Origin of the sequence: Mesorhizobium sp. LjNodule214 (assembly GCF_964252735.1) — a bacterium.
GTDB lineage: Bacteria > Pseudomonadota > Alphaproteobacteria > Rhizobiales > Rhizobiaceae > Mesorhizobium.
In genome coordinates, this window is the sequence record NZ_CAXUPE020000001.1 from 1 (window position 1) to 57,671 (window position 57,671).

General features: G+C 60.4%; 39 protein-coding genes and 1 pseudogene (1 of these 40 running past the window's edge). 23 read left to right on the forward strand and 17 right to left on the reverse strand.

Features of this window, described 5'->3' with window-relative positions:
* Positions 1-231, forward strand: a 231-nt coding sequence (locus tag ACSQ3Z_RS00005; RefSeq protein ID WP_436169385.1) for a hypothetical protein, incomplete at its 5' end; no start/stop codon positions are given.
* Here the strand turns inward: ACSQ3Z_RS00005 and ACSQ3Z_RS00010 are convergent.
* The 9 genes and pseudogenes from ACSQ3Z_RS00010 to ACSQ3Z_RS00050 all read right to left on the reverse strand — a co-directional run bounded on the left by ACSQ3Z_RS00010 (position 232) and on the right by ACSQ3Z_RS00050 (position 13,785).
* Positions 232-4,122, reverse strand: a complete 3,891-nt coding sequence (locus tag ACSQ3Z_RS00010; protein ID WP_436169386.1) for a GH36-type glycosyl hydrolase domain-containing protein — start codon at positions 4,120-4,122, stop codon at positions 232-234. It abuts the gene before it with no gap.
* A 61-nt stretch (positions 4,123-4,183) separates the two neighbouring features.
* Complete coding sequence (locus tag ACSQ3Z_RS00015) at positions 4,184-4,855, reverse strand: CBS domain-containing protein (protein ID WP_436169387.1); 672 nt, start codon at positions 4,853-4,855, stop codon at positions 4,184-4,186.
* Between the two features lie 38 nt (positions 4,856-4,893).
* Positions 4,894-6,243: a glucoamylase family protein gene (locus ACSQ3Z_RS00020; protein WP_436169388.1), complete on the reverse strand. Its 1,350-nt coding sequence runs from the start codon at positions 6,241-6,243 to the stop codon at positions 4,894-4,896.
* Between the two features lie 76 nt (positions 6,244-6,319).
* Entirely contained in the window at positions 6,320-8,794 is a 2,475-nt protein-coding gene (locus ACSQ3Z_RS00025) for a phosphoketolase family protein (protein ID WP_436169389.1), read from the reverse strand.
* Between the two features lie 479 nt (positions 8,795-9,273).
* Positions 9,274-10,052: pseudogene (gene fabI / locus ACSQ3Z_RS00030) on the reverse strand (enoyl-ACP reductase FabI).
* 16 nt (positions 10,053-10,068) lie between these two features.
* Positions 10,069-11,250: an acetate/propionate family kinase gene (locus ACSQ3Z_RS00035; protein ID WP_436169390.1), complete on the reverse strand. Its 1,182-nt coding sequence runs from the start codon at positions 11,248-11,250 to the stop codon at positions 10,069-10,071.
* Positions 11,251-11,255: 5 nt separating this feature from the next.
* Positions 11,256-11,564, reverse strand: a complete 309-nt coding sequence (locus ACSQ3Z_RS00040; RefSeq protein ID WP_436169391.1) for a CYTH domain-containing protein — start codon at positions 11,562-11,564, stop codon at positions 11,256-11,258.
* 108 nt (positions 11,565-11,672) lie between these two features.
* Complete coding sequence (locus ACSQ3Z_RS00045; RefSeq protein ID WP_436169392.1) at positions 11,673-11,909, reverse strand: hypothetical protein; 237 nt, start codon at positions 11,907-11,909, stop codon at positions 11,673-11,675.
* Between the two features lie 973 nt (positions 11,910-12,882).
* Complete coding sequence (locus tag ACSQ3Z_RS00050; protein ID WP_436169393.1) at positions 12,883-13,785, reverse strand: metal-dependent phosphohydrolase; 903 nt, start codon at positions 13,783-13,785, stop codon at positions 12,883-12,885.
* Between the two features lie 230 nt (positions 13,786-14,015).
* On the opposite strand from ACSQ3Z_RS00050, the gene ACSQ3Z_RS00055 reads away from it, so the two are divergent.
* The 4 genes from ACSQ3Z_RS00055 to ACSQ3Z_RS00070 all read left to right on the forward strand — a co-directional run bounded on the left by ACSQ3Z_RS00055 (position 14,016) and on the right by ACSQ3Z_RS00070 (position 19,775).
* Positions 14,016-15,758, forward strand: coding sequence for an adenylate/guanylate cyclase domain-containing protein (locus ACSQ3Z_RS00055; RefSeq protein ID WP_436169394.1), 1,743 nt, complete (start codon positions 14,016-14,018; stop codon positions 15,756-15,758).
* A gap of 363 nt (positions 15,759-16,121) precedes the next feature.
* Positions 16,122-17,336: a glycosyltransferase family protein gene (locus ACSQ3Z_RS00060; RefSeq protein WP_436169395.1), complete on the forward strand. Its 1,215-nt coding sequence runs from the start codon at positions 16,122-16,124 to the stop codon at positions 17,334-17,336.
* A 1-nt stretch (position 17,337) separates the two neighbouring features.
* Positions 17,338-18,582, forward strand: coding sequence for a glycosyltransferase (locus tag ACSQ3Z_RS00065; protein WP_436169396.1), 1,245 nt, complete (start codon positions 17,338-17,340; stop codon positions 18,580-18,582).
* The gene (locus ACSQ3Z_RS00070) at positions 18,579-19,775 is read left to right on the forward strand and encodes a glycosyltransferase family protein (RefSeq protein ID WP_436169397.1); all 1,197 of its coding nucleotides are present in this window, start codon (positions 18,579-18,581) and stop codon (positions 19,773-19,775) included. The genes ACSQ3Z_RS00065 and ACSQ3Z_RS00070 overlap by 4 nt, the downstream gene beginning before the upstream one ends.
* 194 nt (positions 19,776-19,969) lie before the next feature.
* Here the strand turns inward: ACSQ3Z_RS00070 and ACSQ3Z_RS00075 are convergent, their stop codons facing one another.
* Positions 19,970-20,644, reverse strand: coding sequence for a class I SAM-dependent methyltransferase (locus ACSQ3Z_RS00075; RefSeq protein WP_436169398.1), 675 nt, complete (start codon positions 20,642-20,644; stop codon positions 19,970-19,972).
* A gap of 356 nt (positions 20,645-21,000) precedes the next feature.
* Between ACSQ3Z_RS00075 and ACSQ3Z_RS00080 the strand changes: the two genes are divergently transcribed.
* From ACSQ3Z_RS00080 to ACSQ3Z_RS00090, 3 genes are all read left to right on the forward strand, one after another.
* Positions 21,001-23,715, forward strand: coding sequence for an ABC transporter transmembrane domain-containing protein (locus ACSQ3Z_RS00080; protein WP_436169399.1), 2,715 nt, complete (start codon positions 21,001-21,003; stop codon positions 23,713-23,715).
* A gap of 227 nt (positions 23,716-23,942) precedes the next feature.
* Complete coding sequence (locus ACSQ3Z_RS00085) at positions 23,943-24,392, forward strand: cyclic nucleotide-binding domain-containing protein (RefSeq protein ID WP_436169400.1); 450 nt, start codon at positions 23,943-23,945, stop codon at positions 24,390-24,392.
* A 134-nt stretch (positions 24,393-24,526) separates the two neighbouring features.
* A complete protein-coding gene (locus ACSQ3Z_RS00090) occupies positions 24,527-25,381 on the forward strand; it encodes an MBL fold metallo-hydrolase (protein ID WP_436169401.1) in 855 nt (284 codons plus the stop codon).
* A 1-nt stretch (position 25,382) separates the two neighbouring features.
* Here the strand turns inward: ACSQ3Z_RS00090 and ACSQ3Z_RS00095 are convergent, their stop codons facing one another.
* Both ACSQ3Z_RS00095 and ACSQ3Z_RS00100 read right to left on the reverse strand, forming a co-directional pair.
* The gene (locus tag ACSQ3Z_RS00095) at positions 25,383-26,147 is read right to left on the reverse strand and encodes a polysaccharide deacetylase family protein (protein ID WP_436169402.1); all 765 of its coding nucleotides are present in this window, start codon (positions 26,145-26,147) and stop codon (positions 25,383-25,385) included.
* Positions 26,144-27,232 (reverse strand): glycosyltransferase family 4 protein, encoded by a 1,089-nt coding sequence (locus tag ACSQ3Z_RS00100; protein ID WP_436169403.1) that lies wholly within the window; start codon positions 27,230-27,232, stop codon positions 26,144-26,146. Before ACSQ3Z_RS00100 ends, ACSQ3Z_RS00095 begins: the two co-directional genes overlap by 4 nt.
* A gap of 92 nt (positions 27,233-27,324) precedes the next feature.
* Here ACSQ3Z_RS00100 and ACSQ3Z_RS00105 point away from each other — a divergent pair, with 92 nt between their 5' ends.
* From ACSQ3Z_RS00105 to ACSQ3Z_RS00140, 8 genes are all read left to right on the forward strand, one after another.
* Positions 27,325-28,485, forward strand: a complete 1,161-nt coding sequence (locus ACSQ3Z_RS00105) for a DUF3095 domain-containing protein (RefSeq protein WP_436171797.1) — start codon at positions 27,325-27,327, stop codon at positions 28,483-28,485.
* A 113-nt stretch (positions 28,486-28,598) separates the two neighbouring features.
* On the forward strand, positions 28,599-29,942 hold the full coding sequence (locus tag ACSQ3Z_RS00110) for a nucleotide sugar dehydrogenase (RefSeq protein WP_436169404.1): 1,344 nt from the start codon (positions 28,599-28,601) through the stop codon (positions 29,940-29,942).
* A 265-nt stretch (positions 29,943-30,207) separates the two neighbouring features.
* Positions 30,208-31,548: an adenylate/guanylate cyclase domain-containing protein gene (locus ACSQ3Z_RS00115; RefSeq protein WP_436169405.1), complete on the forward strand. Its 1,341-nt coding sequence runs from the start codon at positions 30,208-30,210 to the stop codon at positions 31,546-31,548.
* 164 nt (positions 31,549-31,712) lie between these two features.
* Positions 31,713-33,608, forward strand: coding sequence for an ABC transporter ATP-binding protein (locus ACSQ3Z_RS00120; RefSeq protein WP_436169406.1), 1,896 nt, complete (start codon positions 31,713-31,715; stop codon positions 33,606-33,608).
* Complete coding sequence (locus tag ACSQ3Z_RS00125) at positions 33,605-35,503, forward strand: ABC transporter substrate-binding protein (protein WP_436169407.1); 1,899 nt, start codon at positions 33,605-33,607, stop codon at positions 35,501-35,503. The genes ACSQ3Z_RS00120 and ACSQ3Z_RS00125 overlap by 4 nt, the downstream gene beginning before the upstream one ends.
* A gap of 2 nt (positions 35,504-35,505) precedes the next feature.
* Positions 35,506-36,504, forward strand: a complete 999-nt coding sequence (locus ACSQ3Z_RS00130) for an ABC transporter permease (protein ID WP_436169408.1) — start codon at positions 35,506-35,508, stop codon at positions 36,502-36,504.
* Positions 36,501-37,682, forward strand: coding sequence for an ABC transporter permease (locus ACSQ3Z_RS00135; RefSeq protein ID WP_436169409.1), 1,182 nt, complete (start codon positions 36,501-36,503; stop codon positions 37,680-37,682). The genes ACSQ3Z_RS00130 and ACSQ3Z_RS00135 overlap by 4 nt, the downstream gene beginning before the upstream one ends.
* A gap of 211 nt (positions 37,683-37,893) precedes the next feature.
* A complete protein-coding gene (locus tag ACSQ3Z_RS00140; RefSeq protein ID WP_436169410.1) occupies positions 37,894-38,373 on the forward strand; it encodes a class I SAM-dependent methyltransferase in 480 nt (159 codons plus the stop codon).
* A gap of 52 nt (positions 38,374-38,425) precedes the next feature.
* Here ACSQ3Z_RS00140 and ACSQ3Z_RS00145 read toward each other — a convergent pair whose 3' ends face one another.
* Positions 38,426-39,841 (reverse strand): adenylate/guanylate cyclase domain-containing protein, encoded by a 1,416-nt coding sequence (locus ACSQ3Z_RS00145; RefSeq protein ID WP_436169411.1) that lies wholly within the window; start codon positions 39,839-39,841, stop codon positions 38,426-38,428.
* 206 nt (positions 39,842-40,047) lie between these two features.
* On the opposite strand from ACSQ3Z_RS00145, the gene ACSQ3Z_RS00150 reads away from it, so the two are divergent.
* The 3 genes from ACSQ3Z_RS00150 (at position 40,048) to ACSQ3Z_RS00160 (ending at position 43,061) form a co-directional block, all read left to right on the forward strand.
* A complete protein-coding gene (locus ACSQ3Z_RS00150; RefSeq protein ID WP_436169412.1) occupies positions 40,048-40,869 on the forward strand; it encodes a hypothetical protein in 822 nt (273 codons plus the stop codon).
* Positions 40,870-40,943: 74 nt separating this feature from the next.
* The gene (locus ACSQ3Z_RS00155) at positions 40,944-41,468 is read left to right on the forward strand and encodes a GNAT family N-acetyltransferase (protein ID WP_436169413.1); all 525 of its coding nucleotides are present in this window, start codon (positions 40,944-40,946) and stop codon (positions 41,466-41,468) included.
* A 207-nt stretch (positions 41,469-41,675) separates the two neighbouring features.
* Positions 41,676-43,061 (forward strand): hypothetical protein, encoded by a 1,386-nt coding sequence (locus ACSQ3Z_RS00160; RefSeq protein WP_436169414.1) that lies wholly within the window; start codon positions 41,676-41,678, stop codon positions 43,059-43,061.
* Positions 43,062-43,315: 254 nt separating this feature from the next.
* Here the strand turns inward: ACSQ3Z_RS00160 and ACSQ3Z_RS00165 are convergent, their stop codons facing one another.
* Together ACSQ3Z_RS00165 and ACSQ3Z_RS00170 are read right to left on the reverse strand one after the other, a co-directional pair.
* The gene (locus ACSQ3Z_RS00165; protein ID WP_436169415.1) at positions 43,316-45,784 is read right to left on the reverse strand and encodes an adenylate/guanylate cyclase domain-containing protein; all 2,469 of its coding nucleotides are present in this window, start codon (positions 45,782-45,784) and stop codon (positions 43,316-43,318) included.
* A 75-nt stretch (positions 45,785-45,859) separates the two neighbouring features.
* Positions 45,860-46,951, reverse strand: coding sequence for a branched-chain amino acid ABC transporter substrate-binding protein (locus ACSQ3Z_RS00170; protein WP_436169416.1), 1,092 nt, complete (start codon positions 46,949-46,951; stop codon positions 45,860-45,862).
* Between the two features lie 194 nt (positions 46,952-47,145).
* Here ACSQ3Z_RS00170 and ACSQ3Z_RS00175 point away from each other — a divergent pair, with 194 nt between their 5' ends.
* The 3 genes from ACSQ3Z_RS00175 (at position 47,146) to ACSQ3Z_RS00185 (ending at position 53,206) form a co-directional block, all read left to right on the forward strand.
* Entirely contained in the window at positions 47,146-48,696 is a 1,551-nt protein-coding gene (locus tag ACSQ3Z_RS00175) for an adenylate/guanylate cyclase domain-containing protein (protein ID WP_436169417.1), read from the forward strand.
* A 511-nt stretch (positions 48,697-49,207) separates the two neighbouring features.
* Entirely contained in the window at positions 49,208-52,507 is a 3,300-nt protein-coding gene (locus ACSQ3Z_RS00180) for an ATP-binding protein (protein WP_436169418.1), read from the forward strand.
* Between the two features lie 18 nt (positions 52,508-52,525).
* Complete coding sequence (locus tag ACSQ3Z_RS00185) at positions 52,526-53,206, forward strand: redoxin domain-containing protein (protein WP_436169419.1); 681 nt, start codon at positions 52,526-52,528, stop codon at positions 53,204-53,206.
* Here ACSQ3Z_RS00185 and ACSQ3Z_RS00190 read toward each other — a convergent pair.
* Together ACSQ3Z_RS00190 and ACSQ3Z_RS00195 are read right to left on the reverse strand one after the other, a co-directional pair.
* Positions 53,180-53,500: a glycosyltransferase family 2 protein gene (locus ACSQ3Z_RS00190; RefSeq protein WP_436169420.1), complete on the reverse strand. Its 321-nt coding sequence runs from the start codon at positions 53,498-53,500 to the stop codon at positions 53,180-53,182. The two genes, ACSQ3Z_RS00185 and ACSQ3Z_RS00190, sit on opposite strands and share 27 nt — an antisense overlap.
* Positions 53,457-56,441, reverse strand: coding sequence for a glycosyltransferase (locus ACSQ3Z_RS00195; RefSeq protein WP_436169421.1), 2,985 nt, complete (start codon positions 56,439-56,441; stop codon positions 53,457-53,459). The genes ACSQ3Z_RS00190 and ACSQ3Z_RS00195 overlap by 44 nt, the downstream gene beginning before the upstream one ends.
* A gap of 873 nt (positions 56,442-57,314) precedes the next feature.
* On the opposite strand from ACSQ3Z_RS00195, the gene ACSQ3Z_RS00200 reads away from it, so the two are divergent.
* Positions 57,315-57,671 carry the 5' portion of a hypothetical protein gene (locus tag ACSQ3Z_RS00200; RefSeq protein WP_436169422.1) on the forward strand. Its footprint extends 309 nt past the window's final position, so only the first 357 of its 666 coding nucleotides appear in the window; its start codon is at positions 57,315-57,317; the stop codon falls past the right edge of the window.

The following is a 57,671-nucleotide window of genomic DNA, read 5'->3' on the forward strand; positions in this document are numbered from 1 at the left end:
CTGGCACTTGCGAAGTGCTTTTGGAACACCAAGGTTCGTCCTGCTGGATCGGGTCGAGATGACGTTGGGTTCCGAACAGCTCCAGAAAATACTGGGGCTATTGTCCGGGCGTTCGAACACTTGCATCAACATCGGAAAAAGGCGGAAACGAGCGCAATATTTATCAAGCGATTGTTGAATGCGGTAAAGATGGTCGGTGGACCTGGACGGATGACCACCGATCAATCGTGATCACTGACCGATTGTGACGCGCACATCGTGTGTCAGGTCTTCGTCCCTGAGAGGAACATTTCCGTCTGGCAAAAGGACCCCATCCATCATGACCGAGCGCACCCCTCGGCCAGCGCCGGAAGAATTGTCGAAGCGGATCTCATAAGTCGCACGACGGTGCCGATAGGTGATCTGGTAGCCCGACCAGCTTGCGGGAACGCAGGGCTGAAATAGGAGGAACTGACCTTGGCGGCGGAGACCGAGGATTGCCTCCAGCGCCACTCTGTACATCCACCCGGCTGAACCCGTGTACCAAGTCCACCCACCGCGTCCCGTATGGGGAGGAGCGCCGTAGACGTCGGCGCTGACCACGTAGGGCTCTACCTTGTAACGCACGACCTGATCTTTGGTCGTTCCGTGGCTAATGGGATTAAGCAGGTTCCAAAGCCTCACGGCGCGCTCACCGTCACCCAATAGTGCAGTTGCCCAGACAACCCACGCGGCAGCATGGGTATATTGACCGCCGTTCTCCCGGATACCGGGGACGTAGCCCTTGATGTAGCCCGGCTGCAACGTGCCGGCGTCAAATGGTGGGTCAAAAAGGGCTATCAGCCCTTCAGTCTCGCGCACAAGCCTTTCGTAGACCGCGTCCATCGCCCGCGAGGCCCGTTCGCGATCAGCTTTGCCGGAAATGACGGACCATGCCTGCGGGATGGCATCGATCTGGCATTCGTCGTTCTGAGACGACCCGAGGGGGGTGCCATCGTCGAAATAGGCTCGGCGATACCAAGCGCCGTCCCAGGCGGTAGCTTCGAGAGCTACTCGCAAAGTCTCGGCTCGCTCAAAGCACCATTCGGCAAGGCTTGCGTCATCTCGTGAGGTGCAAATTGGGGCGAATGATCTTAGGACAGTTAGGAAGAACCAGCCGTTCCAGACGCTCTCGCCCATGCCTTCAGCACCAACTTTGTTCATACCGTCGTTCCAGTCGCCCGTTCCCATCAGGGGCAAGCCATGAGAGCCCAGACGCAAACCATGCTCTAGCGCGCGTATGCAATGTTCGTAGACGGTGACTGTCTCCTCGCTGATTTCGGGTTTATTGAAATCCTCCTCCTGATCATCCCTCAGTACGGGCGAATTGATGAACGGAACCTTCTCCTCGAGCAACCCGAAGTCGCCCGTCGCCAAGACATAGTGCTGGACGACATAGGGCAGGAAATACAAGTCGTCAGTCATGCGCGTGCGCACTCCGACACCCGAAGGAGGGTGCCACCAGTGCTGGACATCACCCTCCCTGAATTGACGGCCTGCCGATCGCAGTATGTGTGAGCGGGTCTCGTCAGGAGCGCAGTAAACCAGCGCCATCACGTCCTGAAGCTGATCTCTGAACCCGTACGCCCCGCCAGATTGATAGTTTGAAGTGCGTGCCCAAACGCGGCAAGCCAACACCTGGTACAGCAGCCAGCGGTTCATCATCAAATTCAGGCCGGTATCCGGTGTCGAGATCTGTATCGTGTTCAGGATGTCGTCCCACTGGCTGCAAGTCGCGGCGAGGCTTTCGCGAGCACGCTGGGGATTGGCATATTTCCGAACAAGTTTGCGGAGATCATCCTGTCCATCAGCTTGTCCAAGAACAAAAACAATTTCCGTGCTCTCGCCGGGCGGCAAGGAGATGTCTACCATCAGCGCAGCACAGGGGTCTTGCAGGGAATCGAAACGTCCTGCGAGCTTAGTCCGTTTCAACCCCAATGGGTTGAATACGGACCCGTATTTCCCGAGAAACTCGGTCCGGTCGGAAGTGGCCGAATTCGCCACTGGGCTGGCGGCAACAAAGGCCAGTTTTCCGGCGAAATCGTCGGACCATAGATTCTTTGCCGCAATGGCTCCAGAAACAGCATCGCGTTTGCAGACCACCTGCATTGCAGCATTCTCACGATGGGCCCCCAGCACCCATTCGACGAAATACGTCGCTGATAGGTGGCGCGTTCGTCTCCCGGTATTGTCCAATCTCAGATTTAGAACCTTGATCCCATCGTGCCGCGGAACATGAACAGTGAGCATTTGATGCAATTGTCTGCTCTGGGCTTCGTAGCGGGTGTAACCTTGGCCGTGTTGAACGGAGACGGTCGTAGGATTTCCAAGCGGCAACGGCGTCGGGGTCCAGATCGCGCCGGTTTCTTCGTCTCTCAGGTACACTACTTCGCCGGGCGAATCTGAAACCGGGTCATTCGACCAAGGCGTCAGCCGGTTCATTTGACTGTTGCCCGCCCAGCTGTATCCAAAACCGGCTTCGGTTGCGAGGCAGCCAAAGTTTTCGTTCGCTAGGACGTTGCTCCAGGGTGCCGGAGGTAGGACAGGTCCCTGCGATCCAAACTCAACCGAGATGGTGTATTCCCGTCCGTCTGCCGAGAACCCGCCCATGCCGTTCCAAAAAAGCAAATCATCGACCCGACTGGAAGCCGGCGGCTTGGTTGGCTCGTCCTTTCGAGACACCACCAATTTTGGCGGAAGCGAGGAAGCCACGTTTTGCCGATCAAGCTGAGCTGCGAGTGAACCCCTATTGCTAAGGAGAACGACGCGCGCGGCGGCAGAAATCGTTGCTATATCGTCGTCTGAAGCGGTGGCTGGAGACAGGACAAAGATGCCTCCCGGTTTGTCCACGAACTCCGCTCTGGGACTCGCCTTCAGTTCCTTAACCAGGTGACCGGCGCTACTGGAACCGCGCTCGTCAAACAGGACCAGGTCATATCGCAACCCTCGGCCACGGCTGAATTCATGCCCCAGAAGGATTTCGCGAATAAGAGTTTCGTCTCCAGCTCCGACGCGAGCCAGCAGTATTGGAAGGTCACCCGAAATTCCGCGCGACCAGAGAACTGACCGATTAAACCCCTTGCTCTTGAAATCCACCGCCTGACGGGTATTCGGATTGGTGAATGCAATACTTCCGATCATGCGGTAAAACAGTAGAACGTCGTCCGGATCCAGCTGAATGTCTTGAAGCTCCGCGCGGCACCTTTCCGAAGTTTGGGAGAACGTCGAATCAACCGATTCGATGCTGGAGAATTGCTCCGCGATTGCCTGGACCACCTCTCTATCGTCGCCGGCACCCGTCACGAAGGCAAGGCGAGCGGACTCGCCGGGCTCCAGTTGGATTCTCCTTCGAAGGGAGAAGATTGGATCCAGTACGGGGCCGGTCGTGCCTGAAAGTGCGGCGTCCGTATCAAATATTGAAGGGTTTGCCGGCGTGCGCCCTCGTCCGAGAAACTTCACGCGATCTGTCTCGCATTCGACGTTCCGTATGGATTGCTGACTTGATGCCGAAGCATGGACGCCCCAGATCGGCTTCTCCTTTGCGTCGCGTGGTCTCCGACGCGCGAACAGGGCGCTCGTTTTCCCGTCATATTCCGTTTCGACGAACAGCTTGGCGAACGCTGGATGTGCCATGTCCGCGCGCCGGTTGTTCAGACAAATTTCGGAATAGCTTGTGAATTCGAGAGTGCGTTTCCCCGCGCCGCGGTTTTCAACATTAAGCGCGCGAACCTCCGCATCGGCATGTGGTGCCACACATACGGCCCAAGAAATCTCGATGTCCCCGGCGCGATTAGAGAATTCGGCCCTGTCACTATGAAAACTGTGCTTATGGATGTTCTGCGGTGAGGAAACTGGCTGATTTCCGATGGACCAAAGCGTGTTGCTCGCTAGATCTCGAACATAGCAAAACCCGCCCCAGCAGTCTCGTGTGGCATCCTCGCGCCAGCGAGTAACATCAAAGTCCTGCCAGCTCGACCAACCGGCGCCCGAGGGAGTGAGTAAGACGCTATAGCGACCGTTAGAGAGGATGGCGGCGGCGGAAGTATCTGTCACGTTTGCCGGGCCATCGTCCTTTGACCGCACTCCAATAACCAGCTTCGCCATTGTGCGACTACCTCATTGTTGCGGCGGGATCACCGATCCCGATCCAGTCAGCCTCCCACGATTAGGCCGATCGACCTCCAGCGTCGGGGAAATGCTCAATCACGCCTTTGACGCCCCTCACGCCCTCGGCAACAACACAGGCTGCCTTCCGGCTCGCTGCAGAGGCGGTTCCCCAGAGATGGGCCAGGCCGTCCACTACGGTGACCGTCACGTTGGCGGACTTCAGGCCGATATCCTCGTTGAGGCGCGTCACGATGCTGCGGCGTATTGCTTCGTCGCCGGCGGCCGTATCATCAAACCTGGCGGTAGCGATCGCGTGCAGGAGGTCGGCACGGCTTACAATGCTCACCAGCTTCCCGTTCCGGATCACCGGCAGCCGCTTGACGCCGTTTTCCGCCATCAGCGTCGCCACATGGGACAGATCCGCTTCCTCGTCGACTGTGATCACGTTGCGGCTCATGACATCTCCCACTTTCCAGGCATGGCTCTTCACATAGGCGTTAGCCCTTTCCTCCGAAGATACGAGGTGTTCGGATGCAGCAATGGTGGGGAGCCCGAGTTCGGATCTTCGGAGGAGATCGCCTTCGCTGATCAGCCCGACCAGCATGCCCTTATCGTCGACCACGGGGAGACCGCTCACATGCTTGTCCAACATGATACCGGCGGCGCGCCTGACGCTGTTGTCCGGCGACACAGTGACGACTGTCGTCGCCATCACATCCTTGACCTTCATCGCTTCTCGTCCTTCTTGAGCCGCGCAACCGCGAGGCTTCATGGCCTCCGATCTGGATCACTGGCCTGATGCAGCCAACCCCCTGAAAAGCCTGCTCGTCGTAAACCGGCCACTATCGGCGTACAGCGACGCATGATGTTCCAGAGCAGGCCCGTTCGATAGTTTTCGATCATTAGCACGACGGGTCCTTGGTCGATGCCGAAGTGACAGGGCGTTACCCACCAACCGGTGGGACTATCGTCCATGGCATACGACTGGTTGAACGATGGTTTGAACCCGTAGAGGCGTGTCATGCCGAGGTTCATCCGGGCAAAGTTACGGATCGTGGGGACGACGATCTCCGGCGCGAATGGCAGCGAGGCTATCACCACCCATGGTGCGACGGTTCCGTCGTCGGGGCCGAACGGAGCGCCGCGCGCCGTATAATCGAAGAACTGCCGCTCTACGCCACCGACGGTTCGCGTGATCCATCCGGGTCCATCGCACGCGGTGAATCCCCAACAATATTTCCCGTAGCCAGCGAACCCCATCGGGTTTCTAATCGCATACTCTTGCTGGACGAACGTTGCCTGCCGGCTGTTCTGGAAATAGTCGCTGTCACGCTGCCGCATGAAGTCGTCGCGAATGCCTCGGAAGTCCACCCACATGTGTGACAGCTGATGGGTAAAAAGCGGCCCGGAATAGAGCAGCTCGCGGCCGTAGATCTTCTTCCATTCGTAGGTTGCGGTGTAGGCGGAATAGCTCTCGCGCTGCAACGGGTGCGTCGGCGAGCCCAGACCGAGGATATAGAGTAGCAAAGCCTCGTCATAGCCGTGCCATCGATGGGGGATGAACCCGGTTTCCGGGCGCCAGCCGTGTGTCAGGGATACATCTCCATTGCAGGCCCATTGCCAATCGGCACGCTCGTAAAGCGTCGTGGCGAGATCACGGATTTCGGCTTCTTCCGGGCTGTCCAGATCGAAATAGGTGGCAACCGTGAGAGCACCTGCGAAGAGAAACGCCGAGTCGATGGTGGACAATTCGCATTGCCAGACCCGGCGACCAGTTTCGATGTCCAGGAAATGGTAGAAGAAGCCTTTGTAGCCGGATGCGTCCGCTTCTGGCCCCTGAGGACATTCCAGCAGGTATCGCAGTCGCTTGCGGGCGATCTTTGCCGCGAATTTGCGTATGACAACGCTCCGCTCCACGATGACGGGAAGCGTGGCCAGGGCCATGCCGATGGCCGCGATGCTCGCCGGGGCGTTGGGCTCCGTCTTGTCGCGGACCAGACCGTTGTCCGGGTTCGTTTCATGCAGGTAGTACAACAGTGTCGTAAGTTGCAGGCGGGCCAGGTCCTGATCGGTCGGCGGCCGGTCCAGGTCTGCGTCGGTTGACGGCAATTCGGGCATAGCGCAAACGTGCCCTGTTAAGCGCGGTTCACTCGGACATCGTGTAAATGCGGCAGGCCTGCGGTTGTACCACAATTCAAATGTTGTCCCCTTCCGTCGAGGTCTTTTGCGACTTAGCGGACTTGGCGGACTTGCCGCTCAGGCCCCATTTCCAGCCGCTGATTGCCGGCATGTCATCGCCGTACCGTTCAATGTGCTGTCGGTGTTCTATCAGCCTTTCGTGAATTGCCTGTTTGAAGTAGGCAGCGCGAGCGCCCAACTGCGGCAGGCGGTCGATCACGTCCTCCGCCAGATGGAACCGGTCGAGGTCATTCAGCACCACCATGTCGAACGGCGTGCTCGTCGTGCCCTCTTCCTTGTAGCCGCGTACGTGCAGGTTATCGTGGTTCGTCCGGCGATAGGTCAAACGATGGATCAGCCACGGGTAGCCGTGGAACGCGAATATGATCGGCTTGTCCTTGGTGAACAGCGCATCGAAATCGCGGTCCGACAAACCGTGCGGATGTTCGCTCTGTGGCTGCAGTTTCATCAGGTTCACCACGTTGACCACACGCACTTTTAGGTCCGGCAGGTGCTTGCGGATAAGCTCGACGGCGGCCAAAGTCTCCAAAGTCGGTACATCGCCGCAACAGGCCATGACTACGTCGGGCTCGTAACCCTCGTCGTTGCTTGCCCACTTCCAGATGCCAAGGCCCTCGGCGCAGTGCTTGATGGCCTCGTCCATGCTAAGCCACTGTGGCGCCGGTTGCTTACCGGCGACCACGACGTTGACGTAGTTGCGGCTGCGCAGGCAGTGGTCGGTCACCGACAGCAGCGTGTTGGCGTCCGGCGGCAGGTAGATCCGGATGACCTCCGCCTTCTTGTTCACGACATGATCGATAAAGCCGGGATCCTGGTGACTGAAGCCATTGTGGTCCTGACGCCAGACATGCGAGCTCAGGAAGTAGTTCAGAGAGGCGATCGGCCGGCGCCAAGGGATATGGTTGCACACCTTCAGCCACTTGGCGTGCTGGTTGAACATCGAATCGATGATGTGGATGAACGCCTCGTAACAGGAGAAGAAACCGTGGCGGCCTGTTAGCAAATATCCTTCCAGCCAACCCTGGCACTGATGTTCGCTGAGCACCTCCATCACACGCCCGTCAGGCGAGAGGTGGTCGTCTTCGGGGTAGATCTCGGCCATGTAGCAGCGGTCAGTGACCTCGAGCACATCCTGCCAGCGATTGGAGTTGTTTTCGTCCGGGCTGAACAAGCGGAAGTTCTTGTTTTCCAAATTTAATTTCATCACGTCGCGGAGAAACTTGCCCATCGCGCGCGCGGACTCGGCCGTGGTTGCGCCAGGGCTGGGAACAGTCACCGCATAGTCGCGGAAATCCGGCATCTTGAGGTCGCGGAGGAGCAGTCCGCCATTAGCGTGCGGATTGTCGCTCATTCGGCCATGGCCCGTGGGGGCCAGCGCCGCCAGTTCGGATTTGAGCCGGCCATCGTCGTCGAACAACTCTTCCGGCCTGTAGCTCTTCATCCACCGTTCGAGAATTCGAATGTGTTCCGGCTTGTCCATTTCGCCCATGGGAACCTGGTGTGAACGCCAATAATCTTCACACTTCTTGCCATCGATCTCTTCCGGGCACGTCCACCCCTTCGGAGTGCGAAAGACGATCATCGGCCACGCAGGCCGCTTCAGGTTGCCCTTGTTGCGCGCCTCAGCCCAGATCCGCCTGATCTCGGCCACTGCAGTGTCGAGCACGCCTGCCAACTGCTGATGGACGTCGGCCGGATCGCGCCCCTCGACGAAGTAGGGCGCGTAGCCCATGCCCTCAAAGAACTTCCGCAGTTCCTCTTTGGGGATGCGCGCAAGAAAGCAAGGGTTGGCGATCTTGTAGCCGTTGAGATGGAGGATCGGAAGCACACAACCGTCGCGGGCCGGGTTAAGGAATTTGTTGCCATGCCAACCAGTCGCGAGTGGGCCGGTTTCCGCCTCGCCATCGCCGACGATGCAGGCGACGATCAGATCCGGGTTGTCGAAAGTTGCGCCATATGCATGGCTCAAGGCGTATCCTAGCTCACCGCCTTCGTGAATACTGCCAGGCGTCTCTGGCGCAACGTGGCTCGGAATACCGCCGGGGAAGCTGAACTGCTTGAATAGCCTCTTCATGCCCTCCGCGTCTTGGCTGATGTTTGGATAGAACTCGCTGTAGGTTCCTTCCAGATAGCCGTGCGCAACCAGGGACGGGCCACCGTGCCCGGGCCCTATGACGTAGATCATGTTGAGTTCGTCGCGTTTGATGATCCGGTTGAGGTGAACATAAAGCATGTTCAATCCTGGAGACGTTCCCCAGTGGCCGAGAAGTCGTGGTTTGATGTGCTCGCGCTTCAATGGTTCCCGCAGCAGGGGATTGTCGAGAAGATAGATTTGGCCGACCGAAAGATAGTTTGATGCTCGCCAATACGCATCCAACAGGCGAAGCTCCTCCGCGGTTAGATGTTCTCCTTCCGTCCGTTTATTGTCCGTTCTCTTGTTTTCTTTTTTTGCAGCCAGAACCTCAGACATCGAAACCTCCTATCGAAGTCTACACTGACGCCGCCCGACCAAACTTTAGGCTAGGGCGATAGCCAACAAAATTTGCAGCGATACATGCGCTGCTCGGAACCTGTCGATCCGAAAATTGCTACGGGCAGGGTCAGCAGATCGGGAAGCCATCCCCGCATCTCTAAAGCCTGTCGCAGTGTCGCATAAAAAGCGCTTTAGGCACAGAACAATTCAGGACGAGATTAGCGTATACCAAGCTTGCCGACTGTTAGTCGTCAAATACGGTGGCATCAGCGCGACGGGGTGCCGTTTGAAGTCGGGGCAGCTTGTTCCGACCGACTGGAAGCCGGCCGTCGGCTCTCCAGAAACGCGTTCGCACGCCAGGCCGGCAAGGGGCGCTGTCATCGGTACTGCCTCCGGTCAAAAAGCTGGTGGGGTCATTCCGGACGCCTACTTCACCGAAGGTGCCAACCGGATTGGCCCGTGCGATAGTTCCTGCTTCAGTCGACGATGTGATAGCCACCATCCACATAGATCACCTGCCCGGTCATCGATTGCGCGACATCCAGCGCGAGGAAGGCGCAGGTCGCGCCCACCTCGTCGATTGTCACTAGCTTACGTGCGGGCGACCTGGTGCGGGCCTTGTCCAGCAGCAAGTCGAACTCGGCGATACCCGAGGCTGCGCGGGTGGCTAATGGGCCTGGCGATACCGCATGGACGCGGATGCCCTTAGGACCCAGTTCCGCCGCCACGTATCGTACGGCACTTTCCAGAGCTGCCTTGGCCACCCCCATGATGTTGTAATTCTCGACCACCATCTGTGCGCCATAATAGGTCATGGTGAAAAGCGTACCGCCATCCTCCATTAGGGGCTCGGCCAGATGGGCCATGCGCAGGAATGACCAGCAGGAGACGTCCATGGTCCTCAGGAACCCGTCGCGCGGGGCATCGGTAACCCGGCCCTGCAGTGTATCCTTCGGCGAAAATGCGATTGAGTGGATTACAAAATCGAGCTTTCCCCAATCCTGCGGTCAAAGACCGTCTCCATCTGCCCGTCCTGCATGACGTCCAGCGGCAGGAACAGCTTGGCCTCGACCTCGCGCGCAAGCGGCTCGACATGAGGCTTAGCCTTGTCGGACAGATAGGTGATCGCTAGCTCGGCCCCAAGAGCACGGAAGGCACGGGCACAGCCCCAGGCGATAGACGGGTCGTTGGCGATACCGACGATCAGGCCGCGCTTGCCTTCGAGCAGCCTTGCCTTGGCGATGGGAAGGGTCATGTGTATCTCCGGTTGATCAAATGCTGGAGGGCAGCAGCGCCAGGGTCTGCCGCGCGATCATCAGTTCCTCATCGGTGGGGACCACCATCAGGCGCAGCGCCGAACCGGGGGCAGATATCACCGTGGCAGCGGCGGCATTGGCCTGCGGATCGAGAGCCGCTCCCAGCCAGCCTAGCCTGGACGCGATACGAGCGCGGATCTCGGGCGCGTTCTCGCCGATGCCCGCAGTAAAAACCAGCGCGTCCACGCCATCCATAGCAGCCGCAAGCCCGCCGATGTTCATCACACAGCGCTGGACGAAGTAGTCAATGGCGAAAGCCGCACGGGGATCGTCGCAGGCCAGAAGCTCGCGCATGTCGTTCGACACGCCCGAGAGTCCCCTCAAGCCAGAGTCCTGGTAGAGAAGGCTCGACACTTCGGCCGCCGTCATTCCCTTCTGATCGATCAGATACAGCACCACTCCGGGGTCGATCTGCCCCGGCCGCGTGCCCATTGGCAGGCCGTCCAGCGCGGTGAAGCCCATGGTGCTGTCCACGCTCCGTCGGGCCTTCAACGCGCACATCGACGCGCCGCTGCCCAAATGTGCCACGATCACGCGGCCATTCGCAATCTCGGGGGCCACCTCGCTCAGACGCTGCGAGACATATTCGTAGGAGAGGCCATGAAAGCCATAGCGCCGCACGCCTTCGTCGTGCAAGGCTCGGGGGATTGCATAGCAATCGGCCACCGCCGGATGGTTGCGGTGAAAGGCGGTGTCGAAACAGGCGACCTGCGGCAAATCGGGGGCAAGCTCGCGCACGAGACGGATCGGGGCCAGGTTGTTGGGCTGGTGCAGCGGCGCCAGCGCCTCGAGGGCTCGCAACCGCTCCAGCACGATGTCGTCGATGCACACGGGCGCGGAATAATCCGGTCCGCCATGTACCACGCGATGGCCGACCGCCTGCAGCGAATAACCTGAAAGCGCACGCAGCCAGTCCTTTAGCGCGCGGGTCGCGGCGGGCAGATCAGGGATTGCCTTCACCTCGGCCCGCTCGTCAATCAGCACCGCGCCTGCGGCATTTGCGGCGCGAAAGCGAGGGTGCACGCCGATGCCGTCGATTTGACCTTTTACCTGCCGCTCGGGCCCTTTGGAGCCCACGGCGAAAATCTGGAACTTCAGGCTCGACGAACCGGCATTTAGAACAAGGATCACATCCATGTGCGTCACACCTTGAGCAGGGGCCCGCTCGCACGCCGCGCGGCGGCGAGAATCGTTCCCACTGCAGCCGAGGCCAGCCGCGTCCGTACCGAATCCGCTCGGCTGGTCAGGACGATCGGAACACGCGCTCCGTCGTGCCTGATCCTCAACGCCATCCCGGCCTTCTTCAGCGCGTGTTCGGGGGTGTCCAGATAGATGCTTCTCAGCGTCTTCGTCGTTGGCCTGCCCTTGGCCAGTTTCGATGCCTTCACGCGCGCCCAGAATTCGGTGGGCGACGCTTCGTCGAGGATGAATTTCAGCTCGACTTCGCTCATGTGATATCATGAGAGGCTTCCCACGCGATCATGTCGTGGCAAGCCTCGATCTGCTGCTCGCGGATTGCAGTCCGGTCGGCAATCGTTGGACCCAAAAGGGGCGTGACCTCAATGGGCTTTGCTGCCAACGCGCTCGGCTTCGGCGATTGCCTTTAGGTTCTTTGTCCTTCCGTGGTCTTCTTCGGCATTGGCGATGATTGAAAAGAAGGCCGCCCACACGATGTCCTTTTTCGAGGCCTTCGGATGCTCTTTCCTTGCGGCTTTCAGCAGCTGCTTGGGGTTCATACCTGGCGTCACGACACGCATGAGGGTGTCAGCAATCGCCTGCATCTCTTCCGCTTCCATGACTGGAACTCCATACCTATCACGATGAGGCTAGCATACCAGCGAGGCTAGGTGACCGCCATCAGATCATGGTCGGGCCTGTCAAATATATTCGCCGGCAAAAAAACCTGGTGCCAGACGCTTGGGGCCGTGCGAGCGGGAGGCCAAGGCCGCGCTTCAGGCCTGAAAACCGTGAGGACGATGCCACTGCGATGCGGTCGGGCAGACCGGCGCGAGGTGAGATCTGCTCGTTCTGGCAGGTGAGCCCAACGGCAACTTTCCGCCCAACTGAGACGCTCCATCTCGGCCCAGGTATGACCGGTTAGGGTCAGATCGCGTCATGATCAGGCGGAAAACATTGCCGCAAACGGGCTCCGGCCGCTCGTTCTCGCTGAGCGTATCGACTGGCTTCGTGGGGCAGATTCAAGAATCGCTGATGCGTTGAGCCGGGATCGAGCTCTTGATACATCAAAGCGCCATGGAATGGGTGGCCGCGAAAAGCAAGTACACGTCGCCCTATCTCGAATGGCCATGTTCCAAGACTACGAGTATCTGTTCGAGGGGTCGGAGTTTGACAGGCGCATGTTGCAGTCGGCGGGTCTCGATGAACTCTTGCCTCTGCTCAAGAGTCGTGGCAAATCGAGACTTGTTCAGGTGATCCTCCCCGGTAGCCTTGCCCTAGATGGGGCTCACCCGTTCTTTCCAATCGATGAAACCAGACGGATTGATCTATACCCCAACCTAGTGCGAACACTCTTAACCGAGTTCGCTTGGCAACTGTATAACCCGTCGAGCCCAAGGCGGTCGCTGGATCTGTGCCTCATGTTTCGTGAGGCGATTCCGGCAGCATTCATCGAAACTGTCGAAACAATCGACCCTGTCGGCGCGACATAGACGCGACACGGAATCTGCAAAGCGTTTCCCTACAAGGATTTCAGAAAGCTTCCTAATCTGTAGGTCACAGGTTCGATTCCTGTCGGGATCATCAATATTTTCAAGGGGTTAGCGAGCAAGTTACCACGGAAAGGCTCGCCGAGGTCGGCTGCAACGCGCCGGGGAACGGCCCGATCCTGGCCGGGCGATGCCCGGACTGGAAGAGGTTGCTGTGGAGGTTGGCGATCCACTGCTTGCCTTCCGTCGTCAGCTCCAGATAGCGGATCGCGTCGCCGATATAGGGCTCGACCTGCAGCGTGAAGAAATCGGTGAAGATGGCGCCGAGATCGGCGGCGGTCCTGCAGCCGAGCTTCTCCACCATCCCGATCTCAGAGAACTCGGCAAACAGCGCCGGCAGCTTGCGGTGGTAGAAGGGATCAGCGAGCTGGCCGATCAGGTCCGCGGCCCTGACCAGCGCCGGCTCGGTGTTGGTGACCTGGTAGGCCGGATCGTTCGGTACCGGAAAGCGCGTCATCTCGATCGCCTCTACAATGCGCTCCTCGTTGATGAACTTCGAGGAAGCAAAACGTTGGCGCGCATAGATCTTGGCGCGCTCGATATGATAGGGCGCAAGCACCGCGTCGGAGGCGCCGCGCGGTGGCGTATGGCGGTCGCCGGCCTCGTTAATGACGAAGCTGTCCGCGGTGTCGCCCACGCATACGCCGTGCACCATGCCAATGTCGTGGACAAGCAGCGCGCAGGTATAGTGCAGCCAGTCATCGGGGGTCAGGGATTCCGACAGCAGCCGGCCGCGGATGATCTGCTGGCCAGCGAGCGTAACCATCAGCGTATGCTCGATGTTGTGATAGAGCGCGTTCGAATTGCCGATGCGCTCCAGGACAAGGCGGGCCGCGCCCCCTATGTAGCTCGCATATTCCGAATTGCGATGCGAGAAATACTGGAGATAGAGTTCTGACAGATGGTCGCCGAGCCGGTCGGCCATGATGGAGATTGGATTGAGCATGACAATCGTTCCTGACCGCCTTGAAGCACGACATGTCGCGCCGCGCGGCGGCTATCCTAGCACGGTTTTGGCGTAGATTTTATCTCGGGACCAAAGCCCCAAGGCAGCGGCGACTACCGAATGTTGCTGCGGTCGCCATCGCCGCTCATGAGACCGTGGCCGCTGTCAGTGCTGAGCCTTTGATTCCAGCGACTCCATGTTAAAGTTGCGTGTCTTTTTGAGGCTGAAGTATGGAACACAGGCTCGCTGCAGTGCTTGCAGCCGACATGGCAGGATATTCTCGGCTCATGGAAGCCGACGAGCAGGGCACGCTCGCCCGGCTAAGAACCCACCGGATCGAGCTCATCGATCCGGCAATCGCCAAGAATCAGGGCCGAATTATCAAGACCACAGGCGATGGCATGCTGGTCGAGTTCCAAAGCGTGGCGGACGCCGTACGCTGCGCTGCAGAGATGCAGATTCGCATGCGCCGCCGCAACACCGACGTGCCGGAGGACCGTCGTATCCAGTTTCGCATTGGCATCAACCTAGGTGATATCATCTTCGATGAAGGCGACATCTACGGCGACGGCGTAAACGTTGCGGCGAGACTCGAGCAGCTCGCTGATGTCGGCGGGGTATGCGTCACCCAAGCCGTTTACGAACAGGTCTGCGATCGCATTGAAGTCAAGTTCGAGGATCTGGGCGAGAAGTCTCTGAAGAACATTTCACGGCCGGTGCGGGTCTGGCGTGCGTTACTCGACGAGGCTGCTTCGGCAGCGGGCAACGCCGCCGCCCGACGTGGCGTCATCAAGCCCTCGATCGCCGTCCTGCCCTTCGCCAATATGAGCGGCGATCCCGAACAGGAATTTTTCGTCGATGGCCTGACCGAGGACATCATCACGGAACTTTCGCGCCGGCATGAGCTCTTCGTGATCTCGCGCAACTCCACCTTCGTCTACAAGGGGCAGTCGGTGAATCTACGCGAAATCGCCCAGAAGCTGGGCGCGCAATATCTGGTGGAAGGCAGCGTCCGCAAATCGGGCGGGCAACTCAGGGTCACCGCCCAGCTGATTGACACGGCAAGTGACACACATATTTGGGCCGAGCGATACGATCGCAAGCTGGACGACGTGTTCGCCATCCAGGATGAGCTGACTGCGGCAATCGTGGCCACGCTGCCCGGCCGCCTCGAGGCCGCGCAGCAGGACCTGGTCGCGCGCAAGACGCCGGCCAGCATGGCGGCTTATGAATGTGTGCTGGCGGCCAAGGTCCGCCACCATCGCGGCAATCGCGCCGAGAACGAGGAGGCGCTGAAACTGATAACGCGGGCAGTAGAGCTCGACCCCGACTACGCGCATGCCCACGCCTGGAAGGGCTGCATCCTGGGGCAAGCCTGGGGCTACGGCTGGTGTGCCGACAAGGACGCGACCTTCGACGAGATTGTCCGCGAGGTGGAGTCGGCACAGGCGCTGGACGCCAACGACGCGGATGTCCAACGAATCCTGGCGGCAATCAACATCAGCCGCAACGACCTGACCAAGGCCCGCCACCACCAGGAACGCGCTCTCGCGCTCAATCCGAACTACGATCTCGTGGTGGTCCAGCAGGGCGAGCTTCTGACTTGGCTCGGCCACCCCAAGGAAGGGGCCGACTGGATTCGCAAGGCCATGCGGCTGAACCCTCACCACCCGGAGCGCTTCTGGAGCCATCTCGGGAAAGCGTACTTTGCAGCCCGGGAATACTCTGAAGCCGTCGAGGCCTTCATGCATCTGTCGAAGATGGATGCCAGCCAGCATGCCTTTGTTGCGGCCGCCTATGGCTGGCTGGGTGATCGGACAGCTGCGGCCGCGCACTACGCTAAAATAAGCAAGTTCGATTCGGAGTTCACGATCGACGCGTTGGTCGCCACCCTGCACTACGCGAATGAAGCGGACCTTCAGCATTTGGTTGATGGGCTAAAAACTGCCGAATCCGCTCAGTTCCAGGCATAGGTTCGCTGGTCTCATGCGACGGTCCAAATGATCTTCGAGCGGTTCGAACGATCAAATCGGCAACCGCACTGCCGGCCAATGGGGGGCCGGTCGATCGACAGGGGCTCTGCAAGCTGGCTAAGCAAACGGATCTGCATCGGCGAGGATCAATACCGGTGAAATGATACAGGTTCTTCTGGAACACGTGGCAAGCGGGCCGCTGAGCAGGCGCAGCTTCCTGGTTTCAGCATATGGACCCTCTTGGGTAATATAAATTGAAAATTGCGCCCTCATGTTCCAAAACAGGTCGGTAGACCCGCGAGGATGGTTTCGAATCCTGCGGCCCACGGTCCTCAAGGCGAGAATTTTAAGAGACGTTCAACAATGACCCAGCACGTACAAAACGCTCGAATTCTCATGTACAGCCACGACACGTTCGGGCTTGGCCACTTGCAGCGCTGCCGGACGATCGCGCATTCGCTGGTCGAGGATTTCCGCGGACTTCAGGTGCTTATCATTTCGGGTGCGCCTATCGCTGGCGCCTTCGACTACCGCGCCCGTGTCGACTTCGTGAAGATCCCCAGCGTCATCAAGTTGCGCAACGGCGAATACACCTCGCTGGAAAAGGATATCGATCTGCATGAGACGCTAAGGATGCGCCAGTCGATCATCCGCCACACAGCCGAGACTTTCCGGCCGGATATCTTCATCGTCGACAAGGAACCGCTCGGTCTGCGCGGTGAGATCGAGGACACGCTGTCCTACCTCAAGACGCGGGGCACCACGCTCGTGCTTGGCCTGCGCGAGGTGATGGACGCGCCGCATCTGCTCGAAGCAGAGTGGGCAAGCAGGGATGTGATGCGCAAGATAGGCCTGTTCTACGACAAGGTCTGGGCCTATGGTCCGCCGGATTTCTACGATCCGTTGACCGGCCTGGATGTGCCGCCGGCTGTCAGGGCAAAGATGAAGTTCGTCGGTTTCCTGCAACGGAGCCTGCAGAAGAACGAGTTGCCCGGCCACCGGCCCGAGGGCGACTATCTCCTCGTTACCACCGGTGGCGGCGGTGACGGCGCCGAACTGATCCACGACGTCATCGATGCCTATCAGCAGGATCCGCAGTTGCAGCATAGGGCGCTGATCGTGCTTGGGCCCTACATGCCGGCGCGCAAGCGCAACAAGCTGCTCAAGAAGGGGTCCAAGATTCCCTATATCAAGATCATCGAGTTCGACAACCGCATGGAAGAGCTGATTGCCGGCGCCAAGGCGGTAGTGGCTATGGGCGGCTACAACACCTATTGCGAGATACTGTCATTCGACAAGCCGGCGCTGATCGTGCCGCGCGTCAAGCCCCGCGAGGAACAGCTGATCCGAGCACGGCGCGCAGCCGAACTCGGCCTCATCGAGATGCTTTTGCCGGAAGAAGCCGAGGATTCCCAGCGGTTTGCCGATGCACTGCAGGGGCTGCCGGACCGGCCCCGCCCATCGCAGAGCAATCCGCATCTGACGCTGGAAGGGCTGCCTCATATTTCCGAAATCGTCGCGGAACTGCTCGAGCGGCGGGCCGGCCATCACCTTTCGGTCATTGAAGGCATGAACTGAGTTGCAACATCGCAAGATCGTCGTGGTTCTGAAGGGCTATCCGCGGCTGTCGGAAACCTTCATCGCGCAGGAACTGCTCGGTCTGGAGCGTGCGGGGTTCGATCTGGTACTCGTCGCGCTCAGGCGGCCGACCGACGCAAAACGCCACCCCGTTCATGACGAGATCAAAGCGCCCGTCCATTATCTGCCGGAATATCTGCATGAAGAGCCGTTGCGCGTAGTTCGCTCGCTGTTTGCTTATCTGCTGCGGCCGGGCTTCTGGCGCGCGCTCGGATCGCTGGCTGCTGATATCCCCCGCGACTTTACGCGCAATCGCGCGCGCCGCTTCGGGCAAGCGCTCGTGCTGGCGGCCGAATGGCCGGAAGACGCGGGCTGGCTGCATGCACATTTCGCGCACACACCGGCATCGGTGACGCGCTATGCCAGCCAGCTTCGTGGCCTGCCCTGGAGCTGCTCGGCCCATGCCAAGGACATCTGGACTTCGCCGGACTGGGATCTGGCTGGCAAGCTTTCCTCGGCGCGCTGGACGGTCACTTGCACGAAAACCGGCTTCGACCGTCTGAAAAAACTCGCTAACGGCAACTCGTCTGTGCATCTGAGCTATCATGGGCTCGACCTTGATCGCTTCGGCAGTTTCGGCGAGGCGCGAAAACAGCATGACGGCTCGGCGCCGGACGAACCGGTTATCGTTCTGAGTGTCGGGCGCGCCGTTGAAAAGAAAGGTTACGATACCTTGCTGGAGGCCCTTGCCCTCTTGCCTGGTGATTTGGCGTGGCGTTTCGAGCATATCGGCGGCGGCGAGGAACTGGAACGGTTCAAGGCGCTGGCGCAAAAGCTCGGCCTGGATGGTCGCGTCTCTTGGAAAGGCGCGCTTGCGCAGGAGGAGGTGCTTGAGCACTACCGCTGCGCCGACATCTTCGCCCTGGCCTGCAGGATCACCGCAAATGGCGACCGGGACGGTCTGCCGAATGTTCTGGTGGAGGCGGCTAGCCAGCGGCTTGCCTGCGTGTCGACCGATATTTCCGGCGTGCCGGAGCTTTTATCGTCGGATGAAACCGGGCTGCTGGTTCCGACGGAAAACCCAATTGCCCTGGCACAGGCGCTGGAGCGCCTGATCCGTGATCCCGTGCTGCGCGCCCGCCTCGGCGACGCCGCAGAGCGGCGCGTGCGCGGCAATTTCGATCATATGGCAAGCATTGGACAGCTCAAGGAACTGTTCGAGCGGGAGTGGCGGGCCGCCGAATGAAGCGGCTGCGCGCCTTCTTCTATGTCCAGCACCTGCTCGGTATCGGCCATCTCGCGCGCGCCAGCCGCATTGCGGCGGCTTTGGTCGATGACGGGTTTGACGTAACCGTCGTGACCGGCGGAGCGCCGATCGCGGGGTTTCCGGGACTGGGTCTAAAATCTGTAACCCTGCCACCTGTCACCTCCGGTGATAAAGGATTTTCCGGACTTGTCGACCTGCAGGGCAAACCCATCGACGATGATTTCAAGAAATGGCGTTCAGAGATGCTGCTGCAGGCATTCCGGGATTGCAGGCCTGATATCGTCATTGTCGAGGCGTTTCCATTTGGACGCCGGCAGATGCGTTTCGAACTCTTGCCGCTGATCGAGGCCATCGACGCGACGTCGCCCAGACCGCTGCTGGCGACGTCCGTCCGCGATATCCTTCAGGAGCGCGTCAAGCTGGGCCGAAACGAGGAAACGGTCGATCTCATCAACAGGCATTTCGACCTTGTTATGGTCCACGGCGATCCGGCTTTCGCAGCCATCGACAAGACATTTCCACTGGCTGGGGCGATCAGCGCCGAGGTCACCTACACAGGGCTCGTTGCCGCGCCGCCGTCGCCCGCGGCCTCCGAGCGCTTCGACGTTCTGGTGTCGGTTGGCGGCGGGGCTGCCGGAAAGAGCCTTGTCAGCTCCACCATCGCAGCGGCGCGGAATGCCAACAACGCTTGGAAATGGTGTTTGATCACCGGCCCAAACCTGCCGAAAGACGAGTTTGACGCGATCGCACGCGGTGCCACGCCGGGCCTGTCCATCTTCCGGTTCCGCGAGGATTTCGCCAGCCTGCTGACCGGCGCCCGCCTGTCAGTCTCGCAGGCGGGTTACAACACGGTCTGCGATGTCCTGCGCGCGGGTTGTCGCTCCCTGCTCGTTCCATTTGCAGCCGGCGGGGAAACCGAGCAGACGGTTCGCGCCCTGATGCTCGAAGAACTCGGTCTTGCAACGGTGCTGATGGAAAAGGATCTAACGCCTGAGGGTTTGGCGCAAGCGATCGAACAGGCGCTTGTGGGACCGACGCCATCCGCGCATCGTCTCGATCTGGAAGGCGCGCGTCACTCGGCGCAAATCCTGCGCGAGCGGTATCGAACATGGTCCCTAAAACTGGGGCCCGGTTTCGGAAAAGTTCATGATCAAACAGACGATAGATCCTAGAACGGTTCATCGTTTCACGGAAACGCCGAACCGCTCTATCCCTTTGTTTTGACGCAATTCCGGACGGAAAACCGCTACGCACTTTTCCTGGAGTTGCTCTAACGCGCGTCGCGTCTGGTGAGATTCGTGCGACGCGCTTCAAGTCCTTGTTTTTCGTTGTCCCAAAACCGCTACGCACTTTTGGGCGAAATGCATTAGACAGTTCCAATCAGCATGAAGCGCGTATAATTTTTTGTCGGCAGTTCGCCGGAGAACCGCACTTCCCCTAGCGCCGCCATTGCTTCGAAGGCTGCAAGTGAAGCCACGCAGTTGATGTGCGTCGGCTCGCTGAAATAGTCGTTCGATTGCAGCAGCACATTCGTGCCCCGCGGAAGCAGAGCAAGCCAGGCGCGCAGATCGGCTATGTGTTCGCAGCTCGTATTGACCATCAGGTCGGGCCGCCCGGTCGCATAGTCGAGTGCGTACATATCTGCCGTCAGCGCCCGGAACCGGTCACCGGCTTCCCGGTTGAGGGTCCGGGCGACTGGCGCGACTTCGGGATCGATGTCGATGCTATCGATCGCCGCGATGTCAAAGCGGGCGTCGTTGAAAAGCATTGCCGGCAATACGCCGTACCATCCACCCAGAACCCATATGCGACCGAACTGGCCGCCGCAGCTTTCGAACAGCCTGTCGAGCGCCCACATCTTGCAGGCGACCTGCTTGTGGTTGAAGGCGTTGGCGATATCGGCCTTCGGATGCTTGGTGATGACGCGCGCCAGCCCTGCCACGAGAGGGCATTTGACATAGGCAGCAATTCCCCGCGTGAGGTCCAAGGCTTGCTCGTGCCAGTCCATGTCGGCATTGCGTGGTTGCGTGACATCCATCATATTCGTCTTGTATGTTGGGATTTCGGGCGACGCAATCTTGCCTCCCGCAAGGCTGTTTGATCCGCGGACGTGATTATGCTGCAAGCCGCTTCGCCATTGCCCGGTGCCGGAGAGAGCCGCTTGCGTCTGTCCGGACCATCGGCGTCCATCCGCCAGCACCAGCCGCGCAGCTGCGGCTTCGTGCTCGGCTCTTCGCCAAAACCCTACGGAAGCCGCGAAGCGTTTGAGCCCAGGACAATCTCCGTGCACTGCAGCTTCGAGCTTGTCGTTGGCGACGTAGAAATTGCCGATACGCCATTCACCAGCAGGTGCTTTTACATCCTGCATCCTTCCAGCTGAAGGGTCCACAGTCGCATATGGAACCCAGCCTAGCCCGCTATATCTGGACGCACACCAAGAAGCAGCAGATCTGGATATTGATGATCGTCCTGCTTTCGATGATCCCGTATTTCATGTCCTTCGACCTGCCGAAGCTGATCGTCAACGGCCCGATCCAAGGTAGGGGCTTCGAGCAACCGGGCGCGACCCAGCCATTCATGAGGCTACACTATAACCTGCCGTTCATTGGAGAGGTCCGGTTCTTCTCCGGTTTTCAGCTCGACCGCAAGGAGACGCTGCTTGCCCTGAGCATTGTGTTTCTCTTGCTAGTCGTCATCAACGGCCTGTTCAAACTCTACATCAACACCTACAAGGGCCGCCTCGGCGAACGCATGCTGCGGCGTATCCGCTTCGAGCTGGTCGATCGTGTGCTGCGGTTTCCGCCGATTTACTTCAAGCGGGTGAAATCCGCCGAAGTGGCGACCATGGTGAAGGACGAGGTGGAGCCGCTCGGCGGCTTCATCGGCGATGCCTTCCTGCAGCCGGTGCTGCTCGGCGGTCAGGCGCTGACGGCCATGCTTTTCATCATGGTCCAGAACGTCTGGCTCGGAATGATAGCAGTCGTGATCGTGGTGATCCAGATCGTGCTCATCCCGCGAATGCGGCGGCGGCTGATCGTACTCGGGCGCGAACGGCAATTGACGGCGCGCGCGCTTTCGGGCCGGGTTGGCGAAATCGTCGACGGCATCAGCGCGGTTCACGTCCACGATACATCAAACTACGAGCGCGCCGACATAGCTGCCCGGCTCGGGCTCATCTTTAAGATCCGCTTCGATCTTTACCAATGGAAATTCATGGTGAAGTTCCTCAACAATTTTCTGGCGCAGCTCACGCCCTTTCTGTTCTACATGATCGGCGGGTACCTGGTCATCCAGGGGCGGCTGGACGTCGGCCAGCTCGTGGCCGTGATTGGCGCTTACAAGGATCTGCCTGGACCGATGAAGGAACTGATCGACTGGGATCAGGCGCGGCAGGATGTCCAGGTCAAATATCAGCAGGTCGTTGAACAGTTCACAGTCGAGGGACTCATGGCGCCGAGAATCGGGGCATTGACGATCGACGATCCCGATCCGATGACCAACCCCCTGTCGGCGATCAGTCTGTCCATAGCAGACGATGGCGGTGCAATTCTCCTCGACCGTATCTCCCTCCAGGTCCAGCCAGGTGAGACGGTGGCGCTGGTCAGTACCGCAACAGGTGGAGCGGAGGCGCTTGCAGAAGCCTTCGCGCGGCTGAACTGGCCGGACAGCGGAAGGGTCGCTTCGGGCGCCGATGATCTGCTTGAACTCCCCGAAGCAGTGACCGGCCGGCGCATGTCCTATGCCTCGTCGGATGTTTTCCTGTTCCAGGCAAGCATCCGCGATAACCTGCTCTACGGGTTGAAGCATGCGCCGCTGACATCGGTGTCTTATGACGGTGCCGCTGCAGACCAGCACCGCTGGAACATCGACGAGGCGCGCCGGTCTGGCAATCCGGATCTTGATATCCATAGCGACTGGATCAACTATGCTTCCGTCGGCGCTACCGGCCCGCACGACCTCTTTGAAGCCGTGCGCCGGGTGCTCGACGCGGTTGTTCTGTCGCGCGACATTCTGGATCTTGGCTTGCGCTCTTCGGCCGACCTCACGCGTCACACGGAGCTCGCCAGGCGGATCGTCGAACTGCGTGCGGCGCTGCGAACCCGGCTGGAACACGAAGGACTGAGCGGGCTGGTGGTTCCTTTCGAACCGGGCGCCTACAACAAGGAAGCAACGATCGGTCAAAACCTGCTCTTCGGCGCTGCCGCCGGCCCCCAACTGGCCGACAAGGCTCTGGCGGCCAATCCCTATTTTGCTTCTGTGCTGAGGCAAGCCGGCCTCGACCGCACGCTCTACGAAATGGGCTTGGAGATCGCCGAACAGGCGATCGAGCTGTTTGCCGACCTGCCGCCCGATCACCAGTTCTTCCAGCAGCTCGCCTTCATGAGCGCCGAGGAGATACCCGCCTACGAAACCTTGCTGCAACGGCTCAAGAGCCGTCCCCACGAGGCGGTTTCTGAGAACGACCGCGCCATGATCGTCACCTTGAGCTTTGCCTATATCGAGCCCCGGCACCGCTTCGGCCTGCTGAGCGACGAGCTGATGAGCAAGATCGTCGATGCACGCAACCGGTTCTATGAAAACCTGCCGCCCGAGCTGCAAAATGCGATCGAACGGTATGATCCTGCCAAATACATTGCCGCGGCCACCGTCATGGACAATGTCCTGTTCGGGCGTGTGGGCAACAACCATCCCGACGCTCCGGACCGCATACGCTCCATCGTCTATGACATTCTTGACGAACTGGGGCTTTATGCCGAGCTTCTGGATGTCGGCCTGGACTTCAACGTCGGCGCCAGCGGCAGGCGGCTGACCGGTGGACAGCGACAGAAGCTCGATGTTGCCCGAGCCCTGCTCAAGCGTCCCGATTTTCTCATTCTCAACCGGCCGCTGTCGGCGCTCGACCAGCGCATGCAGGACAAGGTGCTGCGAAACGTGCTCGAGGAAGCCAGGCGCGACGGCCATTCGCCGGCAATTGTGTGGGTCGTGACGAATCCGGCAATGGGGGTGATGTTCGATCGCGTTATCGTCTTCGACTCGGGTCAATTGGTGGAAGACGGAACACACGAGACACTTTTGGCAGGGAACGGTATCTTCAAGGAACTGCTGTCTTAGAGCAACGGACATTCAGATGGGATCAAGGATTTGCCGCAAATTCACTCGGCTCTTCGGGTTTCCGGCCGGCGGACGCCCATTTTGTCAGGCGGCATCGCCCGATCGCACGACATCGGGTTCGCCACCTTTCGCGTGGTTCGTCTCGCCATCCCGGAAACAGAATTGATTCCATCTGGGCGTCCGTTGCCCTAGTCTGGCAAACGCGAATTTTGGGAAGGTTTGCGACAATGCTGCTCAAGGATGAAGTTGGAATGCTGCAACGCGTTCCCTTGTTCTCTGGCATCGAGCCGACAAAGCTCAAGCTGCTTGCGTTCACATCCGATCGTGTGAGCTACAGCGCCGGCCAGATCCTTTTCCGTCAGGGCGACGAGGGAGACGCCGCCTATGTCATCCTTTCAGGCAGGGCGGATATTCTGGTCGATTCCGACAGCGGACCGATAAAAGTTGCCGAACTGGTGCCAAATTCGATTGTTGGCGAGATCGCCATATTGTGCAACAGCTCCCGCACTGCCACCGTCAGAGCGGCAATTCCGCTGGAAGCCTTGAGAATCCGCAAGGACCATTTCCTGAGGCTTATGAAGGAGTTTCCGGAAATGACCATCGAGATATTGCGGGTTCTTGCCGATCGCCTAAGCCATACGACCGCGGATCTGATCGACGCACGAAGCGCCAAATAACGAATGACCTTGCGCTCAATCCTCGCCGTCGTGACGGCACTGGCCTCTTGCTGAGAAGATCACCCGGAGAAACCTGTCTCGCCTAGCAGCAGTTGTTTGGCTACGATGGGCGACGGGGACTGCGAAGGGTTAGCATGGACGACGACGTTTTCCTGGTCAGGTTTTGGGGCGTGCGCGGCAGCATTTCGGTATCGGGGCCAGAATTCTCTCGCTATGGCGGCAACACAATCTGCATTGAGATGCGATGCGGTAAGCATACGCTTCTGTTCGACGCGGGCTCTGGCCTACGGCCTGCCGGCAGGGCGCTTCGGGCGTCGGGCGTGACCGATTTCGACCTGCTTTTCACCCATTGCCATTACGATCACATCATCGGGCTGCCGTCTTTTGCGCCGATCTATGAACGGAGCGTCAAGGTTACGCTTTGGTCCGGGCATCTTGCAGGACGCATGACGACCCGGCAGATGGTCGATGAGTTCATGCGGCCGCCGTGGTTTCCGGTGAGACTGGAGATCTGCAAGGCAAGCCTCGACTGTCGCGATTTCGTATCCGGAGACGTGCTTCGGCCGCGCGAAGGGGTGGTGGTCCGAACCGGCAGTCTTATCCATCCGGGCGGCTGCATAGGCTACCGGGTCGAATGGGGCGGCCGCGTCGTGGCGGTGATCACAGACACTGAGCACGAGCCGGACAAACTCGATCAGGCGGTGCTCGGCCTGATCGAAGATGCCGACCTCGTCATTTACGATTGCGCCTACACCGAGGAGGAAATGGAACGCCGCCGCGGTAACGGGCACTCGACATGGCAACAAGGCGTCAAGCTCTGTGAGGCGGCCGGTGCGCGGGGGCTTGCGCTGTTTCACCACGATCCGGCACGCACCGACGAGGAACTGGACGAGATCGAGAAACTGGCCAAAGACAGGTTTGCCGGCGCTTTTGCCGCGCGGGATGGCCAGACGCTCAAATTTCCAGTCTCATTGCGCAAAAAGCGCTGAGCTATTTTCCCCTACCGGCGCTGCGCCCGATCAATGTCCTGATCGGAAGCCATGCGCAGGCTTCAGTCTGTGCGGTGACTGTGAACAGACGTTCGAGGAAAAGCCAGGCCGATTCATCATGTACGAGATGGTGGGTGAGCAGGCCGACCGGTTCGCCGCCGTCGAATGCATGCTGCAATTGCGCGATGATAGCCTGAACCAATAGGCCATGATCGCGGCAGCCGCGCGTGCCATGCCAATCCATGATGTCGACATTGCTGTTGATGACCGCCAGTGAAGCCGGCTTCGGCGGCCCATAGACCGACAATGCCGCAAATCCTATCGATCCAAGGTCGGATACCAAGCCGGCGTCGATCCTGTTCCAGGGTGGCACCAGCATCGGAACGGCACGTGCGCCGTGCAGGCCGGTTACGTGCGACAGCCCGCGAGCCAGGTCATGGAGCACCGCCTCGCGTGGCCGATGCGCGCCGAGCTCCTGCTTTTTCTGGTCCTCGGGCGCATGATTTCGGTGCGCCCAGCCATGGATGGCGACCGTGGCATGCGGCGCCTCTTCAAGACGGACGGCAAGCTTCTCATCAGTCAGGGCCGGAATGACGGCCAGAGTGACCGGAACAGCGAATTCATCGGTTAGGTCGAGCAGCCGATCAAGCGCAGGCGTCGGATCCACGGCGTCGTCGTCGCGCAGCCAGAACTCTGCCCTACGGTTCGCCCGTTGCCGGCACGCCAGTTCTTCCACCAAGGGCTGCCAGATCTGATCGGATGTCATGAAGCCGGGATCCTCGAAATAAGTTCGGCCAGACGCACCGCTGCAGTACCGAGGGAACGTTCTTCGAGGATGAAACGTCTGGCTTGCGCGGCCATTATGGTTCTTTCGTCGTTATGGGCCAGAAGCCTTTCAATGGCAGAAGCGAACGCCGCCACATCGCCCGGCGGGGTGAGAAACCCGGTCTGGCCATCCCGCACGACCTCCGGCACGCCGGCGATGTTCTGAGCCACCACCGGAAGGCCGGCGGCCTGTGCTTCAAGATAGGCAACGCCATAGGCCTCGCCGTAACCCGGCCAGACGTAAATTCCCCCACCGTAGAGGACATCCGGCACGGCGGCTGGCTCAATCGCGCCAAGCCATTCGATACGGTCGGCGGGCAAGCCGGCGAATTGCGCTTTGACCTCGTCACGGGCAGGCCCGTCGCCGACGACCGACATGGTCCAGGGCAGGTGGTCGATCCGACCGAGCGCTTGCGCCAGCATGCGATAGCTTTCGACTTTGTCGCCCGGGCGCATCATGGCGACGGTAACGAGGCGCGTCGGACAACCCCGTGCAGGCAATTCCTGGAATACCGATGTGTCGATGAAGGGCGAAAGCATACCGAGAGCGGCGTCGGGAATCGCGTCTGTCAGTCCCTGACGATCCCTTTGCGTGAAGCAGATGTTCAGCGCTGCCTGTTCGATGGCTCGCGCCACCAACGCTTGCGTATCGGCCCACAAACCGACGTTGCGCCGCCTCGAATAGGAGGCTTCCGCTGTCACATAGGGGACAGCAAAGGCCGACGTCAGCTCGGGTCCGATCAGGTCGGGCGCCTTGTAATAGGGATGATAGGAGAACCAGAGATCGGGCTTGCCGTCACGATCCCAAAGCTTGGTCAGCCGCGCGGCTTCCTCTCGGGCCTCAATCTTGAGCGCATCGAAACTATTCGACTCCGGTTCGCGTAGATAGAAGCGCACTTCGGATACCAGTTCGACGCTATGTCCTCCATGTTCCAGCGCCTTGACCAGCGCCCGTGCCATCTGGCGGTCGCCGGAGGCAACCGGATGATTGGGCGACTTCAACGGCGCGTAGAAGGCAATTCGCATCGCCGGACCCTATCATCGGAAAGCCTGCGCAAGTCAATTTCGAAGCATGATCGACTTCACCTTCAAGCAGTGGAATGTGCTATCTGATGCTCATGGAAACAGCTGCCGCGTCCGACCCGTTTGTCGCTTCTTTGCCGGTCTTCGCAAAGTTCGAAAGCGTTGCCGATATCGATAACTATCGGCCTCTCCCCGATGGCTGGGCGCTGGCCACCGCCGACATCGTCGGCTCGACCAAGGCGATCGAGGCTGGGCGCTATAAAACTGTCAATATGGCCGGCGCCAGCGTCATTTCGGCGCTGCTCAATGCGCTGGGTCGGCAAGATCTTCCCTTTGTCTTCGGCGGCGACGGCGCGCTCGTGGCGTTTCCCGGCTCGGCGCTGGAGATCACCCGCAACGCGCTGGCGGCTGTCCAGAGATGGGTGGCGGACGAACTCGACCTGACCTTGCGTGCCGCAATCGTGCCGATAAAGGATATAAGAGCGCAAGGCCTCGACGTTCGCGTGGCGAGGTTCCAGGCCTCCGAAGCGGTCTTCTATGCCATGTTCGCCGGCGGTGGCGGCAGTTGGGCGGAAGCCGAGATGAAAGCGGGGCGCTACCGCATCGATCCTGCCCCGGCCGGCGCGCGGCCGGATCTGACCGGCCTCTCCTGCCGCTGGAACCCGATCGAAGCCCGGCATGGCGAAATCGTCTCGATCATAGCCATACCGGGGGCTTCGCGCGACTTGCGCGGTTTTCAGTTTCTGGCTTCCGACATCATCGCCCTTGCCGGCAGGCAGGAACGCGATGGCCACCCGGTGCCGGTGAACGGGCCGGGCTACAGTTTTCTGCCCGCCGGCCTCGATATCGAGGCGCGGGCCATGGCGCCGGCAGGATGGCGGTGGCTGTCGAAGCTGTGGATAGTGTTCCTGATGACGCTTACGGCTGTTACCGATAGATATGGCTGGACGATCGGCAGTTTCGATCCGAAGATCTACAAACGCGACGTGGCCAGCAATTCGGATTTCCGGAAGTTCGACGACGGCTTGAAGATGACCATCGACGTTGACGCGGATGTGTTGCAACGGATCGAGAACCGGCTGAAACAGGCGGAAGAGGCGGGCATCTGCAACTATGGCCTGCACCGCCAGAAATCGGCCTTGATGACATGCCTCGTCGCCTCGCCGTTGCAGCGCGATCACGTTCATTTCATCGATGGCGCGGCCGGTGGCTATGCGTTGGCTGCTGCAAGCCTGAAGGCGAAGGTGCCGGTCTGACGACGGCTTGCGGAAATCGATTTTCCGCAATATGCCTCGGCCATGGTTCTTGGGACCATGGTGAGCCTCGCCATGGGAGCGGACAGCCTGTCCGAATTGACGGGAAGCAGATTTTGGACGCCTCACGATCGACATATGACCGTCTTCTGAGCCGGATTTCGACGCGCGCCGCGCAAGTCGGCGTGATCGGACTGGGCTATGTCGGGTTGCCACTGGCGGTTGCGATCGCACGCGCCGGCTTCCCGGTTTCCGGCTTCGACATCGAAGCCCAGAAGGTCGAGAGCTTGAACAACGGCCAATCCTACATTGAGGCGGTGACGTCGACAGCCCTTGCCGGCCAGGTGGCGAGCGGACGGTTCCGCGCCACTGCGGATTTTGCGGAACTGGCCGTCTGCGATGTCATCATCATCTGCGTTCCGACACCGCTGACGAAAAACCGTGAGCCGGATCTCTCCTTTGTCAGGAACACCGCAGGCACCATCGCGAAGCATCTGCGTCTCGGCCAGCTGATCGTGCTGGAATCGACCACCTATCCCGGCACAACCGACGACGTGATCAAGCCCATACTGGAAGAAACCGGCTTGCACTCGAAGAAAGACTTCTTCCTCGGCTTCTCACCCGAACGCGAGGACCCCGGCAACCGCAGCTTTGAAGTCGCGACGATCCCCAAGGTCGTGGCAGGCGACGGCATTGAAGCGGCAACGCTCGTGCAGGCTTTCTACCAGAGCGTGGTCAAGACCGTCGTTCCGGTTTCCACCACGGCGACCGCCGAGGCGGTCAAGCTGACGGAAAACATCTTCCGCTCGGTCAACATAGCCCTCGTCAACGAGTTGAAGGTCGTGCTCGGTGCGATGGGCATCGACATCTGGGAGGTGATCGAGGCGGCAAAGAGCAAGCCCTTCGGCTACATGCCTTTCTATCCTGGCCCCGGACTTGGCGGGCATTGCGTTCCGATCGATCCCTTCTACCTGACGTGGAAGGCGCGCGAATACGAACTGCCGACCCGCTTCATCGAGCTGGCGGCAGAGATCAACACGGCCATGCCGCGTCATGTGGTCGACGAATTGGCGAAGGCGCTGGACCGGCGCTGCGGCAAGGCACTCAGCCGCTCGCGCATTCTCATCATCGGGCTCGCCTATAAGAAGAATGTGCCCGACATCCGCGAAAGCCCTTCATTGCGGCTCATTGAACTCATCGAGGAATGGGGCGGCAAAGCGGAATTCCACGATCCGCATGTTACCGAGATCCCGACCACTCGGGAGCATATGGCGATCAAGGGGCGTCGCTCGGTCGAATTGACCGAGGCGGCCTTGAAGGATTTCGATGCTGTCGTCGTTGCAACCGACCACGACGCGATCGACTATCAGGCGATCGCTGATCACGCACTTCTGATCGTCGACACACGCAATGTCTTTGGCCGCCTCGGACTAGCCAGAGAGACGGTGGTGAAGGCCTGACGGCGTCTGAGCCGGCGAACTTTTTGCCCGATGTCAGGATCGTGGTTGCACTCCGCCGGCAGCCTCGCCACATAGTGCCCCAGGAAATAGATGCAGTTACGCCTGCTCCTTGCCTGCAAGGACAGTCATTCAGGAAATTCTTCGCCGGCTTTGGCCGCCGAAGCCGGCTTCATTGACTTCGAGAGCTTATCTTTGGGTCGTTGGCGGACTGTGTTGTGGGCGGATCAAAGGAGAATGGCTCGTCTTCGACGGGTTTCGAGATAGCATGAGCACAGCGCAAGCAGAAATTTCCACCATTCTCATGGATAAGGTTGCCGATTGGCTGACCCAATCGGCGCTGGCGGGCAACGACCTGGAAACATTGATAAAAGGCTTTTGTGAACGGCTGGCTGCTGCCGGTCTGCCGCTGAAGCGGGTGCATTTGAGCTTTTCGATGCTTCATCCGCTTTATGACGCGCTTGGCTTCACCTGGCTTCGCGGCCAGGGCATGGAAATGGAAGGCTTCCGCAATGAGGGCGGCGTGCAGTCTGACAGATTCCTGACCAGCCCATACTACCATCTGCTCAGCAACAAGCTCGACCATCTGCGGCGCCGGTTCGACTCGTCGGTGCGGTCAGAGTTTCCTGTTTTCGATGAACTCAGGCTTATGGGCGTCACCGATTACATGGCTTTCGTCCATCCCTTCAGCGGCAACACCAGTCAGGGCATGATGGGGTCTTGGTCCACCGACAGTTCTGCAGGCTTCAGCGACAGCATGATTTCGGCGCTGCTGCGCATCCAGAACCATCTCGCTATCGCAACCAAGATGGCAGTGCTCACCAAGCTCGCCGACAACATGATGACCACTTATCTCGGCGGCGACGCCGGCAGGCGCGTGCTGAACGGTCAGATCAAGCGCGGCGAGGGCGATACAATCCGGGCCGCACTGGTCATGGGCGATATGCGCGGGTCGTCAAGGCTTGCCGAAACCTCCGGCCGCGAAATCTACATCGATACGCTGAACCAGTTTTTCGACGCCGTTGCCGCCCCTTTCAATCGCACAGGCGGGCAGATCATGAGTTTCATAGGTGATGGCTTCATTGCCGTCTACCCTTGCGAAAGGCACCGCTCGCAGTCCGAGATCGCCTGCCAGGCCGCTCTTGCGGCAGCGCACAAGGCCAGCGCGCGCATGATGGACCTCAATCTGCGCAGAAAGGAGCAGGGGTTGGGCGACATAAAATTTGGTATCGGCCTGCATGTCGGCAATGTGATGTTCGGCAATGTCGGGCTTACCGACCGGCTCACATTCTCTGTCTTCGGCTCGGCTGTAAACGAGGTACAGCGCCTCCAGACCCTGACCAAGAAATATCCGCACAGCGTTCTCGCCAGCAAGGACTTTGCCAGCTATTGCGGCGCCAACAGCTGGCTGACGCTCGGCAACGAGGAACTGGCGGGCATCAAGCAGAAGCTGACGGTGCTTTCACCCGATCTGTCGGGTGCCCTCGCACTCGATGAAGACGGTGCGCTGGAGCCGATTCACGACCGAATATCGGACGCCGAGCAGGTCATGTTGCTTCATCGCGATGCCGCGCGGCTGTCGGCGGGCGACCCGAGGAAGCTCCAGTAACCGCCCCGATCTGATCCGAACACCTTTGGTATGCAGTCCGGTTGCCGGTTCCGCCAGGGAACTGGTGACCGTTTCGAATCCAAGTTGCTCTAGGCTGGCAATGCGCTAGTCTCGCTTTCTGGGGCCTGCCGCCCGGCAGGCGGCCAGAATGGGCTGGTGTGAGAATGAATTCGGGCGTTGATCTGCTGCGGATCGAGGATGTTGGCATCTCTTTTGCCATTATCGGGGGACCGTTGCATGCCGTCAGGCGTGCAAATCTTCGCGTCCTGCCCGGCAAGGTTACCGCGCTTGTGGGCGAGTCCGGTTCCGGAAAATCGGTTATCAGCCAGGCAGTGATGGGCATTTTGCCGAAGACAGCCCATGTTCGTGGCCGTATCCTGTTTTCCGATCCTGAAAAGCCCGGCACGACCCAGGATATCCTGCAGATGCCGCGTGACGGACCCCAAATCCGGGCGTTGAGAGGCAGCCGCATCGGCAAGATCTTTCAGGAGCCGATGACATCGCTGTCGCCGCTGCACACGATCGGCAACCAGGTCAGTGAATCCCTGCAGATTCATACGCCCATGGCTCGGGCGGAGCGCAAGGCGCGGACCGAGGAAATGCTCGGCCTTGTCGGCTTTCCCAATCCCAAGCGCGCCTATGACATGTATCCCTTTGAACTTTCGGGAGGATTGCGTCAACGCGCCATGATCGCCATGGCGCTTATCTGCCGGCCCGCCCTGTTGATCGCCGACGAGCCGACGACGGCGTTGGACGTCACCATCCAGGCGCAAATCCTGCAATTGCTGCGCGAGCTTCAGACCAAGCTGAACATGGCGATGCTGTTGATCACGCACGACCTCGGCGTGGTCGCCAATGTCGCCGACGAGGTGGTGGTCATCTACCATGGCGAGATCATGGAAGCGGGACCTGTCGAGGCGATATTCCGCCGGCCAGGTCACCCCTACCTGAAGGGCCTGATGGCAGCCGTTCCGCATTTCGACCTGAAGCCTGGCGAAAGGCTAAAGGCGCTCCGCGAGGTGCCGGTGAATGTCGGGAACCTGCTCGGCAAGCAGACGGCGCCGGCATCGAAGGGGCCGGACGACATCCTGCTGTCGGTCAGAGATCTGAAAAAAACCTACACCATCCGCAAGTCCGGATGGTTCGGCGGGGATCATCAAACCTCTGTTCGCGCCGTCGACGGCGTGAGCTTCGATATCAGGCGGGGTGAGTGCCTGGGTCTGGTCGGCGAAAGCGGCTGCGGTAAAACCACCGTCAGCAAGATCCTCATGCGGGCTGTCACCCCTAGCGGCGGCTCTGTGATCTTCAACGGCCGCGATGGACCGATCGACGTCTTGGAAGCCGAGGGAGGCGCCCTGCGCATGCTGCGCGCGAAAATCCAGATGGTCTTCCAGGATCCGGTTTCGTCGCTTTCACCTCGCATGACGGTGGAGAACATCTTGAGCGAGCCGCTGGAAATCCATCAACGTGGCAATGCCGCGTCCCGACTCGCCACGGTCAAGAGCCTGATGCAGGCAATCGGGCTCGATCCGCGCTTCATCAAGCGTTATCCGCACAGTTTCTCCGGCGGGCAGCGTCAGCGTATCGGCATCGCGCGCGCGTTGGCGCTGGGGCCTGAACTCCTGATCTGCGACGAGCCGGTTTCGGCGCTCGATGTCTCTGTCCAGGCGCAGATCCTGAACCTTCTGAAGGACCTGCAGAAGGAACTGGGCCTGACCTACCTGTTCATATCCCACAACCTGGCGGTGGTGGACTACATGGCAGACCGCATCGCGGTGATGTGCGGCGGGCGTATCGTCGAGCTTGCGCCGCGCGAAATTCTGCTTAGGAAACCGATCCACCCCTACACGCGCTCACTCGTCGCCGCAGTGCCTTTCCCCGATCTCGACAGGCCGATGGATTTCAAGACGCTGAAGCTCAGCGGCGCTTCCGACACCAGCGCATGGGGACCGCAATTCCGCGACGAGGGCGACGAGGATATGCTGTCGCCGCTCGATCTTGGCGGCGGCCACCTCGTGCTGGCCCGACGTTCGGCCGATGTCAGCGAGCTACGCCATTGATCAGCCGGCGCACCGTCCTTGGCCTCATGGCTTCGGCATTTCTGCCGGGCACGTTGCGCGCCGGCGATCTGGAGCCGGAATTTCTTCAGCCGCAGCTGAAGGCCAGGGCTCTGCCGGCACTCGCCGAACGCCTGCCCAAGAGCCCGCGCGTGTTGAATCTCGCTGCGATGGGCCGGCAGCCCGGCCAGTATGGCGGCACGCTGCGTACGATCATCGGCAGCCAGAAAGATATCCGGATGATGACGATCTACGGGTATTCTCGCCTGGTTGGCTATGACGAAAAGCTTAACATGCAACCCGACATTCTCGAAAGTTTCGACGTAGCGGATGATCGCGTCTTCACGTTCAAGATACGGGAAGGGCATAAATGGTCTGACGGCAGCCTGCTGACGCCGGAGGATTTTCGCTATTGCTGGGAAGATGTCTGGCTGAACGATGAGCTTTCGCAAGGCGGGCTCGCCCCGGCCCTGCTGGCGGACGACAGGCCGCCACGCTTCGAGATCGTCGATCCGTTGACGGTCCGCTATAGCTGGGATGCGCCCAATCCCGACTTCCTGCCCAAGCTCGCTGCTGCTTCGCCGCTATCGCTTGTTCTGCCGGCCGCCTACCTCAAGCAGTTCCACAAGAAATACCAGGATCCATTCCGGCTCTCCGGCCTAATGAAGGAGAACCGGGTCAAAAAATGGACGCTCCTGCATATCCGCATGTCGCGGCAGTATCGCCCGGAGAACCCGTTTCTGCCGACGCTCGATCCCTGGCAGAACCGGACCAAGCCGCCGGCTGAGCAGTTCGTCTTCGAGCGCAACCCGTTCTTTCATCGAATAGACGAGAATGGCCGGCAACTGCCCTATGTTGACCGGATTGTCATGAATGTCAGCTCGTCGGCGATCATTCCCGCCAAGACCGGTGCGGGCGAGAGCGACCTGCAATGCATGGGAATTGACTTCAGCGACTACTCCTTCCTGAAGGATGCGGAGAAGCGCTACCCGGTGAAGATGCATCTCTGGAAACGCACACAGGGTTCGCGGCTGGCGCTGCTGCCCAATCTGAATTGTGCCGACCAGGTGTGGCGTGGCCTTTTGCGTGACGTGCGCGTGCGCCGCGCACTTTCGCTCGCTGTGGACAGGCGCGAGATCAATATGGCCGTGTTCTACGGATTGGCGCAGGAAAGTGCCGATACGGTCCTGCCGGAGAGCCCGCTCTACCGGCCGGAATTCGCGAAAGCCTGGGTCGCCCATGATCCCGACCAGGCCAATGCCCTGCTCGACGAGGTCGGGCTTCAGACGCGTGACGATGACGGCCTGCGGATACTTCCCGATGGACGCCCGGCGCAGATCATCGTGGAAACGGCCGGCGAAAGCACGCTGGAAACCGACGCGCTCGAACTCATCACCGATCACTGGCGCAAGATCGGCATCGCCCTGTTCATCCGGACTTCGCAGCGCGATATCTTCCGCAGCCGCGCGCTTGGCGGCCAGATCATGATGTCGATGTGGTCGGGCATCGACAATGGCGTGCCGACCGCCGACATGAACCCGAGCCAGCTGGCCCCCACCATCGACGACCAGCTGCAATGGCCGCTCTGGGGTGCTCACTACTTGTCTCATGGCAAGATGGGTGAGGCGCCCGATCTTCCGCCTGTGGTCGAGTTGATGGCGTTACTCAAGCGCTGGAACGCATCGACCGAAGCCACGGAGCGCGCCGAAATCTGGAATTCGATGCTGTCGATCTACACCGATCAGGTGTTTTCGATCGGCACGGTGAACGGAACGCATCAGCCGGTTCTGGCGTCCTCGCGGCTGCGCAATCTGCCTGACAAGGCGCTCTACGGCTACGACCCGACTGCCTATTTCGGTGTCTACATGCCGGATACATTCTGGCTTGGAGACTCCTGAGCGTGCTTCGATATATTGTCTGGCGCATCACCGTGATGGTTCCAACGCTGCTGGTCATATCGGCGCTGGTGTTCACCATCATCGAACTTCCCCCAGGCGACTATTTCGACAGCTATGTTGCCGAGCTTCGGGCTCAGGGCGAAGGCGTGGATTCCGATCGCATCGAGATGATGCGCAAGGAATATGGTTTCGACAAGCCGCCGATCATTCGCTACTTCTACTGGGTCGGCGGGATGCTGCATGGCGATTTCGGTTATTCCTTCGAATATGAGTTGCCGGTTCGCGACGTCGTCGGGGATCGAATGTGGCTGACCGTGCTGGTTTCCTTCGTCACGATCATCTTCACCTGGCTCATCGCCTTTCCGATCGGCATGTACTCCGCAACGCGTCAATATAGCTGGGGCGACTACGGGCTGACTTTCCTCGGCCTTCTCGGCCTTGCCATTCCGAACTTCATGCTGGCGCTGATCCTGATGTATTTCGCCAACATCTGGTTCGGCACGTCCATCGGCCATCTCATGGACCAGCAATATCTCGGCGAGCCGATGAGTTGGGCCAAGGCGAAGTCCATCCTCGCCCATCTCTGGATCCCGGTCTTGATCATCGGCACCGGGGGCACGGCAAGCATGATCCGGCGGCTGCGCGCCAATCTGCTCGATGAGCTACACAAGCAGTATGTCGTGACCGCGCGCGCCAAGGGCCTTCATCCCTTCAGGGCGCTGGTCAAATATCCGCTGCGCATGGCGCTCAATTTCTTCATTTCCGACATCGGCTCTATCCTGCCGGCCATCATCTCCGGCGCCGAAATCACGGCGATCGTGCTATCTTTGGAAACGACCGGGCCGATGCTGATCAAGGCGCTGCAAAGCCAGGACATGTATCTGGCAGGGTCGTTCCTGATGTTTCTCGCCTTCCTGACGGTCATTGGTGTCCTGATTTCCGACCTGGCGCTGGCGCTGCTTGATCCACGAATTCGTTTGCAGGGCGGTAGCACCAAATGAACAAGCATTCGCCGCTGCCCGCCCCGGGTGCTCCGCTGCAACACTACGTTTCCATCGCGCCCATTGACCTGCAGTCGGTCGAGACGATGACGCCGGAGCAGTCGAAGGTCTTTCAGGCGTCGCAGTTGCGGCTGATGTGGTGGAAATTCCGGATGCACCGGCTTGCCGTTGTATCCGGCATATTCCTGGCAGCGCTTTATTTCGGGATACTGATCTGCGAGTTCCTGGCGCCCTACAATCTGCACACGCGCAACATGGACTACATCTATTCGCCGCCGCAGCGGGTGCATCTGTTCCACAACGGCCAGCTCGTCGGGCCGTTCGTCTATGGCCGCCAGATGACGCTGGATATGGACACGCTCAAGCGGAACTACATCGAGAAACAGGATGATGTTCAGCGGCTCCGTTTCTTCTGCAAGGGCGACAGTTACCGGTTCTGGGGCCTGATCGAAGGTGACAGGCATTTTGTCTGCCCTGCCGAGAACGGCCAGCTCTTTCTGGCCGGCACTGACAGGCTGGGGCGCGATGTGCTCTCGCGTATCATCTATGGCGCACGCATTTCACTGACAATCGGCCTCGTCGGCATCAGTTTCAGCTTCCTGCTCGGTATCGTCATCGGCGGACTGGCCGGTTATCACGGCGGCATCTTCGACCTGATCGTTCAACGGATAATCGAAGTTCTGCAATCGATCCCCAGCATTCCGCTATGGCTGGCTCTGGCGGCGATCATGCCGATAACCTGGAGTCCGATCCTGATCTATTTCGGCATCACCGTCATCCTCGGGCTACTCGACTGGACCGGACTGGCGCGGGCCGTGCGTTCGAAGCTTCTGGCCTTGCGCGAGGAGGATTACGTTCTGGCCGCGCAATTGATGGGCGCCAGGAGCAGCCGCATCATCGGGCGGCACCTCATTCCCGGCTTCATGTCGCATCTGATCGCGACGGCGACGATCTCCATACCCGGCATGATCCTGGGCGAGACGGCTCTGAGCTTCCTCGGGCTCGGCCTGAGGGCGCCGATAACCAGCTGGGGCATCCTGCTTACCGAGGCGCGCAGCGTCAGCGTGATCGCGTTCTATCCATGGCTGCTTTTGCCGATGCTCCCCGTCATTCTCGTCATCATGGCGTTCAACTTCCTCGGCGACGGCTTGCGGGACGCCGCAGATCCCTACAAGTGAGATCGCAATTCCGCCGCGCGCCGGGCCGCCGACTCCACCCAGTATGATCCTTGTCGGCAGCCTGTTCGGTTATTGCAGCGTTCATCGTTCGCCTCTATATGTGCCGAGACGCGATCGGGGTTAAACACGTCGCCCTCGGGTTTCACCCGTGAACCGTTCTGGTCGCGGGCATTGCCGATCTCTTGAGCTGGGTTCAGGACACACAACGCATATGACTCGCCTCGAGAATTTCATCAGCAGGATGACTGCACAGCGCGACATTCTCGATCAAGTTTGCCCCGAGGTGGCGAAGATGGAAGGGCTGGTGCTCGAGCTCGGCCTCGGCAATGGTCGGACGTTCCACCATCTGCGCGAGCGTCTGCCCGGACGCCGGATCGTGGTGTTCGACCGCGAACTTGGCGCACACGCCAGCTCAATTCCAGAAGCTGAAAACCTCGTGCTCGGCGAAATACGCGAGACGGCGACCAGGTTCATTGGCGTCGACGCGGCTCTTGTTCATGCCGACATCGGCACCGGCTATGACGATCGCGATGCAGTGACCTCTACCTGGCTTCCCGATCTGATCGCGCGCCTGCTTCGCGTCGGTGGCATCGCGGTCAGCGGCACGCCGCTCGATCACCCGCTGTTGCAACCCCTCCCGCCACCGCCTTCGGTGCCCCCCGATCGTTATTTTGTCTGCAGGCGCGTGTGAGGGGCCGAGACGACCCAAATCTTCAGGGGCCAAATCTTCAGGGGCCAAGTCTTCAGGGGATCGTATAGACTGCTATCTCCCGCTCAATGCCGCGCAGCGAGACCTCGTGGGGCACGGGCGTCAGCGCGTTCCTGTGCAACAGATCGGCGGTGAGATTGTCGTCGACCACCGCACGAGTGGCGAAGATCGCCTGTGCGTTGGCAAGGTTCTGGACCCGCGAAGCAATGTTGACCGTCTGGCCGAAATAGTCCTGTCGCTCGTTCATAGACACGGCGATGCAGGGGCCGGCATGGACTCCGATCTTGAGCAGAAGATCCTCGCGCCCGCTTTTGTCATTGAGCGCACGCATGGCATCACGCATCCTGAGGGCCGCAGCTATCGCACGATCAGGCGTCGCGAAGGTCGCCATCACCGCATCACCGATCGTCTTCACCACCGCGCCTGCCTCCGCCGCGACGATCTCGTGCAGAACCTGGAAATGCTCGCGCACGAGATCGAAGGCTGAAAGATCGCCCACTCGCTCGTAAAGCTCGGTCGATCCGCGCAGGTCGGTGAACAGGAAGGTCAGGCTGGTGATCTTCAGGCGCTGGTTGATGTCGAGCGTATCCGTGCGATAGAGATCGCGGAACGTCTGGTTGGTGAGCAGGCGCTTGGCAGTCAGGAAGGGCCGGCGTTTGCCCAGGAAATCATGCAATACCTGGCCGGCGATGAAGACCGTCGGCAGCACGCGGGCGTCGGTCCTGTTTTCCAGCGAAATGCGCAACGGGCCGGGCTGCATCTCCAGCGTCTGGCTCTGGACATGGTCGCGGTCGAAGACCAAAGAGAGGCTTCGGCGCTCTTTTGTTGGTTCGCCCTTCCCGTCGATGAACTGCGCTGAATGGGTGACCGGCTCGAAGACGATGATGAATTCGGACGGAAGCTGTATGGGCAGAACCGCCTTTTCACCAGGCGCAAGCTCGATATCCTCCAGCGAGAACGCTTCCATCTTTTTCGCCAAATCCTCTTCCGGCAGATCGACGCCGGACGCCCAGTAGATCTGGCGGAAATATTCCACCACCGGCAGTTCGTGTGGATTGTGGGCGGCAATCCTGCGCACGCGGGGACTGACGGTGAATGTCACCTCGACCATCTCGTCGAGTGTCGGCGAATAGCCCTCGGAGCACAGTGCGCAGGTGTATTCGTCCTTCTGCAGGGTTCTCAGCGTGGCGTTGGTGTCGAGCACGCCGCCACAGCCGGGGCACAGAACATTCCAGGAAATGTCGAAGATGCCCACCCGCGCCGCATGGAGAAAGGCGCTTATGGCGCGTTCCTCGTCGAGGCCATGCTTGATGGCGAAGGCTGGCGCATTGATGCGGCAAAGTTCGCGGTCCTTGCCCTCCGCGATGGTTCGGCTGATCGCGTCGATTGCCTGTGGATCGACATCGGTCGATTGCCGCAGAAGCGAGAACAGATCCTGAGCTTCGTTCATCGTGCCGGCTCCGGAAAATGCGTCCCCGAGACATGTTGACCGGACCGGTCTTCGGTCCGGGCGCTCCATCTTACTTCGAAACGGACCGTACGGCCATTCGAATGGATACGCCTGGTGACAGTTCAATTTCCATTCGGCGGATTTTCACCAGCCGCAAGCGGCACTATGATGGTCCATAGGGCATTCAATCTTTGGGGCTTTCTCCCATGCCGACATCCAACAACCCGCCATTTCCCGCGGCCCTGCGCCTTTTCTCGGTGGTGGTCATCATCGTCCTGATCGTGGGCGCCAGCCTGTTTTTCGCGCCTGTGCTGGTCAAGCCGCGCTGGCCTTGGGCCGTCACGCCGTTCAATGCCCGCTTCCTCGGCGGCTTCTACACCGCCGAAATGGTCGTGATGGCAGCGCTGCTGGTCTGGAATCGCTGGTCGCCCGGCAGGCTCGTGCTCGTCATGGCCTTCATCTTCACCGTCATCGTGTCGGTGGCTTCGTTCATCAATCTCGGCTATTTCAACTTCGAGCGCAAAGCGCCCTGGCTCTGGTTTTTGGTCTATCTTGCTTCGGTCGCGGTATCCGGGCTGTTCCTGTGGCGGGCCAGGACCCGTCCTTCTGCAAAAGGCGTGACCTTAAACCCCGCATGGCGCGGCTACATGCCGGCGGAATCGGCGATCCTTGGAATCTACGGCGTCGGTCTGTTGCTGTTTCCCCTGACATTCGGCAGCATCTGGCCATGGCCGATCGATGCCTTCCACGCTCAGGTCTACAGCGCCATCTTCCTCGCCGGTTCGGGCGGCATATATCTCGTCTGGAGAAGCGCGCCGCGCGAGGAACTGCTGGTGCTCGGCTTGGCGCAGTTTCTGGTTGGCCTGCTTGCCATCCTTGGCCTCGTCATCACTGACGCTGCGGTGCACCGGATCGACTGGACGGCGACCGGGACATTGTGCTGGCTCGCCCTTTTCGGCTGGATCGGCATCAGCGGCGTCTTCAAACTCTACGCCGCCTCCCGGTATTTTAGCTCGCAATCGGCATAGGCTGCAGAGACGGCTGGATTTTCAGGTGACGTCCGGTGCATCGTGCCGGGCCGATTGCCTTCGCCGGGAGCGCCATGACCAGCACGACTTCGCCATCCTCCGAGAAAATCCAGCCGCAACTCCGGTCCGTCAGGCCAAGCGATGCGGAGGCGCTTTGCGCTATCTTCAACATGCCGGGCTTCCGCAGGGGCACGCTCAGGATGCCGTTCGAGATGGTGGAGCAGGTGGAGCGGCGCATCGCCAAGTCCGGCCAGGAAACCACCTGGATCGTTGCCGAGTTGGACGGCAAGGTCGTCGGCCATGGCAACCTGGTCGTGCAGGGTTCGCCGCGCCGTTCGCATATCGGCGAGATCAATATCGGCCTTGACGATGCCTTTGTCGGCAAGGGTATCGGCTCTGCCATACTTGGCGCCCTGCTTGACGTGGCCGACAACTGGCGTGCCCTGAAGCGGGTCGAATTGACCGTCTATGCCGACAACGAATCGGCCGTCCGTCTCTACACAAGCCACGGCTTCGAGGTCGAAGGCCGGCATGTGAAGGCCGGTTTTACCGACGGGCAGTACCACGACCTCCTGAGCATGGCCCGGCTGCGGTTCTGAGATCCGCTGTATGGCCTTAACTGTTAGCCAATCCAACAATTCGTGCCGTGTCGGCGAACAGGTGATTGCTCATGGAGAACTCCGTTGGATACGGTCAATTTCGTCCCACACCATTTTAATCGCGTTGACAACCTATGTGTGGGCCGGCCGCATCCTGCGAGTCTGGTCTCCCTTGGCGTTTGCATCGCAAGCGGCTAGACCGGACCAATGACCGCCGTCGTTGATCCAACCCCTACGCCTCCGGTGGAAATTCTGGCTGTGCTGTCGCTGCTCTGCCCGGAAGTCGTGCGTGACATCGAGCAGAATTGGAATGCACCGGTTTCCGATTACGCCCGCCATCTGTGGCGGCCGGTGGCAAGGCCCGCATCGGGCTCGGCGATCGCTGCCCGCTCGATCCTGCGCGAAGTCCTGGACCAGCGCCTTGGTGTGATCATGCAGCCTGAAGAGATCGGCAAGGCCCTCGAAGAATTCGAGCACAGGCCGGTGATTCAGTCCGGCCTGCACTGCCTGCTTCTGATGGACCGGATAACCTTCGATGCCCTCCTGCTTGCCTGGCTCGGCGCGGTCGAAAACGGGCTGTCGGCCTTCTTCAGCTTCATGGGAACGACGATGACCATGGAGACAATAGGCCGGGAGGGGCCGGGATGGCTCGATGTCGGCGACGACAAGGTCAACCTGTTTGGCATGGGGCGCCACAAACTGTGCCGCAAAAGCGCCTGCGTGGCAGGTCCCGTCACCCTCAACAAGCGCGCGCTCGAAGCGGTGGGCGACGAAACGGATGCCAGCCGCTGGCTGGGCACACTGCTTGCCAGCCGGGACAAGGTGTTTGGAACCGCCGCCGATGCGCTGACAGCCCTCAACGAGGATCTGGTCGCCGATTGGGATCGTTCCGGCATGGCAATGCCGGTTTTCATCGATGATCGGCTCGCCGCGGCTGCCATGGCGCGGCATCTGGAATATGACGGCAGCCTTCTTTCCAGGCTGCTCATGGAGCCCGCAAGGCGCCAGCGTCTCGAACGTGCCTTGCAAGAGGCCGCATCGAGCCCATTTGGCAGATTCCTGCCCAATGCCACGGCCTATTTCTGGGGCATCCGCGAGGAGCGCGTGCGCAAGCTCGTCCTCGAGAACGGGCGCCTGATCGAGCCCGACAGGCCGCATGGTCTTTCCATCCCGTTCGAGCGGCCGCATCTCAAGCAGGCGCTGCTGGACGGCGTGCTGCTGCCGAACTTGTTCCTGATGTTTCTCGTCCTTGCTATATTGCCGCGCGTGCGGGTTGTGGGCGGCCTGAGACAGATTGGTTATGTAGCGCTTTTCCACTCGATCCTGCTGGCTGCGCTAGATGAAAACGCGCCGGAAGAGCGCGATCTGGCTGCGGAGCTGCAGGTTCGGGAAAATGCCTGGGGCATGCGGGTCATCGATGAAAAGATCTCGGTCCGCGAGCAGCTTGCCGGCCTACCGGAAGGGGCGCTCTTCCCGGACCTGCTCCGGCAATACCGTTTGCGGACATTTGCCGAGACGACCGACGACCTGAAACTGGTTCGCGAAAACGCCCGATGGCGCAAGATCGGCCAGGCAGAGATCAAGCCGACCTGAGCCTCGCTTCAGGCCTTGTTTCAGGTTGATTTTCTAGTGCGCAACCGCAAGCGACGGCGATCTATCGGTGAGCCTCTGGCGTCTGATCCGGCCGCTTCCTTGACGCTGATACCTTTCGGGATTTCGACGACGGCTTCCGCCTCGACGATCATATGGCTTGCCTGCGAGCTGTCTGCAGTTCAAGGCCTGATGAGCGGCGTCCCACATCCCACTCCTTGCGTCCATTGGGAGGGGTCGTTGTGGACCAAGCCCTACTACCCGGGCTTGTGACAAAGCCGATCCAGCGCATCTCGAAGTGCAGTGGCGGCATCGCCACGCTCGTCAGGGGACATCAGCTCCGGTTCAAGTTCCAGCCTGAAGTGCGGCAGCTCGGTTCGAACGGCACGACGAGCGGCCGCCAGATTGGCCTTCAGATCGATGACGCGGTAGGTGGCGACGGGATAGGCGATCCCCTTGACCTGGACGTGCCCCAGTTCCTCGCAGTCGATTGAGTCCTTCACTTGCGCAAACGTCTCGTAGGAAATGAGGATGGCCCCCGGCGGCGCCTCCTGCTCCAGGCGCGAGGCGAGATTCACGGCGCCGCCGATTATCGTGTAGTCCATTCGGTCCTCGCTGCCGAAGTTACCGACGGTGCAGTAGTCGGTATGGATGCCGATGCGACAGCGCAGCGGTATTTCGATCCCCATGTCCCGCCAGACTTCGGCGAGCTCGCTAATCCGCTTTTGCATTGCTAGTGCCATCTGCGCGCAAGCCAGCGCGTCCTCCTTGACGCCGCGAGTCTCGGGATCGCCGAAAAACATCAGGATCGCGTCGCCGACATATTTGTCGATCGTCGCGCCGTGATCCGAAGCAATTTTCGACATTTCCGTCAGATAGTGATTGAGGAGTTGGGTGAGATCCTCGGATTCCATTTTGTCAGTGGTCTCGGTAAAGCCCGCGATATCGGAGAAGCATATTGTCAGTTTCTTCCGCTGGCTGGCGATCCTGACCTCCTGGCGGCCGGTGAATATCGAGCGATACACTTGGGGCGCCAGATACTTCGCCAGCTTGCTGGAAAGCGCCTCCAGAACCACGGATTTCTCGGCGAGGTTCTCCTCCCTTTGCTTCAGCTCAGTGATGTCCGAATAGACGGCGACCGTGCCGCCGGCGCTGATCCGCCGCTCGCTGATCATGACCCATCGCCCGTCCCCTCGCCGCTGCACCCAAGGTTCGCCAGGGTTGCGGTGCCGCGAGAGGCGCTCGGCGACCCACTCCTCGACCCGCCCCTCGGCGTCCCTGATGTAGCCGCGCTCAGCGGATCGGCGAATGATTTGCTCGAATGTCGTGCCGGGCGTCAGTTCGGTCTCCAGACCGGTGTAGAGCAATTCGCGGTAGCGGCTGTTGCTGAGGACGAGCCGGTCCTCCCCGTCGTACAGAGCGAATCCTTCGGAGATGCTTTCGATGGCATCGATGAGCCGCTGACGAGCTTCCGCAACGTCGCGCAGGTTCTTTTCCTCGACCTCGACAGCAGTATCCCGGAAGAGTCTCAGCGCTTCCGCCATGCGCCCGATTTCGTCGCTGCCCGCGGCTGGCAGCGGCGCATGCAGATTGCCACCCGCGATTGCAAGCATACCCTGGCTCACTGCTCCCAGACGGGCGAGAAGGCTACGATCGACGTAGAGCCAGACAACCAGAACCGAACTCAAGAGGCTGAAGAAGGCGGAGCCAAGGACAACTCCGGTACCATAGCGCTGGACGACCGCAGCTTCGCGACCGGACGCAGCGATCTCCTGGTCTGCCGTGGCGACCAGGCGATCGACGGCAGCGGTAAGATTGCGCGACAGCCGATTGTTTTCGGCTAGAAGCTTTTCGCCCTGCGCCAGGACGGCAAATTCGTCCTCCCGTGCCTTGAGGATGCTTTTCTCGCCGTCGGTTAGGGCTTTGAACTCCTCCACCCGCAGTTGGAAGCGGGTCCGCAGCTTCTCGTCGATCTGGGTGGAAGCCGTTTCAAGAGCGGCGAGCGAGCGGCGCAGCGGAAACAGGATCAACGCCAGGTCGCCCGGCGTTGGCGCATTCGCGGCCTTGACCAGCGCGTCGTTGACCGCCGAAATCTCCTGCTGCGCCTTCTGCTGTGGAATGTAGGCCGCAATCGCCTGGACCAGGTCCGCCATCGCCGCTGCGCGTCGATCCGGCGAAAGCGACGTGTCGGCCGCGACCGCCCGCCATTGCGGGAGCCTGGAATCCATCACCAGAATGCCGGTAGCCACGAGGCGCTGGCTTCCGGTCGTCGTCGCGGAGAGGCGGTTCAGGAGCTCCTCCTTGCGGGCGACCACGTCCAGCCGGGCGGCAACAAGAGAGTCGAGCTCCTTCAGGTTGCGCCTCAGAACAATCGCGGCTTCCTCGATTTCGGCCAAAGGCACTGTGCCGAGCGTAGCGTCCCTGAGGTCCGTGCGCAGAACCTCGAGACGGGACATCTCGACAGCGACAGCAGCAGAGACGGCGCTGTGCTCAGCCTTGCTTGTCGCTGCCAGCACCGAAGGCGCGGCAGCGGCTACCCGCTCGGCCTGGCGGGACAGCTGGAGGGAGGCGAGCGCCGGCGGCACTCGATCCCTGGTGATGCGGTCTACGACCTCGCCAACCTGAAGGAAGGCATAGAGGGCCGCGGCGGTTGCCAGCACCGCAAGGGCGCTGATCCCGAAGAAAGCGAACAGCAAGCGGCCGCGTATGCCGAGGCGTTCAAGCATCGCGGCGAGTCTGAAGGATCCCGCCACACTGGTCTGCATCAGATCTCAAGCGGCACGCCGCATGTCGACGGGTCCCTATTCAACCGGCACATACTCTCCACCTTTCCAGACGTACCAAACCCAGCTTTGCTTCGTCAGATCGCCCTTGTCGTCGAAATCGACCAGGCCCAGGACTGTGGGGAACTCATATCCGTGCAGTGCCGCGATGACCCCAGTCGGCTCCAGCGAACCCGCCTTCGCGACCGCCTGCGCCCAGATCTGGACGGCGGCGTAGCTGTGCAGCGTGTAACCGGCGGGCTCGAAGTTCTCGGCGCGGAACTTCTCCACAACCGCGGCCGCTTCAGGGTTTGGCCGCGGATCCGCCGGGAAGGTGAAAAGGGTCCCCTCGGCCGCAGGGCCGGCGATCAGGGCAAATTCCTCGGTCGCCAGGGCATCGCCCGAGACGATCTGAGCCGTGTAGCCGCGGTCGCGTGCACCGCGAACAATCAGCGCAACCTCGGTATGATAGCCGCCGACATACACCACGGCGATGCCCGCGGCCTGCAACGCAGCGATCTCCGAGGAATAGTCATTCTTGCCGGGGGTGTAGGCGTCGTAGACAGCTTCGGTCACGCCCCGCTTGTTCAACTGCTTTCTTGTCTCGTCGGCCAAACCCTTCCCGTAGGTCGAACTGTCGTGGAGGATCGCGATCTTCCTGTTGCCCCACTGGTCGGCCAGGTAATTGCCGGCCACGAGGCCCTGCGCATCGTCACGGCCAGTGACGCGAAAAACGTTGGTGCGGCCCTGTTCTGTCAGCAGCGGATTGGTCGATCCTGGCGAAATCTGCAGAACCTGCGCCGCCTCGTACACCTTGGATGCGGGAATCGAGGATCCCGAGCAGTAGTGCCCGACGACGAACACGACTCCGTCGGCCACCAGCTTCTGGGCGGCTGCCACCGCCTGCTCGGGATCGCAGAAATCGTCGACCGAGATGAACTCCACCTGCTGGCCGAGCACGCCTCCCGCCGCATTGATGTCGGCCACGGCCATCTCCGTGCCGCGTTGCATCTGCTCGCCGACCCAGGCGAGTGGCCCCGTGTTCGGACCTGCGCCGCCGATCAGCACGTCCGCATGCGCGGAACAGCTCAACGCGGCCGCTACGATGGCTATGGTGATGATGCGGTGCATGGATGCACCCCCAAGACCGTAGTTTACGCCAATCCCGCCAGCGGGGACAGCCCTTTCCGCGAGCGCGGATATCCTGGCTGTGCTGCGGCGCACACCCAATTTGGCGAAGCAATCGTACACTGGAATGGCGTGTTATAACTTCGTTCGCCGAGGTCGGAATCGCGCGCCAAATCCGGACGTTAGCACTGACCGGAGTGAGCGTCGCGATTGGGTCAAACTTCATCGAACGCCTTCTGCGAACGACCGCCCGCAACGAGCCGACATTCGTGTTTCCGCCAAGCGAACGATCACCATTCGATTGCCTGAGCCGATTGGTGCTACACTGGCGAACCTGCCAACGCCGCAGACCTCTGTTCAAGAATATGACCAAAGTAACCGCTCTACCTGACCAGATCGATTTTAACGTGGCCGCCGATGAGACCTTGCTCGAGGCGGCTCTCAGATCGGGCGTGCCGTTCGCCCATGCCTGCGGCGGCCGGGCGAAATGCTCGACATGCCGCGTCTGGGTGCTCGATGGCCTGGAGGCCTGCCCGGACCGGAATTCCGCTGAGACTTCGATGGCGGACCGGTTGAGATTGGCGGATGAAGTTAGGCTGGCCTGTCAGCTCAGGCCGGAAGGCGAGCTTCGCGTCCGACGCCTGGTGCTGGACGAAACCGATATGATGATCACCAGCCAGCTTGGCGGTTCTGCCGCGACGCGTTGTGGCGAAGCAAAGCATGTTGCGGTCTTCTTCAGTGACATTGTCGATTTCACGGCGCTGTCTGAGCGGCTTTCGCCCTACGACGTGATGTATCTGCTCAATCGCTACTTCGCCCAGGTCGGCGACATCATCGAGCAGAATGGCGGTTTCATCGACAAACTCATCGGCGATGGGCTTATGGCAATATTCGGCATCGACGACCAGCCCGACGCTCCGCTCCGCGCCGTCAACGCCGCGCTCCAGACCCTCGCCACAGTCGATCGTCTGAAGCCGTTCTTCAGCTCGATGTATGGCATCGATTTCGATATTCGTATCGGCCTCAACTATGGCGAAGCCGTCATCGGCACATTGGGTTTCGCCGGACACGAACGTCTCACGGCAATCGGCGATGTGGTGAATCTGGCCAGCCGGGTCGAGGCGGCCAACAAAGATGCTGGTACGCGCCTGCTGATATCCGAGGCCCTCCGCGACCAGATCGCCGAAAAGGTGGAAATCGCCGACTTCGTCAGGGTGCGCCTTCGCGGTACCGGCGAGCGCACAAGCCTGTTCGAAATCGTCAGGCTGAAGCCCGAAATTGACGCCGAGCTGAATGCCAGACGGCCTCGCGAAACCATCCGTCAGGGCGGCAGGAGGTGGATTCGCGCTTTTGCCGAAGGCGAGCTTCAGCCCTACGAACGCCGGATTCTCGATTTTGAAGATTACGATATCGTCGTCGTTCGCGGATCCGACAACTATTGCGCCTTCAACAATGCCTGCCCACATCTTCATCTGCCGCTCTACGAACGCCGAAGTTCCGCTCAGGCCGAAGTGCTGAAGCTCCCACACACGGAGAGCACGATCACCGCAGATCTTGGCCTGGTCTGCCGCTGGCATCAGAGTTGTTTCGACCTGCTTACCGGCGAAATCAGGGAGTGGGCAAAGTTGGAGCACGATGGTACCAGGGCGGGCCTTGAATATTTGGGTGACATTTCGAAAAACCGCGCAAAGCTGATCGTGTATCCCTGCCGAAAGCAGGACGGCTTTGTGTGGATCGGGCTCGAGTGAAGCGACTTTCCGATATTTCAGTTTTCCGTCGCGATCCCATGTCGCCTTTTCTCACATTATCGGACCTTCGTGATCGTGAGACTGAACGGCAGCATCGGGTCAAACTTCACCGTACGCCTTCTGTGAACGAGCGTCCGCAACGGGCTTGAATGGTGCCGTTTGTCGGGTCGATGGGAACGAGCAAGTAGCGCCAACTGCCGACGCTCAGCGCCAGACAATCAGCGTCTTGTTTTGGGCGTAAGCAGTAAGTCCGCTTGTGGTCAGGGAAGAACGATAGCGGATGGCTTGCTGATATCCTCGAACAGGGCTGTCAACGCTGCTTCGACGCAAACGACAGCCACTCAGCCGCCCGTATCGGCAGCGCTCTGCCACCGGACCCACACTGATCGCTCGATGCCCATTTGCGCTGCCGCTTGCTGGTCGACGGCTATCGGTTCATCCTTGTGAATACCCTGGCCGTGAAGTGCGTAGCGAGATCACGCCGTCACGGCCCCTAGTGAGGTCTTGTTCTATGGACTGCTCGGGCTGCGGTTTCGAGGTTGAGGGCGGTTACGCTTTCTGTCCGAGGTGTGGCAGGCGCCAGCCCGTGCCATGCGCCAGTTGCGGCTACCCCTGCGCACCTGATTTCGAGTTCTGTCCGAAATGTGGGGCAAGCGTTGGTGCGCCCGCAAAAGCCGTCGAACGGCCTGCTCCGACGCCAAGCCGGACCATTGTGTCGCCTTCTCGAACTCCGTCGCTGCTTCCGAACATCGAAAGCGAAGATGGGCTGCATCCCGTCTCTGACGCCGATCGCCGGACGGTAACGGTCCTGTTCGCCGACCTTTGCGGCTTCACGACACTCAGCGAGCAGCTCGACCCCGAGGTGATGCAAGCGTTGCAGAACGAACTGTTCAAGGAGTTGACGGCGGCCGTGCGAAGCTTTGGCGGTTTCGTCGACAAATTCATCGGCGATGCACTGCTCGCTTTGTTCGGTGCGCCGGTCGCGCATGAGGACGATCCTGAACGTGCGCTTCGCGCCGCTCTCGACATGATCGCCCGGACGGCGCGGCTCGGCGAAAGCGCGCCCCACTCCGGCTCGCCTTTGTTACTCCACATCGGCATAAACACTGGTCCGGTCGTCACTGGCGGATTGGGCATCGGCACCGCCAAATCCTATTCGGTGACCGGCGACACCGTGAATACGGCGCAACGCCTGCAATCGCTGGCCGCACCGGGTGAGGTGCTGGTAGGCGAGCTCACTCACAGGCTGACCCGGCATGCCTTCTCTTACGAGCCGCTGGGTGATGTCGTGCTTCGCGGCAAGGCTGGCAGTGTGCTCGTCCATCGACTGGATGCACCGCTTGCGGCGCCGCGTGCAGCGCGTGGGCTCGAGGCGCTCGGCCTCAGCGCGCCGATGATAGGTCGTGGTGCGGAGCTTCATAGAATGCTGGCGAGCCTTGACCAGGCGTGCGGCGGCTCGGCCCAACTTGTCCGCCTCGTCGGAGAAGCCGGTATCGGGAAATCGCGGCTCGTGAAGGAGTTCGTCGCCCGCGTCGGCGACGAGGATCGTTTTCGCAACGTCGCCGTGCGGCAGGCCACGTGCTCACCGCTGGGCGAACAATCATTTGGCGCCTTGGGCGCAGTGGTGCGCAGCGCTGCCGGGATGATGCAAAACGACAATGGGGACGAAATGCGGGGTAAGCTCGCAGGCTTGCTTGCCGATCTCGGCCTGCAGGGCGAGGAGGCGAAGCGGCTGATGCCTTTGCTCTACCATGTGCTTGGCCTTGGCGACCCCGATGCCACCTTGCAGCATGTCGAGCCCGAGCAGCTGCGGCGGCAAATTCTCTATGCAGTCCGCACAATCATCGAGCGGCGGCTTGCGTTGTCGCCGCTGTTGATTGTCGTCGAAGACCTGCATTGGGCCGACGCCGTGTCGCTCGAGGCACTACGTTTCGTGATGGACAGGTTGGAACGCACGCGGCTGATGGTGCTGGTCACGCATCGTCCGGCGCCGGACAACGGCCAGCTCGACTCAAGTCGGGTCAGTCACACAGCACTCAGGCTTTCGCCGCTCAACAGTGATGACGAACGCAGCCTGCTGGCGGCGCTTTTCGGCGAGAGCTGGGTAAACTCCGCAGGAGGGCTTCTCGACCAGATCCTCGAGCGCGCGGGCGGCAACCCCCTTTTTGTAGAGGAGATCGTTCGCGGCCTTATCGATCGCGGTGTACTGATGCGCGAGGGCCAGCGATGGCGGACTGTGGCAGGCGAAGTCACAACCGGCATTCCCGCCACTATCCAGGCAATGTTGCTCGCTCGCGTCGACCGGCTGCCCCCAGAGGTGCGCCGGTTGGCCCAGGAAGCCGCCGTAATCGGCCCGCGCTTCGATGCCACACTGCTGAAAACCGTGACAGCCGACCCCGCCCGGCTAGAAGCCGGCTGCGAACTGCTTTGCGATGCGGAAATCATCGAGGAAGTTGCCGGATCAGGCTCGGTCTCGTCGCAAAGCTACCGCTTTACGCAAACATTGCTGCAGGACGTGATCTACCAGAATCTGCTCCTGCAACGCCGGACCGACATCCACGGGCGGGTCGGTGCTGCCTTGCAGCAACTGTGCGGCGACAAGCCGGAACGGCTCGAGGATTTGACCGTGCTCGGTCATCATTTCGCACAGAGCGCCGAGCGGGAGAGGGGTGCGCATTACCTGCAGGCGGCGGGCGATCGCGCTCGCATGATATACGCCAACGACGACGCCCTTCGATTCTACGAGCGAGCACTGGCTGCGTTGGGCGCGATCGGGCAAACACCGCTCAAACTGGCAATTGCAGAGCGCATTGCCGATTTGAGCGGCCCGGTAGGCCGCCGCGAGATCGCGCACCACCACTACGAGACGGTGTTGCAGGCATACCGCGAGTCAGCCGATCGTGTCGCTTCGGCGCGAGTTTTGCGTAAGATCGGTCGGCTGCTATGGGACGTCGGCAAGCGGGACAACGCAGAATCCCGCTATGCTGAAGCGGCAGCGCTCCTCGATGGCGCGGATGCCCCGATCGAGCAGGCGCATCTCTGGCAAGAACGCGGCCGACAGGCGTTCCGAAGCGGAGAACACGCTCTCGCGGCAAAATGGGCAGACGCGGCGCTGGATTGCGTACAGGCTCTGACAACGGAGCATGTCTCCGAGGTAGGGTGTGATGCCACTCTTGTGACCGCCGAGGCACTTAATACCAAGGCTGTTGCGCTGGCTCGCCTTGGGCGAAACCGTGAAGCAGTGCATCAGATTGAGCGTAGCATCGAATTGGCCGAAGCCGCCGGTTTACTGGGCGCGGCCTGCCGCGGCTACACCAATCTCGGCGTGCTTTACACGACCATCGATCCGGTACACGCGATGGAGGTCTGTCGGCGCGGTCTTGAAGTGGCGCGCCATATTGGTGATTTGGGCTTCCAGGCGCGCCTTCTCGCCAATCTGGCGGTTGCTTGTTGTACTTTCACGGATCGCTGTCCAACGGAGGGCGTGCCTGCTGCCGAGAAGGCCATCGAGATCGACCGGGCGCTCGACCAGCGCGAGCACCTGCCGGTGCCGTTGATCGTGCTTGGGCAGATCCACCAGTGCAACGGCCGTCCGGACCTGGCGGTTGGCTTGTTCCACGAAGCACTGGACGTAGCCCGCGAAACGGGCGAGCCCCAACTGCTGTTTCCGTGCTATGATGGTCTCGCAACGCTTAATCTCGACCTCGACAATCTGGCCGAGGCCGAACGCTACTTTTCCCTGGCGCAGGGTATATGCGCCCAGCACGGGCTCGACCCGGAAGCGCTTGTGGTGCTGCCTTTTCTCGACTAGCCGGGTTGGAGGTTGGAAATGTCCGCGGGTAGTGACTTGGTACCGCTTCAACCGGGCGACCGTGCGCCGAACTTGGTGCTCGACGCCATTACCCGGGAGGGCAAGATCGCGCTTGACGATTTTCGCGGACAAAAACCGGTGCTGGTCGGCCTGTTTCGAGGTCTGCATTGTGCGTTTTGCCGGCGCCATATCGCCGCCCAGGCGCGGCTTGATCCGGAGCTGCGCGAAAAGGGCGTGGGGAGCCTGACGGTGGTGAACACGCCGATCGAACGGGCGCGTCTCTATTTCCGCTACCACCCGATGCCGAATCTGCTTGCGGCCTCCGACCCTGAACGCGCTTCACATCGTGCTTTTGGACTGCCCAATCTCGAATTCACCCAAAACGAAACGAACTGGCCGTACAAGGTCTCGATGGCAGCGGCAAAGGATATGCGGGTCGACCTGCCAAGCGAGTTGCCCGGTCCTATGGATCCTTTTGCGGCCAGCGAAATCCTCAACAAGAAGGACAATTACGAAGTGACCGAAGCCGACGAGCAGATGATGGCAACGGGACACGGACAACTGATAGGTCAGTTCCTGCTGGACCGGCAGGGGATCGTCCGCTGGAGCTTCACGGAGGTTCCAGAGGGTGGGCGATACATGTTTGGGGCGCCAAGCCCGCAGGAGCTGATGTCAGCCGTGTCCCAAGTCGCCCAATAGACTTGCGAATGCGATTAGGTTGGATCGCGCCGCTCGCCAACCCGTATTGCGGGCGGCGGCCACACCGGCGTTTGCCTGCTCGATCAGCCGCACGCGCGTGTCGATCTCCGCGTGACATCGGGCGATCGCGGCAATCTGGTCGCGTGAGCCATCGTCAACAACAATAATCTGAGCGCACGATAGGACTGAGCGCGCACACCGCGGAGCGTCTCGTCGATTGTATCTTGCGCATTGTGAGCGGGTGACAAGTTCACCGTTTATCGAGCACGGCCTCGACAGTGGCAACAAAGTCATCGAGCGAGCGGTCCCCGCGAATCTCGATGCGCGGAAGGTCGATGGGATCGCAGTCGAGGTCCGCCGGCCCGTGTTTGCGGCCGAAGCCGATTCGATAGCCGCACTCCTTGGCCAGCCGGCCAAGCCGTCGGTCGGTGACAGAGAAGGGTGCCGCGAACGCCGTGGTTGGCCGACCGGTCCACCGTTCGATGAACATACGAGAGCGCAGGAGCTCGGCGGCCAAGTCAGAGCTCGACAGACCATCGATCGCGCGATGCGTCGCCAGATGGCTTCCGAAGAACGCACCTTCGCCGGAGAGGCGTCGCACCGTCCCGGCGTCCATAAGCTGCGTCGGCGTCCCGCTGTCGGCGTCCCACTGTGCACTTTCACCCACCAAGTCCGTCACCAGGAACACTTCCGCGGTCAGGTCGTTTGCGCGCAAGGTCGGCCAGGCATGGTCGGCAAAGTTCTGGAAGCCGTCATCGAAGGTGATGACCACTGGGCGGCCAACGAAAGGCTGACGGTTGGCGATGGACCCTTCCAACTGCTCGGACCCAATCGCGTGGAACCCATTGGCGCGCAGCCATGCCATCTGGCTGGCGAATGCGGCCGGTGTGAGCCGAAAACGGGCGAGCGCGGCCGGACCTTCATCGGCGACGCCGTGATACATGAGGACAGGGACACGCTGGCGCCGCTCGCTACGTGCGACGTCGCGGCGCAAGGCCCGCGCCCCGCCCCAGACGATATTTCGCGCGACCCCGATTCCGACGGGCGCGCGGATTGGCACATGAACAATCATCGGTTCCGTCGCCACGTCGTCCGGTGACAGGCGGCGGAAGCGGTCTATGCGATAGAGCTCGGTCTGGATCGATTGCTCCAAGACGAGGCCTTCGGTCGTTGCCAGCGACTCTGAGATCACTTGTGCACCGAATGTGTTCCAGTCGAAGCCCGTCCTTTCAACATTGTCACGTAGCACGAATGCGTGTGCGCTGATGAAACTGCCGCCAGGCGCCAACGCCTCAGCGAATTTTTTGGCGATGCGCCGCAACTCGGCGAGGTCATCCAGGTAGTAGAGCACTTCCGAACAGACGATCAGATCCATCTCACCCGGCAGCGTGTCCGCAGCGAAATCCAGTACGCCGAACTCAACATTCGGCTGATCGCTGCATCGGGCACCCGCCCGCCCGATGGCTATGGCGGAGATGTCAGTTGCGGTCAAATGGCCCACTCGCGGCGCCAGCTGCCGCGTGAAATGGCCCTCCGCGCAGGCCAGCTCAAGCGCCTGTCCGATGGGACCGGCAGGCAGAATTTCGAGCTGCCGCTCATATTTTTCCTGCTCATAGAGCGAACCGTAGTTCCAGGGATCCTCGGTCGCGAAATAGCGATTCCAGAACGACGTGCGATCATTGTCGTGCCCATCCGCGGCCCGTGCGCGGCGCGGCGCGGCGAGAGGCTCTGCAGGTTCGGCGCTCGAGCGAACCAGGTCCCGCGCTTCCACGGCCAATTGCGCGAGCCTGCCGAAGTGGCTGTCCGGATCAGACCGGCGCCCCGCCATGGTCAACAATGCCTCGGTTGCAAACATGTTTGACGTGTCGGCACCGGCGCCCTTTTGGGGGGAATGTACCGACGATCGCCTCACGTGCTCATAGCGGGAGAGGCTGCCTACAAACCGCTCAGGGGGCACGACATTCAGGATCAATTCAATCCAATGACGCCTTGTCACTTTCCCGAGTACGCCGAACTGCACGACAGCCTCGATCTGGCCATCCATCATCAGATAGGCATAAATTTGATCGATTCCTTGCGGAAGGTCGATCGAGGTCGGATTTCGAGCGTCGACGCGAATTCCAAGTGTCCGCGCCAGCCTGCGCGGCGCGGCAAGATCGTCGACGTCGAGAAGCATTTGCTCAAGCTGATACTGGACGCGGCGAGCCGCGACGGGATTGTCCCAGACCTTGCCGAGTTCGTTGATCAACTCGGTGAGGGAGCCGCCGAACCTGTCCCACCTGGCAGCCAGTTGCGCCGGCGCCGACAGGCTTCCTACCATAAGGCCATCGACGGCCACCTGGGCGATCTCACGCGCCCACTTACGTCCTGCCGGGAGCGCGCGCAGGGACTGCGGGTTGATCGAGCGCGAGCCGCAGCCGCAATCCGACGCTGCGTTCCACAACGCGAACCACGCGAGTGCTTCGGAAGCGGTACGGCCGTCCGCCTCGATCGCGCCATTGGCGTGAGCCGATGCCGGGTGTTTGACCCTAGGATCAGGAGAAAAGCCGCGGGCGATCACGATTTCCGAATCTGCCAGCATCTGCGTCGAATTGCGGGTGAGCGCGTTGGGGCTGGTCCGATAGAAAGCGAGCGGCTCGTCGACCATCACCCAATTTTTGCCCAGACGTGCGAGGCGCTGCCACAGATCCCAGTCCTCGCAGGTGCGCAGCGATACATCGAAACCACCCAACTCGACAATTGTCTCCCGGTCGACGAGCAGCGCGTGAGTGCGGATGGCACACTGGCGGGCAAATGTTTCGAAGGGCTGGATCGCAACCTCGGTTGCGATGCTCGACGGGGTGAGTTCGCCATCGGGCATCACGCGCCGAGAGCCGCAATAGGCGGCCACTGCATCGGGAGCGGTTTTCAGTGCGGCCAGCATTTTCGCAAGGAAGCTGGCGTCCACCCAATCGTCCGCATCCAGAAACATGAGCCAGTGGCCGCGCGCTGTCGAAATCCCGCTATTGCGCGCGCCGGCGGCGCTATAGGCGCAAGAGCTCAACGTCCGAAATCGGGCATCGCGCTCCACATAGCCGGCGATGATCGCGGGCGTGCGGTCCGTGGAGGCGTCGTCGACGATGATCGCCTCCCAATCCACTATTTCCTGATCGAGAAGGCAATCGAGTGCGCGCGCCAGCGTTACCTCCGCGTTGTGCGCAGGAACCACGATGGAAACCAAGGGATTATGCGCCACGCCGTCTTACCGCGCCTGGCTGGCAAGCGTTGCGCCGATGGTTTGCTCGGCATTGAACATCGGTACCACAACGCCTCCGGTAGCATGGACCTGGATCATCGAGCTTTCGTTTTCTTCGGCAAGAGTCGGCGAATGTCAAAAACGGATGACGGCATCGGATGGCAGCACTGCTCTCTCAAGATCGGGGCGAATTAGAGGCAGGCAAAAAGACCTGAAGACAGGCTTGAATGGCAAGCGCTCATGCCCGACGGCTTAGAGCTTAGGTCGATGCGCCGGGGCATTTCCGCTCGCGCATTTCTTCACCACTCGGGTGAGGATCATCTGGTCCCCGCCATTCCGCCTTGTGAACAAGCCTGACCTGGCTTGCAGAAGGGTTGTACTGACGCGGGCGTTGACGGTGACACCGTATGACCGCCGCGCTCGACAAGATCGCGAAAGCTTTCCAACCAGATCCGAGGGATCATGAAAACGTTCGGCTTGCTCGTTCCCGCCGGCAAGGAAGCTGATGGTCGCAGTATACAGCCGGGTGCGAGACATTATGTGCGCCGCCAGACCAGCGAAATGCGATGCATCTAAAGAGTCTGCGCTACTTAATTGCGCGCTCCAATAGCTATAGCCTGACATTGTATCACTCATTTCGATAGTAGATTGCGCCCATGGTCGATTAGATTAGCCGGTTATGGCCTATCACGAAGAGACACTAGAGTGACACCAATCGGAACTTCTGCATTTGTTGCCATTCCAGAGACGTAAAAGGGACGCACGAATCGGCCTAGGCCAAAAGTCCGGCTTGTGGGCCGGGCATTTTGCTGACATGTTCGCCTGTTTCTGAGTTTTGCACTGGGGCAGTTGTTCAACTGAAGGGGCATAAGGATGGCTAAGGAAACTTCGAGTACCGCTTCTTCTGCAAGTAAAGCGGACGCAAATCTGATAAGTAATGCAGAGGGAAACGGGCTAAACTTCATGGCGGTCCAAGCTCGCGAGAGCGGGGCCCCCGGCGACGCTGTAGGTGTCGACAAGATACGTGATCTGCTGTTCGGCAACCAGATGCAGGACTATGACCGCCGTTTTTCCAAGCTTGAAGACCGGTTCTTGCAGCGCTTCAAGGATGTCGAATCCGAGGCCAAGCGGAATCTTGAAACGTATGAGTCAAATGCAAAGAAGCAGGTCGAATCGCTCGCGGCGCAATTGCGGAACGAAAAAGATGCACGAGCCGAGGCCGACAAGGAG

What these genes read in the sequence shown, in the direction of transcription:
- ACSQ3Z_RS00160 (WP_436169414.1), top strand. Translation starts at nt 41,676, where the DNA reads ATGACCGCCGTCGTTGATCCAACCCCTACGCCTCCGGTGGAAATTCTG.
- ACSQ3Z_RS00055 (WP_436169394.1), top strand. Translation starts at nt 14,016, where the DNA reads ATGGAACACAGGCTCGCTGCAGTGCTTGCAGCCGACATGGCAGGATAT.
- ACSQ3Z_RS00190 (WP_436169420.1), bottom strand. Translation starts at nt 53,500, where the DNA reads ATGACTTTGTTGCCACTGTCGAGGCCGTGCTCGATAAACGGTGAACTT.
- ACSQ3Z_RS00180 (WP_436169418.1), top strand. Translation starts at nt 49,208, where the DNA reads ATGGACTGCTCGGGCTGCGGTTTCGAGGTTGAGGGCGGTTACGCTTTC.
- ACSQ3Z_RS00120 (WP_436169406.1), top strand. Translation starts at nt 31,713, where the DNA reads ATGAATTCGGGCGTTGATCTGCTGCGGATCGAGGATGTTGGCATCTCT.
- ACSQ3Z_RS00010 (WP_436169386.1), bottom strand. Translation starts at nt 4,122, where the DNA reads ATGGCGAAGCTGGTTATTGGAGTGCGGTCAAAGGACGATGGCCCGGCA.
- ACSQ3Z_RS00040 (WP_436169391.1), bottom strand. Translation starts at nt 11,564, where the DNA reads ATGAGCGAAGTCGAGCTGAAATTCATCCTCGACGAAGCGTCGCCCACC.
- ACSQ3Z_RS00070 (WP_436169397.1), top strand. Translation starts at nt 18,579, where the DNA reads ATGAAGCGGCTGCGCGCCTTCTTCTATGTCCAGCACCTGCTCGGTATC.
- ACSQ3Z_RS00080 (WP_436169399.1), top strand. Translation starts at nt 21,001, where the DNA reads ATGGAACCCAGCCTAGCCCGCTATATCTGGACGCACACCAAGAAGCAG.
- ACSQ3Z_RS00165 (WP_436169415.1), bottom strand. Translation starts at nt 45,784, where the DNA reads ATGCTTGAACGCCTCGGCATACGCGGCCGCTTGCTGTTCGCTTTCTTC.
- ACSQ3Z_RS00105 (WP_436171797.1), top strand. Translation starts at nt 27,325, where the DNA reads ATGGAAACAGCTGCCGCGTCCGACCCGTTTGTCGCTTCTTTGCCGGTC.
- ACSQ3Z_RS00060 (WP_436169395.1), top strand. Translation starts at nt 16,122, where the DNA reads ATGACCCAGCACGTACAAAACGCTCGAATTCTCATGTACAGCCACGAC.
- ACSQ3Z_RS00155 (WP_436169413.1), top strand. Translation starts at nt 40,944, where the DNA reads ATGACCAGCACGACTTCGCCATCCTCCGAGAAAATCCAGCCGCAACTC.
- ACSQ3Z_RS00050 (WP_436169393.1), bottom strand. Translation starts at nt 13,785, where the DNA reads ATGCTCAATCCAATCTCCATCATGGCCGACCGGCTCGGCGACCATCTG.
- ACSQ3Z_RS00020 (WP_436169388.1), bottom strand. Translation starts at nt 6,243, where the DNA reads ATGCCCGAATTGCCGTCAACCGACGCAGACCTGGACCGGCCGCCGACC.
- ACSQ3Z_RS00150 (WP_436169412.1), top strand. Translation starts at nt 40,048, where the DNA reads ATGCCGACATCCAACAACCCGCCATTTCCCGCGGCCCTGCGCCTTTTC.
- ACSQ3Z_RS00045 (WP_436169392.1), bottom strand. Translation starts at nt 11,909, where the DNA reads ATGGAAGCGGAAGAGATGCAGGCGATTGCTGACACCCTCATGCGTGTC.
- ACSQ3Z_RS00135 (WP_436169409.1), top strand. Translation starts at nt 36,501, where the DNA reads ATGAACAAGCATTCGCCGCTGCCCGCCCCGGGTGCTCCGCTGCAACAC.
- ACSQ3Z_RS00100 (WP_436169403.1), bottom strand. Translation starts at nt 27,232, where the DNA reads ATGCGAATTGCCTTCTACGCGCCGTTGAAGTCGCCCAATCATCCGGTT.
- ACSQ3Z_RS00185 (WP_436169419.1), top strand. Translation starts at nt 52,526, where the DNA reads ATGTCCGCGGGTAGTGACTTGGTACCGCTTCAACCGGGCGACCGTGCG.
- ACSQ3Z_RS00090 (WP_436169401.1), top strand. Translation starts at nt 24,527, where the DNA reads ATGGACGACGACGTTTTCCTGGTCAGGTTTTGGGGCGTGCGCGGCAGC.
- ACSQ3Z_RS00025 (WP_436169389.1), bottom strand. Translation starts at nt 8,794, where the DNA reads ATGTCTGAGGTTCTGGCTGCAAAAAAAGAAAACAAGAGAACGGACAAT.
- ACSQ3Z_RS00115 (WP_436169405.1), top strand. Translation starts at nt 30,208, where the DNA reads ATGAGCACAGCGCAAGCAGAAATTTCCACCATTCTCATGGATAAGGTT.
- ACSQ3Z_RS00170 (WP_436169416.1), bottom strand. Translation starts at nt 46,951, where the DNA reads ATGCACCGCATCATCACCATAGCCATCGTAGCGGCCGCGTTGAGCTGT.
- ACSQ3Z_RS00145 (WP_436169411.1), bottom strand. Translation starts at nt 39,841, where the DNA reads ATGAACGAAGCTCAGGATCTGTTCTCGCTTCTGCGGCAATCGACCGAT.
- ACSQ3Z_RS00035 (WP_436169390.1), bottom strand. Translation starts at nt 11,250, where the DNA reads ATGGATGTGATCCTTGTTCTAAATGCCGGTTCGTCGAGCCTGAAGTTC.
- ACSQ3Z_RS00075 (WP_436169398.1), bottom strand. Translation starts at nt 20,644, where the DNA reads ATGATGGATGTCACGCAACCACGCAATGCCGACATGGACTGGCACGAG.
- ACSQ3Z_RS00085 (WP_436169400.1), top strand. Translation starts at nt 23,943, where the DNA reads ATGCTGCTCAAGGATGAAGTTGGAATGCTGCAACGCGTTCCCTTGTTC.
- ACSQ3Z_RS00015 (WP_436169387.1), bottom strand. Translation starts at nt 4,855, where the DNA reads ATGAAGGTCAAGGATGTGATGGCGACGACAGTCGTCACTGTGTCGCCG.
- ACSQ3Z_RS00095 (WP_436169402.1), bottom strand. Translation starts at nt 26,147, where the DNA reads ATGACATCCGATCAGATCTGGCAGCCCTTGGTGGAAGAACTGGCGTGC.
- ACSQ3Z_RS00140 (WP_436169410.1), top strand. Translation starts at nt 37,894, where the DNA reads ATGACTCGCCTCGAGAATTTCATCAGCAGGATGACTGCACAGCGCGAC.